Below are 57,671 nucleotides of genomic sequence, written 5' to 3' on the forward strand. Positions count from 1 at the left end.
TCTTGCATGGCCTAAACCTGGAGATTCTCAACAATGGAGGATATTCCCAAACCTCCGCCGATGCAAAAGGTGACCAAGCCATATTTTTCTCCCCTGCGCTCCATTTCATGAATAAGCTTGGTCATTAAAATACCTCCAGTACCTCCGATTGGATGGCCAAGCGCAATCGCTCCGCCATTTACATTCAATCGTTTCGTATCCAAATCCATTTCTTTAATCACAGCTAAGGTTTGAGCAGCGAATGCTTCGTTTAATTCTATCAGCCCTATATCCTCTAACTTCAATCCGGCTAGCTTCAGTGCTTTTCTCGTAGCTGGTGCAGGACCGATTCCCATAATATCTGGAGAAACACCGGCAACTGCCTGAGCAATGATTTTTGCTTTACATTTATAGCCCTTTTGAATAGCTGTTTCTTCTGCCATTAGCATAACCAACCCCGCGCCATCATTCCGTCCGCTTGAATTCCCTGCCGTTACAGTCCCATTTTTCTTAAAAACAGGTTTAAGCCGCGCCAATTGCTCCATACTCGTTTTTCTTGGATGTTCATCCACTTTAAATATTTCTGTCCCTTTCTTCGTCTTTATCTGATATGGAATGATCTGATCATTAAACAGGCCAGAAGAAATAGCACGTTCAGCCTTTTCTTGACTTAAAAGCGCATATTCATCCTGCTCTTCTCTGGTGATTGAATATTTTTCGGCAAGGTTTTCTGCTGTCATCCCCATGGTTAAATGACCGTATGTCTCGATTGGTTGTGCACGCGGCTGACTTTCCGTATTGGAATCAAGGATTTCCGTATTACCTGTGCCAAACCCATAACGAGCATTACGTAAATAGAATGGTGCCTGACTCATACTTTCAGCACCACCGGCAATTACTATGTCCGATAAACCGCACATGATTTGCTGGACACCATTATGAATAGCCTGCACTCCTGATCCGCATTGGCGATGGACCGTATAACCCGGTGTTTCTATTGCAAGTCCGGCACGCAATAAAGCTAATCTTGCCAGGTTTGGCTGATCTGTGCTTTGTTTCGCCTGACCGATAATGACTTCATCAATCTCATCTTTCTGTACTCCTGTGCGTTCAATCAATCCGTTTATGGTGGCAGAAGCAAGATAATCCACTTCCTCATTTTTTAACGATCCGCCTATCTTGCCAACCGCCGTCCGAACAGCCTCAACAATCACCGCATTTCTCATACTACATCCTCCCATCAACCTTGAGTATCATACTAGTAAGACTTAGGCAAACCTAAGACATGCTCCGCTACATAAGAAAGAATCATATTGGTTGAAATTGGTGCCACTTGATAAAGGCGTGTTTCTCTGAATTTCCTTTCTACATCATATTCAGCCGCAAAACCAAATCCTCCAAACGTTTGCAGTGCTGTGTTAGCAGCATCCCAAGACGCATCAGCGGCAAGCAATTTTGACATATTCGCCTCAGCCCCACATTTTATACCTAGATCAAATAGCCTTGATGCCTCCTTACGCATTAAGTCCGCTGCCTCTATTTGGATATGTGCCTTCGCCAACGGGAATTGAATTCCTTGATTTTCCCCAATTTGCCGATCAAAAACGACTCTTTCGTTTGCATATTGAGTTGCTTTCTCTATAAACCATCGTCCATCCCCTATACATTCGGCCGCAATTAATATTCGTTCTGCATTCATACCATCTAAAATATAGGAAAAACCTTTTCCTTCTTCACCAATCAAATTTTCGGCTGGTACCTTTAAATTTTCGATAAATAATTCAGTGGTAGAATGGTTCATCATCGTCTGAATGGGACGGATGGTAATACCATTGTTTATTGCTTCCTTCAAATCAACAAGCAGGACAGATAAACCTTCCGTTTTTTTCTTAATTTGACTGACCGGTGTAGTCCTCACAAGCAGCATCATTAAATCAGAATGCTCTGTTCTTGAAATAAATACTTTCTGGCCATTCACGATATAATGATTTCCTCTTCTTTCTGCAAAAGTCTGTAATTTAGTAGTATCGGTACCTGTCGTTGGTTCTGTCACTCCAAAAGCCTGCAATCGTAATGAACCGTCAGCAATACGAGGTAAATAGTTTGACTTTTGTCGCTGGTTTCCATGCCGGGCTAACGTCCCCATTATGTACATTTGAGCGTGACAAGCACCAGCATTGCCTCCACTTCGATTAATTTCTTCAAGAATAATAGAAGCCTCCGCAATCCCTAATCCGGATCCACCAAACTCCTCTGGAATCAAAGCTGAAAGAAAACCATTTCTTGTTATTTCAGTTACAAACTCTTCAGGGTATGCATTTCTCATGTCTAACTCTCTCCAATAAGAGCCGGAGAATCGTTGACATACTTTACGCACACTGTGACGTAACTCTTTATTAAATTGGACTGTTTCTTCCAGGGGAACAGATTTCACTAACCTCACCTCCAATCATCTATTGTTTACTTAACACCTCTAACCAAGATAAAAATTTAGAATAAGTGCTCCTATTTATATAATTTATTAATCTTTGGTTAAAGAGAGCCTCCCGGAAGCATATTTGAATAATGGCCGGCTCTCCTGATTTTACTTACCGATAAACTTAGGGGATCGTTTCTCGACGAATGCTCTCACTCCCTCAAGTCGATCCGAGGTTGATAAACATCGGTTATAGTACTCTTGTTCTACAATTTTTGCTTCATTATTCTTTAATACAACCAAGGAATCTGTTGCTGCTTTTGCTTGCTGGACAGCTATAGGGGCATTTCGGGCAATACCCCCAGCAAATTCGAGTGCTGATTCATATAATTCAGCGGAACTGGTCATCCTGTTCAATAATCCATCCATGTCCGCTTCCAATGCCGACATAATCCGTCCTGTACATATCCATTCCTTTGCACGGTGAACCGGTATTCGCTTTGACAGCAATCTCGTCCCGCCACAACCAGGCATAATTCCACGTGTCACTTCAGGCAATCCAAACTGCGCTGTATCTGCTGCAAATAAAAAATCACAATTCAAAACGAGTTCAAAACCTCCAGCCAATGCATACCCATCCACTACCGCGATAACCGGTTGCTTAAGAGATGCTATAGCAGTGAACATTTCCCGAAATAGCTGGTGCTGATTTTTCCACTCTTCCTCATTCAGCTCATTGCGCTCCTTCAAATCTGCTCCCGTACAAAAAGCTTTCTTATTGGACGATGTGATTAAAACCGCTCTTGCTTCACTTTCAGAAATGATTTGAGTCACAGCAAGAATTTCTTTAGCCATCTCTGTATCAAAGGCATTAAGCGCTTTGGGTCTATTTAATCGTATTTCGGCTATTTGCCCCTCCACACCGACCCGTTTCCATTCAACATAGTTCATACAGATGATTCCCCCAGACTTCTTCCCAATAGCAAACACGTAAATGCTTATTGATGAGTAAATACCGGACAGCGTTTTTCAAGGAATGCAGTGACTCCCTCTTTCATATCCTCCGTTGTAAAGATTTCCTGGAACAGGTTTGATTCCAATTCGAGCCCATCCTGTAAATGGCCGTCTGTTCCCTCATTGACTGCCTGCTTGATTCTTCTTAAAGCCTGAAGAGAATGCCTGCTGATTTTTCGGGCCAGTTTTCGGGCAGCTTCAATCTCTTCTTCTTCTGTAGCAATTTGATTAATGATCCCGAGCTTCAGCGCTTCTTCAGCCGTTATCGAATCACCGGTAAACATCAGCTCTTTTGCTTTAGCTGAACCAATTAAACGGGGCAGCCTTTGCGTTCCCCCTCCACCTGGAAATAGGCCGAGCTTCACTTCAGGCAAGCCAAGTTGGGCCGTCTCCTTGGCAATACGCAGATCACATACAAGTGCAAGTTCAAACCCACCGCCCAGTGTTATTCCATTTAAATAGGCAATAGTAGGCTTCGGAAAATCGGATATCAATTGAAAAACCTCATTTTTCTTACTGGGCTGTACTTTGGCTTCGGTGCTTTGGTTAATCATGTTGGGGAACTCCTTAATATCTGCTCCCGCCATAAATGCCCGGTCTCCTTCCCCTGTTAAAATAACCGTGACCACTGAATTGTCATCTCTCAGTTCAGTAAAGGCATCACAAAGCTCACTTGCCAGTAGTTCACTCAGAACATTCATCGGTGGATTATTAATAACGACCGTTGCGACATTATTCTCTTTTTCAACACGCAGCAATGAATACATAGCACTACCTCCTCTTAATCTATTATTTTGGCTGCATACGAATTGCCCCATCCAGGCGAATTGTTTCTCCATTCAGCATTGGATTTTCAATAATACTTTTGACGAGCATGGCATATTCTGAGGGATATCCGAGCCTTGGCGGGAATGGTACCATCGCACCGAGAGCCATCCTGGCCTGCTCTGGTAATCCCCCAAACAAAGGTGTGTCAATCAAACCCGGAGCAATCGTCATAACACGAACTCCGCTTCTCGCTAAATCTCTTGCCAACGGCAAGGTCATGCCAACAATTCCACCCTTTGAAGCACTATAGGCTGCTTGGCCAATTTGTCCATCAAAAGCTGCTACTGAAGCTGTATTAATGACAACACCTCTTTCCCCTTCTTCATTAGGTTCATTCTTAATCATTTGTTCTGCAGCCAGACGAATTACATTAAATGTCCCAACCAAATTGACCTCAATCACTTTTTTAAATCTGCCAAGATCATGAACTTTATCCTTAGAGACGACTTTTTCACCTACTCCAATTCCTGCACAATTGACGACCGTATTGATTTTCCCAAACGTTTCAACACTTTTCTCAATGGCAGTCCGAATCTCATCCTCACTGGTTACATCCGCTTTCACAAAGATCACATTTTCATGACCGAGTGATTCGGCTAATGCCAACCCTTTATCTTCCGAGCGATCGATAATCGTTACTTTCCCGCCATTTTCCACAATATTCTTGACTGTAGCCTCTCCCAGACCCGAAGCTCCACCTGTTACAACAGCAATTATATTTTGCATCTTCATACAACCAACCTCCATTTTTTAGTTTTCAATCATACCTGTTTGATTGTTCTATTCAATTCGTTTGATAATCGTTGCATTGGCCATACCGGCACCCTCGCAAATAGCCTGTAATCCATATCGTCCACCCGTTCTTTCAAGTTCATGCATTAAAGTAACCATGACCCTTGCCCCACTTGCACCAAGAGGATGACCGAGTGCAATCGCTCCTCCGTTTACATTTAACTTATTCATGCTTGCTTCAAGTTCTTCCTTCCAACAGAGCGGAACTGGTGCAAAGGCTTCATTGACTTCATACAAATCCATATCCTGTATCGTCAGTCCTGCTCTATCAAGTGCCATTCTCGTCGCCTCTATCGGTCCAGTTAACATCAGGGTTGGATCGGATCCTACAATCGTTCGGGCAATTATCGAAAATCTTGGTTTTAAGCCTAATTCCAACGCCTTCTCCTTAGACATGATTAACAGGGCTGCAGCTCCGTCACTCATTTGACTGGCATTCCCAGCGTGTATCACACCATTTTCTCTAAAAACTGTAGGCAAAGTGGCCAGCTTTTCAAGAGACGTTCCCCGACGTGGGCCTTCATCCTGTGTAACTAAAGTCTTTGCTCCCAAATCATCCAATACTTCCACTGGCACGATTTCACGATCAAAGCGCCCCTCATTTTGGGCTTGAATAGCTCTCTGATGACTCAATAGAGAAAATTCATCAAGTTGATTGCGGCTAAAGCCCCATTTCTCAGCAATTCTTTCTGCTGATAGTCCTTGATTGATTAATTCATAACGGGAAGACAGCTGTTCACTAGGCTGTGAATGCTTTCTTGTTGAACCCATCGGCACTCGTGACATACTCTCCACTCCACCCGCTATAACGATATCCATATCTCCACTCAAAATGGCTTGTGCGGCAAAATGAACCGCTTGTTGACTGGAACCGCATTGTCGATCAATCGTCGTGCCAGGTACTTTAATGGAGAAATCAGCCATCAAGGCAGCTGAACGTGCAATATTTAACCCTTGTTCTTCCACTTGGGATACACACCCAATAATGACATCCTCAATCAAATCAGAAGAAACACCTGCCCTGTTTACTACTTCTTTTAAAACGTTTGCGAGCAAATCATCCGGGCGGATGGAGCTCAATACTCCATTACGCTTTCCTACCGGTGTTCTGACTGCTTCAACAATTACGGCCTCCCTCATATAACTCTCCCCCTTATAATCCAATTTTTTTAGCGATTATTTGCTTCATAATTTCATTTGTACCTGCATATATCGAGGTGACCGCTATATCCCGATATCTTCTCGCAATCGCATATTCTTCCATAAAACCGTAACCACCGTGCAATTGCATACATTGGCTGACCAATCTCTTTGCCATATCGGTTATCCACCATTTAGCCATGCTCACCTCGGTGACAATATCCTGACCCTCCATATGCCTCACGATTAAACCGTCGATAAATGTACGGCCTATCTCCACCTCAGTCGCCATTTCAGCAATCTTAAATTGTGTATTTTGAAATTCACTGATTGATTTACCAAAGGCAGTCCGCTGTTTGACATAATCAATCGTGATTTTTAACGATTCCTCGGCTGCTGCTAAGGCCTGAATCGCACACATTAACCGCTCCTGCTGAAGTTTGGCCATCAAATAATAGAAGCCTTTATTTTCTTGTCCTAATAAATTACTAACCGGTACTCTTGCATCCTCGAAAATTAACTCAGTCGTTTCACCCGCAAGCTGACCGATTTTATTCAGCTTTTTACCACGTATAAATCCAGGTGTTTCTTTTTCGACTACAATGAGACTGATTCCTTTATGTCCCGCTTCTGGATTTGTTTTACAGGCTACGATGGTTAAGTCGGACCTGAGCCCATTTGATATAAACGTTTTTTGCCCATTAATAATATAGTGATCCCCATCTCTAACAGCTCTTGTCTGCAAATTCCCTAAATCTGATCCCGTTCCCGGCTCAGTCATTGCAATAGCCGTTGAATATTCACCCGTAATGCACTTTGGAATCCATTTTTGTTTTTGTTCTTCTGTACCGAATTCATATAAATATGGAACAACAATATCATTATGTAAAACACATCCTCCAATTCCGCTTCCGACTCTTTCAAACTCCTCAGCAAGAATGACTGAATAGGCAAAATCTGCATTAAACCCACCATATTTTTCATCTGCCCACGGTACAAGAAACCCTTGGTCTCCCAACTTTTTCCACAAATCTCCAGGTGTGCTTTTCTCCTTCTCCCAATCAAGATAGTAAGGAATCACTTCCTTATCTAGAAATTTCCGAACTGATTCACGAAAAATACGATGCTCTTCCTTTAAATAACCGGTCATATTTGTACTCCCTTTCTATTCATAGTCTTATATCTGTACACCCTATATACATGCAATTATCATGCCAACTTGTTAAATGGGTATTCCGCCAGATTGTGAGATTGGTTGTATGAAATCTGTACACCTTCCCATTCATTAGTGTCTCGTTTCGTCCATTGTCGCTTGCTGTAGCAGGTTGGTTTAAACGGCGCCTAGCAAAATACGCTAATTATCAATCTATAAAGAAAAAACTGCCGGTATTCATACACAGCAGTTTACTAGCGTTTATTTTTGATAGGTTCGATTATGCTGGCCAAGCTTTGGATAGGTACCGATTATTTCATTTGAAAATGCTCCTGATTGAAATCCAGTCACCATATATCGATATGAATCTTTCTCGTGAATTAGATTTCTGTCCTTCATATAGATATGTTCGCTTAGCTCATCGGCTTCAAGGACAGGCGCCATGCAGCAATCCACTTCCATAGAGAAATGAATCCATTCCTCGAATGTTTTACTTGCAAACAATTGAACTATTTCCTGATAAACTTCATTTTGCTTAGTCGGCTTAGAAAATTGAGCATTTATCCATACATCCTGTCTTGTTGCCGCGCAAAAATTTCTCCAAAACTTTGTCTCCAACGCACATAACGTCATATACCTGTGATCTTTGGTTTCATAAATCCCATAACAAATCACATTACCATTTAAAGTAGGGATTCCGTTTTTTCTGCCTGTTGCTGATTCAATAAACACATGGTAATTCATTAATGCAGCAGTCGTGTCCAATAAAGCAATATCTAAATAGCTTCCACTGCCTGATCGTTCTCTTTGAAAGAGGGCACCTAGTATAGCTTCGGTTGCTGAAGTTCCACCGATCAAATCAGCAAATGTAAGTGACGGTTGAATGGGTCTGCCATTCCCATCCTTTAACTGAGCTAATACACCGCTAAGAGCCATGTAATTCAAATCATGGCTGCCTAGTTGGTGCATGGTTCCTTTTTGACCATAGCCGGATAAGGAGCAATAAATAAGCGATGGATGCAGGACTTTTATATCTTCGTATCCAAGCCCTAAGCGAGCCATTACACCAGGACGGTAGCTTTCAATTAAAATGTCTGAATTACGGATCAACTCAATCGCCAATTCTTTGTCCGCTTCGTTTTTCAAATCCAGGGCCAAGCTATTTTTATTTCGGTTCATACACCGGAAAAGATAATTTTCTTTTTGATCATCCTCCAATGGCATACGCGCATGATCTCCAGTTGGAGGCTCTATTTTAATGACTTCTGCTCCTAAATCTGCCAGCCGCAGGGTTGCATAGGGTCCGGGCAAGTTTTGGGTGAAATCAACTACTTTAATTCCCTTAAGCATGTACGCTTCCTCCTTAAATTCACCTAATTCATATCCTGTTAAAATATAGAATTTATCCCATCCATAAAGAATGTCTGATTTTCAAACACCTTCATTTCTGCTGTTTTAAGTGGGAAGATTCAGGCAGTAACCAATCATACTTCTTTAGCTTGTCATACAATACAGATCGGCTGATTCCAAGCAGTAGACAGGCCTTACTTTTATTCCCTCCTGACATTTCCAATGCTTTTTGTATGGCCATCTGCTCCGCTTTCTCTAATAAAGGCTGTGTTTCATCTTCCTCCTCTTCATTCAAGAAAAAATCATAGCCAACTTTCTGCAGAATATATTCTGGAATGTCCTCTAGGCCGACTTTGCCATCCTCTGCAAAAATCATGGCTCTCTCCCAAACATTCCGCAATTCCCGGATATTTCCGGGCCAGTCATACTCCAATATTGCTTTCTCGAACAATGGGTTCCACCCTGTAATACTTGTCCCGTTTTGTTTATTAAATTCTTTAATAAAAGCTTCGCTTAGGAGGAGAATATCCTTTTTTCTCCGCCTTAACGGAGGAATCTCGAAGGATATGACATTCAAGCGGTAAAATAATTCCTCCCTAAATTCCCCTTCAGCAACCATTTTTTCCAAGGGACGATTGGTAGCGGCAATGATTCGGACATTTACACTGATCCGTTCTGTTCCGCCTACTCTGTAAAACTCTCTTTCTTGCAGGACACGAAGCAGCTTGGCCTGAATGGGTAAGGACATATCCCCAATCTCATCGAGAAAAAGTGTGCCACCATTAGCCATATCAAATTTGCCGATCTTCCCTTTATGTTTAGCGCCTGTAAAAGCGCCTTCTTCATATCCAAAAAACTCTGACTCCAATAAATGCTCTGGTATAGCTGCGCAGTTCACCGTAATAAACGGACCCTTTCCAAATGGACTGGCACTATGGATGGCATGGGCAAACAACTCTTTACCTGTTCCGCTTTCCCCAAAAATTAATACCGTGGTCTTTACCTTGGCTGCTTTCATCCCACTCCTCATAAGCTTATCCATTTGCTTATCGTGTGACAGGATTTGATCAAAAGTAAATCTTGATTTCTCAAGCTTGGTAGGATTCAGATTCTTCCTATCATTTATCTCTGCACTTTTGAATAACTCACGGACTTCGTGCAGTTGGCGATAAACGATTTTACCAATGGCACCGATAATTTGCTCATCCTGATAAACGGGTATACGGTGAACGATATAGTCTATTCCTTTAACCTGCATAAACTCACTTACTTCCGCTACACCCGTTTTCATCACATGCGGCAAATGAAGATGTGGTAAAACCGATTCGATTTCCCTCATATCCAATTGCTGATCATAAAGATCAAACAGCTCAATTAACGAGGGGCTGATAAAAGTAACTTCTTCGTTTTCATTAATCATGACGAGGCCATCATAAGCATTATGGATAACTGATTGCAAAAGTGTTTTCCATTTCTTTTGAAATTTTAATTCTCTTGTTAAATTCTCTAATTCAGATACATTTTGAAAAAGTGTGATATACCCCTGTTTACCATTTTCTAAATCATACTTCGACAGACGTACCATATAATGTTCGGATTGAAAAACCATTGGAAAATGAGCTTCCATTTTCTCGGAAAAGTGATCTAATTGAGGGATATAAATCTCGAGGTTCTCATTGATGAGTGATGAATAAGGGATTCCAATCATCTCAGTGATTTTTTCATTCACAAAGATAATTTGATTTTTTCCATCTGTCATAATGGCTCCCAAATTGGATGTTTGTAAAACTTTTTCAAGCTGTTCTTTTAATAATTTCGTTTCTCTCACGTAATTCATAACCGCATTTGTTTTTGTAAAAATACCTACAGGTGCACCCTGTTTGTTCACAACAATCCCCGTGCCAACCCTGCTTTTTGATATTAACTTTTCCAATAGTTCAGCATTCACATCCTCCAAAACCGTTCCTACATCTTTTTTGATATACTCACTGATTGTCGTATCTTTTGAAACATCAGTCAGAATCATTTGGTACAATGAACTTCTTGTAAATACGCCAATCAGTTTACCTGAACTGTTTGTCACCGGGATTGTATTCCACTTTTGCTTGTACATGATAGATAGCGCTTCCATCAATGTGTTCGTTGGTGATAAACAATGTTCGAGCGGACTCATAATTTCTTTAACGGGCTTTATAGTTTTCTCCCCCTTTTAGATTCTATATACGTTTTCCACAAATACGTGTAAAACTCCTCTAAATATAGGAAGGGAATAAAAATCGGCAAAATCCTTCTCGTTTAAGAATCAGGATTTTGCCCCACTGAAATCATTTATTATTTAATAGTATTTTTATCGTAATCTTTTAAAACAGTTTTTAGCATTTTTCCTGTTCCTGATTTCGGTAGTTGGTCAATAAAACAAATATAATCAGGAACCTTATACTCTGCCAGTCTCTCTTTACAATAGGAAACTACCTCTTCTTCCTGTAACTCTGGTTTTTTCTTTGCTACATAGGCCACCGTTTTTTCGCCAAAGACCGGATCAGGCCTGCCAATAACGGAACACTCCAAAATATCAGGGTGCGTGTACAATACTTCCTCTAACTCACGCGGGTAAATATTAAAGCCACCTCTGATGATCATGTCCTTCTTCCGGTCCACAATAAAATGGTATCCATCTTCATCATAATAGGCCAAATCACCAGTATATAACCATCCATCTTTAATCGTGTTAATCGTATCATCTTCCTTCTTATAGTAGCCCTTCATCATGTTCGGTCCTCTGAAAATAATCTCCCCTACCGCGTGAGACTCTACTTCCTCACCTTCCGGGTCAACAATTTTCAAATCGACGCCAGGAATAGGCACTCCAACAGAATTCAATTTTTTAGCCATATCTCGAGGTGTGGTCATTAGCATAACTGTACTTTCTGTCAGACCATATCCTTCTGATATTTCTACACCAAGTGATTGATTGGTCTTATGGAGGATCTCAGCAGGCAAACTCGCACCACCACAACCAGCTGTCCGAAGATGAGAAAAGTCTAAATCTGAAATGGCTGGATTTTGAAGAAAGAAAGCATACATAGTTGGGACGCCCAAGAATATCGAGATTTGATAGTTTGATATCTTTTCAAGTGTATCAACAGGATGAAAACGTTCCTCTAAATAAATCGTACTTCCGTGGGCAATCGGCGCTAGGAATCCTTGTAATTTGGCATAAGCATGAAAAAGAGGCAATACACAAAGGACCCTGTCTTTTGGCGTTAATTGATTAATGACGGCTGCCGTAATTGTCATCCAATTCAAGTTGGCATGTGTAATCATGGCTCCCTTTGGATTACCGGTTGTCCCGGATGTATAAATGATTTGCGCGACATCCTCCGCATGAACAGGGGCCACCTTGCTGATAGGAGATAGAGACTGCAATTCCTGCCAGTCAGTAAATGGATGATTTTCCTCTTCTCCAAAATAATAGATTTCTTTCATCTGTTTAAAGTCATTCATAGAGTTTTGAATGACAGCGGATGCAGCAACTTCCGTAATTAAATATTCCGATTCCGAATCATTAATAATATAGGTTGTTTCTTTTTCTTTAAAGGTAGGGTTAATGGGTACGACTGTTGCACCAGTTGCTAATATAGCAAAATACGTAATGATATATTCCGGTCGATTGGTCATCATCAACGCTACTTTTGTCTCCTGAGTAATGCCTTTATTTTTTAACCCGGCTGCAACACTGAAAATTTGATCTCTCAGCTCTAGATAAGTCATCACTTGTTCCCGGTAATGAATAGCGGACTGATTGGGCAAACGCGACACAGTGGACGTAAGCAGTTCAACAATATTCAAAAAATAACTACCTCCTTAAAAACTGGAATCTATATATCAACCTATTAAACAATCACCTTAGCCCATAAAACCTCTCGGCAAACCTGCTCAATGACTTCATTCGGTATACGATATGTCTGACCGGATGGATCATTTTGAATAGCTGATATAAGCTCCGGTATCTCTGCAGAGTTTATGTTAAATTCCGAAAAATCATCCGGTAAGTTTACAGCTCTACGAAGAGCGACAATTTCATCAATACATTGCTGCAAACACTCTTCCTCAGTATTAGCAATATCCTTAATACCAAGTGCCTGAGCAAATTCTTTAATCTTAGGTATATAAAGTGGAGCTAGGTTTTTCATAACACTCGGCATTAAAACTGCATTAGCCAGACCATGTGGAATTCCATACTTTGCACCCAGGGCATGGGCCATATTATGGATAGGCATTTCGGCAAAAGCTAAGACAAAACTTGTTATAGCCATAGCGCTCGCCTGGAGCATATTGGCGCGCGCTGCAATATTGTTCCCTTCATGTACAGCTGTTTCCAAATTGGCTCGAATTAGTTTAGCAGAATGGAGTGCAAATGCATCTCCCATAGTATTTGAGTTATTGGAAAAATACCCTTCCACAGCATGAGTCAAGGCATCCAATCCAGTAAAAGCAGTAACTTTAGCCGGTAAGCCGACGGTTAACTCAGGATCAAGAATCGCGATATCTGAATTGATAAATGGATGGAGCAAATTACACTTCACTCCTAATTGTTCATTATAAACAACCGAAATACCCGATATTTCGGCGCCTGTTCCAGCTGTTGTCGCAATCGAAATATGAGGTATGCCCATATGCTGAGCCTCTGGCCAAACTTCTATGACATTTCCATTCAAGGCATGTTCAATTTTGTCCACTTTTTTATGAAGACACCATTTGATTGTTTTCGCCGTGTCCATGACCGAACCACCACCGATGGCAATAATAGAGTCTCCATTACATTGTTTAAAATAGTGCAGACCATTATTAATATTGGAAGATTTAGCATCCTGAGTAACATCGTCAAATACTCCCGCCAGCTGTATGCCAGGCACCATTTCAAATAAACGCTGTATTTTTTTCGTCAGTCCAGCCTGGGTTAACCCTTTATCGGAAAATAAAACCGGACGTTTACCACCCAATGACTGAATTAAGTCTGGAATAAGTATATGCGACCCTGCTCCATTCTTAATGATTGATCGATGGATAAATTCATAATACGAAGTAACCTTCATCTTATCTCCCCATTCCTATTAGTTTTAAAAGAATGCTAGAATATCAGCCCTAAAGCTGCCCGTTGTTCATTTTCATTTGTAAGTGCGGTTATGATACTTTTCAGCTCTGTATACTCATTGAAAACCTGACTTCCCAATTCACGTCCAAGCCCGCTTTGTTTATAACCGCCGAATGGGGCATCATTTCTGAATGCGTGCCATTCATTAATCCAAATTGTCCCTGCCCTAAGCTGCGTGGCAATTTCGTTTGCTTTTACGACATCACGTGACCATACTCCTGCTGTTAATCCATAAATCGTATCATTTGCGATTTCAATAGCTTCTTCCACTGTTGAATACTTCATCACACACAGAACTGGTCCAAAGATTTCTTCCCGGGCTATTTTCATATCATTTGTGACATCTGCAAAAATAGTAGGCTCAATAAAATATCCTTGATCAAGTCCCGGTCCTTCTGCTTTTTTACCACCACAAACAAGACGTGCTCCTTCTTCTAAACCGGAGTCTATATAGCCCAAAATTTTATTCATTTGTATTTCTGAAATAACCGGACCCATACCTGTATTTGGATCAAGCGGATGACCCAGTTTAATTTTTGCACTCATTGCAACTAACTGTTCAACGACAGTATCATACATGGATTCATGAACAAGGACACGCGTACTTGCTTCACAAACTTGACCAGCGTGGAAAAATACGCCAAGCAAAATACCTGGTATGGCCACTTCTAAATCAGCATCTGGAAGTACAATTGCAGGTGCCTTCCCGCCAAGCTCGAGCGTAACTTTTTTCACACCTGAAGAGGCTAACTCCATGATTTTCTTTCCTGTTTCAGTTGAACCTGTGAACGCAATCTTCTCCACATCCAGATGTGTCACAAGCGCCTCTCCTACCTCTGAACCTGATCCGGTAATGACATTGAAAACTCCTTTAGGAAGACCTGCTTCGACAGCAATCTCTGCTAATTTCAATGTGCCAAGCGGAGTATCTGATGCTGGCTTAACGATAATGGAATTCCCCATGGCAATTGCAGGTGCAACCTTCCACATTGCCAATACAAGAGGAAAATTAAACGGTGTAATAGCTGCTACGACCCCTAATGGTTCCCGAACTAACTGGGCTCTGTTTGCTCCGAACATTTGCTTTACAGGCAATGCCTCCACAAACTCATATTCAAGAGACATGCTGGCTGTTTGCTGGAGAGAGAGGATAAGCTGCATAATATCTGCCCCGCCAATTTTACGCAGGGTGGCTCCCGTACTGATTCCCTCCAAATAGATTAACTCCTGTGCATAATCCTTGATTTTACCGGCAAAACGCATCATAATTTGCGCTCTCTCTGCTTGTGTTTTCCTTGACCATATACCTGATTCAAAAACTTCTTTTGCATTTAGGACAGCTTTATTCACGTCATCTTTTGTACCTTTAGGGACTTTAGCAATTACTTCGGATGTAGCTGGATTTATGACATCGAACATTTCTCCCGTAGAGCCTGGTGTCCATTCTCCACCAATAAATTGTGCAAATTCCTGAACCTTCACGTCTGTACTCATCCTATATCCTCCCTTTTCTACCTATTTTCTTACTCAAAAATAACTTCAGTTTCATGAATTTCTTCCAGCGTTTTCTCCTGGGCACGTGATAGTACCTCAATCCGAGCACTCAATTGTTTTAGCGCATATTCCATTGCTTTTCCTTCCTCGATACCGAGACTTGTCACTTTTTCCCCATCTTCCCTGGTTGTCAGCTCATAGGCAATTGGAAGCAACTCCTGGAGTCTTACTTGGACACGATCAAATAACTCGGGCTTTTCATGAATCAAGCGCTGAATAAGGAATGTGCCAAATCCAATATGGCGTCCTTCGTCCCTCTTTACATTCCGGATTCCTTCAATAAATCCAGGGAACAAATTCGCTTTTGATAAAGCTTCATAGAAGAACCAATATCCCGTTTCCGCCAATACACCTTCAGCAAAGATATTGTATGTGACCGCAGCATCCAGCATTGCTTCAGGTGACTGATCTACGAGTAATCTATTCATTGTCTTAGGGAGGACATCGTCAAATAATTTCCTGTGCCCGGATGTCAGGAGATGGCTGAGATCCTCAGTCACGCCTATTTCTTCTAAAAATAAACTAAAGAACTCCGCATGCTTAGCTTCTTCAAATAAGAATGTAGATAGGTAAGATTCCTCTTCAAACCATCCTTTTTTGGATACAGCCATAATCATCGGCAGGATATCCTCCGAGACAGCTTCCTCCCCGCCAATAAACTGTGCAAATTGAATCAGAACTTCCTGCTGTTGGTCAGGACTTAGCTTTTTCCAATCCTCTTTATCCTGGCTAAAGTCAATATCAACCGGATTCCATATCCCATGTCTTTTTGCCTTTTGGTATAGCCTATATGGGAGTGAATCCTTTTTAATCATTTGTTTGGTAGTTACATATTCACGCATTCGTATCCCTCCTTTAAGAATAATTAGTTTTATTTTCATGGATACTTTTCGTATGTATTCCCTCCTCCCACCAATAATAAAGCGCTTACATTATGTTGCATCCACTTGGAACAGCCTTCACTTAACTAATTGCAAGTTCCGTGCCAACACACCATCCATGTGAGAATCAGAAAAATAGTATGGCTTTTATGTAGAAATGATTGATTTCCAAACAACCTTTTTTCCTTGCTGTTTGAATATCAATCATAGGCTTTTTGACCTGCAGACGGAACTTCTTTACTTAAACTGTAACTTAAAACCTATACATAATATGTTGTAATTTGTAAGCTAACTAAAAAAAGATAGAATAAATCTATCATCAATTTCCACACTTCTATTCATAGGATTTAATTTTGAAACTATTATTCTTTGGAAACAGTGATACATTACTTCTTTTATTAAGACTTGTTAATTTAGAAAAAACGATTTCCCATTTAAAATCAATCCATATACATAGCTTAAAAGGTACTTTAAGTAAATAATAAAGCGTGGATTAATAGTAATAGAGCGGATTTAATTAATTATTGAGCCGAACTTCAACATAATTGAGCCAAACCACTTTGTAATGATCAAATTAGTGAGAGTATGTGTGAAAAGAAGCCAAATAAGCGCAGATTTTCATTTTTGAGATACTTCTATATTTAAGCCACTATAACGATTATTATTCTACCGTGCCTATTAGTATAGATAATTACCCGATAGACACATATAGTTGATCCTTTTTTCTCCCTTATAAATTAAAATTTAACTAGCAAAGTCGCATAAATAAAGGCAGTGATTAGCCACTAAATATGCCTCTCACTGCCTCATGCTCAAATGACTGACCTTATCTACTTTTCTGTCTCTAAATATCCCTTTCTAAGGACTGTCTTAACAATTTTCCCAGCTGCGTTTCTTGGCAATGAATCTACGAAATGTACCAGCTTAGGCTTTTTATAGGATGCCAAATGATTCTGGCAAAAGAGAATGACTTCTTCCTCTGTCATTGTTTCACCAGACTTCAGAACGATATATGCTTGAACCACTTCTCCCCATTTTTCATCAACTGCACCGACCACAGCACTTTCAACCACTTTGGCATGCCTATTTAAGACTTGTTCGATTTCGGCTGGATAGATATTCTCTCCTCCACTAATAATCATATCTTTTTTACGGTCAACGACATAAATAAACCCTTCATCATCCATCCGAACTAAATCCCCGCTATGAAACCATCCTCCATGGAATGCCTCTCTTGTTGCCTCTGGATTTTTATAATATTCTTTCATAACGGTTGGTCCACGGTAGACAATTTCACCTACATCCCCGAGCGGAACATCATTCATATGGTCATCAACAACCCGGACTTCTACGTTGACCACCGGCTTACCAACGGATGAATTTTTCCTAATAGAGTCCTCTGGCTGAAGACAGGTGGTAACTGGGCTCATTTCTGTTTGTCCAAAAGGATCGCGCAGTTTCCCATTTGGAAAATATTTTGTTATCTTCTCTTTCAATAATAGAGAACAGGGTGCACTCCCAGCGGCACACCTTTCTAATGATGTTAGATCATAGTCTTCAATCGAAGGGAATTCTACAAGCATATGCCACATGGTCGGTGCTAAAAAGATAAAATTAATTCGCTCTTTCTCGATGGTTTGAAGTACTGCTTCGGGGTTGAATTGTGAATGAATCACGGTAGTTCCATTAATGGGGTATAAAAGAGTTGATAGAGCAGCAATGTGAAATAAGGGAGCAACTAATAATTGCTTAAAATTCGAGCTAAGTCCTGCTGTGACGACTTGGTTCATCCCATTCATGCACATATTTTGATGAGTTAAAACTGCTCCTTTTGGACGCCCAGTTGTACCTGAAGTATAAATAATAAGCGCACCATCATCACCCGATAATGAATTGCATGGGCGATACGTTGAGGAGCGGTCATATATTGTCTCATATGGTATATGGGAAGAGGAAGAATCTCCATTCACGATAACTATACTGTCTACAAGCTGAATTTGTGATCGTATCGACTCAATCACAGGTAAAAAAACGTGATCAACAAATAATATTTTACACTCAGATTGCCCTATGATATATGCTAGCTCATCTTTTGTGAGGCGAAAATTTATTGGAACTCCCAATGCTCCCACCAATGAGGTGGCAAAGAAAACATCAATAAAAGGAAGTCCATTCAAGAGCATAAATCCAACCTTATCCTGATATCCTATTCCATTTTCCTGCAACCAACCCGCTAAGTGGGTTGCTCTTTTCTCTGCCTCACGATAGGTCCGTCTCTCACTGCCAAATATGTATGCCTCTCTCTCATGAGCTGTGTGTGCTGACCTGCGTAGATACTCTCCGATCAACAATGATCTGGATAAATCCAAATTAGATGTCGTCACATAAATCCCTCCATATTTAAACTTTAATTTATTTGAACAAAATCACTTAAATGGTTCAATATGAAATCATCCTCTATGGGGAATTGGCAAGCATCCATTGTATTTTGCCATCACTTACAATAATGCAATTATGATGCCAACCTGTATTTTGGCAATCACACGCTAATGTTCAATTATTCATGTCTTCAAATCACACACATCAATGATTACAGGTGTTTGATAGTCTAACACATTTATCCCCGTCGATTTTGATATCCATGAAAATGGAATCTGATGGAAATATACAAATTTCTCTTCTTCTTTCTTGTCCATTGTGTAAAACGACGTGGATTAATAGAATCTAAATCCGAGCGCCATAATAAGCTTTTATTACTGTTCCTGTGAGAATGCTTGCTCTTGCTCTTTTTCTTTTAAAACATAATTACCCATAAAAAACAGCACCTGCCCATATTGGGTAAGTGCTGCTTAATTTCTATTACATATACAAATAAACAGCGTATTGATCCTGAGTCATTCATACAGCCCTGTCAGCCTCTCCGGACTGCTTTTAGAGGTATTTTTAATTACTAACCGAATAAATGTAAATGACCCATATCAAATTTGAAAAACGAATCCGAACAATAAAGAGCTCTTAAATAGAACTCACTGCGGAGGATTGATAATGATAGAATCGGGCAGATAAATACTGAATTCCGTCCATTCTGGATTGGATGTGCATAATAAGTCTCCATTATAACTATCAATAATTTTTTTGCATACATACAGGCCAATACCCGTACCTAATTCCTTCGTAGTGAAAAATGGCTCAAAGATCGACTCAATAATATCATTTGCAATCATTGGCCCATTATTGGACAAACTTATCACTAATTGATTGTTCTTAATTGTGGATTTTACTTTAATCACACGCTGAGGCGGCTGATTTTTCAAGGCATCAATTGAGTTAACAAACAGATTAAGGGCAACCTGCTTCAATCCATTTCTGCTTGCCTTTATAATTAAATCTTCCGGAACATCGATTTCAACCTTAACATTGGTGTCGATAATGTTCGCATAGCTTAATTGTTTAATCTCTTCAATCAGATCTCTGATTGATATATCCATGATAATCTCTTCATTGAATTCAGCCTTTGATGTGTGCAAAAATTGGCTAATGCGAAAATTTAATTGATTAAGCTCATATTCCATGATATCCAAGTATTTCATATCCGGAAATTCTTTTCTCAAAATCTTATTAAAGCCCATTACAGCAGTAAGCGGATTACGGAATTCATGCACAAAGCTTGATGATATTTGGCCGAGCAGTGCTAATTTATCCTTATGGTTTTCATTGATGAACGTAGTCTTCTGATCAATGACTTGATTTTTTAAGTGTATACAGGTCGAAACCATTTCATAGCTGAATGTGTCAAATTGTCTATTGATATTATTAACTGTACTTTGTAGTACATAAGACGGTATATCCATCTTCAGCACAAAATTCACAAATATTCTGCGCCCCTGATTGATATTATATAAGACATCTCCTATATTAATATCATCCATTCGCTCAACGGCTGTGCTTGCCGCCATTTCCTTAATTTGGCTTTCAGATATTTTCCCGTTTATCGTGTCAATCAATTGCATAAACATAATCTTACGCGGTTGTTTCAAAGATTCTAGATAATCCTCTTTATTCGGCGCCTTAATCGAATCTAAATACTCCTGAAATAAACTCGCCTCTTCTTTAATCAATAAATCCTCAATCAGCTGTTGATATTCACTTTGCTTTAATAAAATTGGCTCCATTCCATTAGACCACCATTTCACTTAGCTTTACATGTATGTTCTATATTCGACAAATACACCTGATATCCTTTACTAACTTTAAAACATCTCCAGATTGAGAATATTGTAATATTCATGTAAAATGATTACTTTCGTGTAATTCCATTTTTTCGCTTAAAATATACTTTTCTTTGCTTTATCGTCTATGTAAAGAGGTAAAAAATAAGGTCAGATGTTTAATGATAATCAAAAAACAACTCGAGTAACGAAACATACTCAATTCTGTCCATCTAAAAAGGACTATATATAGGAAGCAATGTCCTTATATAGTCCTCAATTAATTGGCTGATATAGTTAATGTGATTTCTTTAGTTTTAGATCTGCCTATTCACCTTTGCGAAATTCTGTTTTTAATAATATTATAAACAAGTACTAACGCAGCCACTATTAAGAAAACATGGATAATTGCTCCGCCAATTTTAAATATAAGACCTAATAACCATATAGCCAATAAGATTCCAACTAATGTCCAAAGCATTTGAATCATCTCTCTTCCAATAAGGGTTTCATTTACCTATTTTTACCCATTTGAAAAGATTTAAAACAAAAGCGATTATTAATAACAATTTATTACCGTACCAATCAGCGTTTGGTTGAACCAAATCCACCGGTTCTGCTTGCATGTAGTACTTGATCCTCATCTGCTAATAGATACTGTTTAAAAATACCCTGTGCAATCCTGTCCCCTTTTTTTACAAGAACCGGAGCTTCTCCGCGATTAGTAATGGAAATACCAATATTCCCATCATTTTCAGGGTTTCCATAGTAGGAAGAATCAATAATGCCTGTCCCATTTGATAGAACTAGCCCATATTTCACTCCCAAACTACTTCTGATATGTATCTCCAATAATTCATTTTGCTGCATATAGGCTTTGACGTTAGTCCAAAACAGATGCTTTCCTCCAACATTCAATGTAATGGTTTCGTTTGAAAAAAAATCATATCCTGCTGATCCGGCATCTCCGCGCATTGGGAGCTTGACTTCATCCTCCGTCATTTGAACCTTGATATACGCAGAATTAACAACTTCGAATCCTCTTACTTTTTGCTCTTTCATATAAATCTCCTTTTATGTAACAATATCCTTGTAACTATTAATAATTTTAAACTGACTCCACATTTCAGGAAACAAAGATTGATATTTATCGGTTAAAAATCGATCATCTATTAAAGTAAGCGTACCTGTATCCTGATCACTGCGAATTAATCGACCTGCAGCCTGCAATACTTTGTTCATCCCCGGATAAACATACGCGTAATCAAATCCATTTTTACTTTTTGAGTGATAATAGTCGCGAATTAAGTTTCTTTCTTCATTTAATTGAGGCAATCCAACTCCAATTATGATAACCCCACTCAATCTATTGCCAACCAGGTCGATTCCTTCAGAAAAGATTCCGCCTAATACTGTAAAGCCAATTACAGGAATATCTAGGTTCTCTTCAAAGGCTGACAGAAAATCTTCTCTTTCCTGCTCACTCATTCCTTGATTTTGTATCAGAATTTTAGAAGGTTCCTCAAATTCCTCCAGTTCGTCCATAACCATTCTTAAAAATTGGTAGGACGGGAAAAACACTAAAAAATTACCTCTGTTTTTTGTAATTGCATGAATGGTTCTGGCAATTTGAACACTAGATACCGAGCGATCATGGAATCTTGTAGAAAGCGGCTGTATTGCTATATCCAACTGATCTGGGGAAAATGGTGAACCGATTTGAATCCGATAATCCCCATCACCACTTCCTAATGCATCCATGTAATAGCCAATTGGCGTCAATGTAGGCGAGAAGAATAGAGTGGAAGCAAATCCCTTCGTCATCTTTTGCAAATTTAAAGCAGGATCCAAACAAAACAGCTTTAAGTATACATTATTGCTTCCCTTTATTACATGCGTCGTATAATGCTCATTATAATACTTAGCTATCCGTAGGAAATTCTGTGATTGAAAAAAGGTTTCTAATAAATCAATTTCATTTGACGTATGATTTTCTCCATACCTGGTTAATTGAGCACCGGCATGAAGTACGAAATCTTCCAGTGCATCCAGCAACTCGTCCGGCTTTTCCGAATAAGCAGCTGATTTCCTTTCGCCCAATTTCTTCCTTTGCTGAATCAATAATGCATTAATTACTTTAGCTGCATTTGATAGCTCTGGATTCAATTGGCCGTACGCCCTTTTTATATCTAGAAATGCTTTCTTTTCCAACTCTGCAGAAAACATTTCCCGGCCGCGTTCCACCAGATTATGCGCTTCATCAACCAGAATTACAGTTCGTTTCTTTTGCTCATCAGATAGTCGTTTCAAGAATACTCGTGGATCAAAAATATAATTATAATCGCAAATCACAATGTCTGCCAGGTATGCTAATTCAATCGAATATTCAAAAGGACATACTCGGTGGCGCTGAGCGTATTCCAGAATTGTTTCTCTATCCATTAACCATTCATTTTCTAAAATATCCAAAACAGCAGCATTAATTCGGTCATAATGCCCCTCCCCATATATACATTGGCCAGAGGTGCAATCAGGACACATTTTATCCTTAGCTGTAAGGGTAACAGTTTTCACTTTTAAACCTTTGCCAATTAAGATGTTTAGTGTATCCTCAGCCACTTGCCTCGTAATTGTTTTGGCTGTTAAATAGAAAAATCGTTCAATCTTATGGTCTATTTCTCCCATCATTTTTATGGATGGAAATATAAAAGAAATGGTCTTTCCAATGCCAGTTGGCGCCAATGCGAATAATTTTTTTCGTTCAGAAATGGTTTTCCAGGCTGCTCCTATGAGCTTTCGCTGTCCCTTTCTAAAATTTCCGAACGGAAATTCAATTTTTGCTGCTGAATTGAGCTTTTCTCTCCGTATCTTTAATTGCAGGATTGCAAATGGTGTAAAGTTTTCGAGTACTTGAGTTAGAAATTGTTCTAATTCTTTAAATGTTAGGGTTTTGCGAAACGAGGCTGTTTGATTAGTCAATATTTGTACGTAAGTCAATTGTATATCAATATGTTTCAGACCTTCATTCAAACAGTATATATAGCCATAACACATTGCCTGAGCCCAGTGTACAGGGTATGTATTTTCATCAATCCCATCAAGAGCTCCAGAGGTTGATTTAATTTCCTCAATGACTGTTCCTTCTCGCCTATGTAAAATACCATCACATCTTCCTTCAATCTCATAAAGAATATCCCCGTATTCCATTATCAGATTAAGAGGTACCTCTTTTTCATCGTTCTCCTCATATTCTGCTTGTCTTCTTTGATGAATTCTTGTCCCCTCAATCATAGAACTGGCCGTGCGAAAACGTCCGTCCAAATCGCCGCCCCGATAAACATATTCAACTAACTGTCTAATGGATATATGATACTCACCTAACATGTACACTCACCCAACCTGCGTCATAGTACCATTATCATACCATATAGGGTACAGATGTTCTTACTTAAATGAAATTGAAAGAACATCATTCATATAAAGTAGGGACTATTGAAATCTCTTTGCTTCACCCTTAATAGTAACTAAAACAGGGTATTCTCAGATTTTGAGAATACCCTGTTTTGTTTGATTGCCTTGTCACATAATCACTTAATATGAATATTTCTAATTTCCGCTTTTATGAAGAATATATATACTCGGCTTTTTCTTAATTTTCTTCTGAAATATCCTGCAAAGCTTCACCGGCTTCGTCATTACCGGTATAGCTTACGGCCAAATCACCTAAGGATACAATTCCAACAAGTTTACCGTTTTCCAGGACAGGCAGACGCCTAATTTGATGTTGAGCCATTAGTGCAGCTGCTTCCTCCTCTGTTGTATCAGGGTTTGCAGTCACAACATTTTGATGCATCACATCTGTTACCCTAGTTGAACCTGGCCGTTTTTCAGCAATTCCGTCCACAACCAGATCGCGGTCCGTAATGATGCCAATCAATGTATTATCCTCACAGACAGGAATGATTCCTACATTATCTTCTTTCATTTTCAAAGCAACCTCATATACATTATCAAGCGGTGTAACATAGTCTACATTTGTGGTCATAATTTCTCTTAACATCGTCATGAGCTATACCTCACTTCCTTTTACCTCTATCTTCCCCTTTTTTACCTTTTTGACACATTTTTTTAATGGAAGAAGGAGGTTAATTAAAGTTTGGTTTCACTCATTAATTTATCAATATCTTTATATATCTGAACTTCTTCATTAATTCTGAGCATTTTATCGTCCAATTCTGCAATCATATCGGCAGACCCTTTTAATTCTTGGAGTAGATGCTCAGGTACATCCTTAGAGAATTTATAATAAATTTTATGTTCCAGGCTCGCCCAAAAGTCCATGGCAATGGTTCTAATTTGTATTTCCACCGGCATCCATTTTTTACAGTTCGAAAAAAACACTGGTATTTCCGTAATCAAATGAAGGCTCCTATACCCGTTTGACTTAGGGTTTTTAATATAATCTTTAATCTCAATAATATGTATATCATCCTGTTTTCCAAGGGCATCTACAATCGCATAAATATCCGTCGTAAACGAACAGGAAATACGAATCCCGGCTATATCACGGACATTCTGCTGTGCATTTTCAACCGTAATATCTAGGTTTTTTCGTTTTAATTTTTTCATAATACTCTGTGGACTTTTCATTCTCGATTTAATATGTTCGATTGGATTGTAATTGTGAATCAATTCAAACTCCTGATTTAATATTTCCAGTTTTGTATTCATTTCACTTAATGCAAACTTATAGCCAATTAAAAATTCTTTCCATTCATTTAATTCTTGTTCATAAGGCAAATTCACAGTTGGGATACCTCTTTTCTGTAGTGTTTACATACCCCTACATACGATTAAGACGAATAAATGGTTTCATTTTGATCTATTGAAAATACTGTTAAATTCACAAAATAAAAAACAAGACAAAAAAAACAGACCACATATTCAATGGTCTGTTTCTGTGAGAAAGCTGGACGGCTTAATCGTTCCGTCTAGGATTATTAATCGCTTGAAGCATTTTAATTCCTTCTGTCATCTCACTACCACATAATGGACACTTAGGTGTTGCTGTAGCTTTGAAATTGTCACGTACCCAACCGTTACAATCATCAGAAGTACATTCCCACACCTTCGTTTCTTCAGGGATTATTTCCTCAACATTTTTTCGATTATACATAACCGGCACACCTTTCTTTTAGAAGTTAATTATGTAGTAAAAGACTATCCATACCTGGGATAGCCTTTATTCGCATACTTCTTAAAGCTTAATTACGTTTTCAGCTTGAGGTCCGCGAGCGCCTTCTGTTACGTCGAACTGTACGCTTTGGCCTTCTTCTAGAGATTTGAAACCTTCGCCTTGAATAGCGGAGAAATGTACGAATACATCATTTTCGCCTTCAACTTCAATGAATCCGAAACCTTTTTCTGCATTAAACCATTTTACTTTACCGTTTTTCATTTTGTTACCTCCAAAAATGTGTGATAAATAAAGATTCACCTATTATAAAAAGTACCGCTCTGTAAAAAAGAGAACACTTTATAATAAGTGAATGTCTATTTACGGTCAATTTTATAAAGATAAACATTATACCTTATAATACGGCACATTTTCAGAAATGTCAATAATCTGCTGAACTTTCTAACCATATCATGCCTCTGTCAGCAGATATTATACCTATTTATTTTTGAGATTTATTCCACTCATATAATTGCCGGAAATAGTCTATTCGTTCTTCTCTCGTATAATGGGCATTTACCCCGCTTGTAGATGGAACAACAAAGATATAGCAGCCTTCCCAATCAGGTGTAGCAAAAAACAAGCCGTCCTGAAGACCTGGTTCTACTTTGCCTTTAAGACGGTTTGTTGCATAGCGGAAGGCAGTAATCCCAATGAAGCATAAACATTTAGGCTTGTATTGAGTGATTAAATTCCTTAGGTCAGCCGCACCCTCTATAAATTCATCTTTTTTCAAATCAGAAGAAGATCTTGTTGCCCTGCCGACAATATCAGTTATTCCGTAACCATAGTCCAAGAGCTTTGCCGTCTCCTCAGGTTTAAACTGATACGGCGTAATGCCACCCAAATACAAACCCTTCCAAAACAAATTCGCTGGATTCGCAAAATGATACCCTTTTAGAGCAGAAATTCTGCCAGGATTAATCCCACAAAATACAATATCCAATCCAGGCTTGATATAGGTTGGCAATGTTAAAGATTCAAAATCCTCCATTCATACCCTCCTCGCTCTATTTTGGATGATTATAACGCATTTAAGAATGATGATAAAGTAATCAACTTATGACTGTTCTTACATCTACTTCTTTGTTAAAAATAAAAAACACGGCATATCCCCCGTAGCAAACGCCACGAGGTACACACCATGTTCACAAGTTACCTGTATGAGATTAAGCTTTACCGCAGCATTTTTTATATTTTTTGCCGCTGCCGCATGGGCAAGGTTCATTTCTGCCTACTTTTGGTTGAGTTTTTAGAACTGGAGCAGAAGCTGCAGGTTTACTAGCAGATGGAGAGGATAATTCAGAAGGTGTGTGACCTTTTAAAATCCATAGTCTTGTATTGTTTACGACAGTAACCATTTTTTCAACCAGTGCATTAATATCTTTTTCTGACTCAAATTCAATTTGTTCTCCAAACCATTTCACCACATCAGGCAAGGATTCTCCGAATTGAACTTTAAAGATAAAACGGTCTGCCAATTCTGCTGCTTCTTCTTGTTTCAAAGAATACGTATCTGATAAATAGTGAATGAATTCAACCATTTGCTCTGTTCTTTCAAATGGCTCGTACCGGTTCACGTTTACCATAGTTTCAGCAGGAATATGGTAGTATTTCAAGCCTACTCTGCTTGCCTGAGCCTGTTTAAATCCATCTAATTCCTTGATAGTATCATGAATAATATATTCATCATCTAGACGGAAATCTCCATAGAAATCTTCCAAATATCGAATGTAATTGTGCAGCCATTCAATATCCACTTCTTCCTGGATATATCCTTCAATCAATTTATGAGCTTTTTCAACCTCTATAAATCCATAATAACGAATTAACCCAAAAAGAATGTTTGTCACTTTTTGATTACGGTTAATGACAGTCATGATTTCTTTTGGATTTAAATTGTAAAATTGTTTCATTACTTCAGTCGGCATTACAACCACTGGTTGATCTTCCACTTTGGAAGGGTGGATATATCCGATACTTGATAAGTAAAATACATTTTCAAGTCCAATTTGTTCGATTGGCATAATCCCGCTTTTTGTCATCATCGCTACAATAGCTGTGTATTGATGAAGATCCATCATTTGAACCTTCTCAGGGACAGAAGCTGGTATTTTCTCAGCCAGTGCTGCTACCAATTCTTTTTTTCTTAATGAACTCATGTTTTTTAAATTTAGATTTCTGCGGATATTCTTTAAAGCATCCATCTTTAATGAATCCAGCAAACTCTCTAAATTATATTCATCTACAGTTGCAGTTGTCATCAGAATTCCTCCATATTGATTCAAAAACTAAAAATATAATAATTCCCCGTCAAAGAATTAAATTTTACTACAAATCACGAAAAAAATAAACTGTCGCTCTATTCCTAAATTTCAAATTCCTTCTATACACTTATGTAATTGACTAAAACATATGGTATTGATACTACCCCTCTTTTACTAGAATAGAAAGGAAAAAGCAATCCAGCGTGCTTGGATTGCTTTTCATGACCAATCAAAAAACCTATCAGTCTTCCAAAATTTTCACATCAACTGTTTTAATACCCCAGTCTTCCGCTTCACTTTGTGATGGAATAAAAACATCAATTTTATTACCTTTAATTGCTCCTCCAATATCTCCGGCAATTGCATGTCCGTACCCTTCCACATAAACTTTTGTGCCCAGTGGAATTACAGATGGGTCAACAGCAATTACTTTTTGATTAGGATTAGCTTTAAGATCTATACCAGTGTATGTGACACCAGTTCCACCTTCACAATCCGCGGTATAAGCTGTTGCCTTAACAGTAATGATTTTCTCATCCTGCTCAGAGTTTTCAGCAGATGTATTTATTTCTTCATCTACTTCTTCAACTTCAGAAGTTACGGCAGTTTCTGTATTTTTATTTACCTCTTCTTCAATTGGTGATTTTACAGATGTTTCTTTTACCTCATCTTTATCTTCAACTGCAGGTGTTTTAATAACCTTATTTTCCTGAGTCTTTTCCGTCTTTACAGCCTTTTCTATCTTAGATAAGTCTGTTCTACGTTCAGTCGATTGCACGTCTTTCGTTTCGACTCGATCTGTTGCATCGGCAGCAGCGTTAGCAGATGATTGTATGTTCATTTCTGTATCTTTAATGCTTGAATTAATAGATTCATATGAAGTATGCTCAAACTCTTTATCATTCTGAATGATTGTAGAGCTTGTCTTTTTTTCAGGCATATCTATAAACATAAAATCAGTCAAATCATCTTTCACTACTTGACTTACTTCAGCTGTTGGCTGCTGATCTATATGTTGAGTTTTATTATTATTTGATGAGGAAACGAAGCCACCTTGTATGACTCCCGCAAGTGATGTTGAGATTAATACTGCAATAATCAATTGATTCATCGGGCTAACCTCCTTTATTTTGACCGAATGAATTTCAGACATTATCCTACCAGCTAACTAAAATAGTTGTTAAGAACAAATAGATGTTAAACCTATTACATATATGTCACTAATATTACGTTAATGTAACAAATTTACAGAAAAGTATATCAGTAAGCGCTTTATCTATTGATTCTGTTAGTACTGGATTTTTTGTCTTTATAGCTATCGAAGAAGCTGTTTTACACAAATTACCATCGTCAAAGTGCTGTTTTCTGACTAAAACACGAGAATGTTAGCACTTCTCTTTCAAAATGTGTACATGTGGTGATATAATTTGCTAGATACCAGCAAACGGAGGAAATGAAATACATGATTACTGTAAATAACGTAGGTCTTCGCTTTGGAGACCGAAAATTGTTCGAAGATGTAAATATTAAATTTACACCTGGAAACTGCTATGGATTAATTGGCGCCAACGGTGCCGGAAAATCTACTTTTCTTAAAATCTTATCAGGTGAGCTAGAGCCTCAATCTGGAACTGTCAGCCTTGGCCCTGGAGAGCGCCTTACAGTCTTAAAGCAAAACCACTTCGAATATGAAGATATTGAAGTGATTCAAGTAGTTATTATGGGACATGCCCGACTTTATGAAGTTATGAAAGAAAAAGATGCTATTTATATGAAGGAAAACTTCTCCGACGAAGATGGTATGAGAGCAGCAGAACTTGAAGGTGAATTTGCTGAACTGAATGGTTGGGAAGCAGAACCTGATGCAGCAATCCTACTTAAAGGGTTAGGGATACCAGAAGAATTACACAACAAAAAGATGGCTGAGCTAGATGGTGGAGAAAAAGTAAAAGTATTGCTTGCACAAGCTTTATTTGGCAAACCGGACGTATTATTACTCGATGAGCCTACCAACCACCTTGATATCAAAGCTATTCAATGGCTTGAAGAATTTTTAATCAACTTTGAGAATACGGTAATTGTTGTATCCCATGACCGTCATTTCTTGAATAAAGTATGTACACATATTGCAGACCTTGATTTCGGAAAAATCCAATTGTATGTCGGAAACTATGATTTCTGGTATGAGTCCAGCCAATTGGCACAAAAATTAACAGCTGAGTCCAATAAGAAAAAGGAAGAAAAGATTAAGGAATTACAAGCATTCGTTGCCCGTTTCAGTGCTAATGCTTCTAAATCTAAACAGGCCACTTCCCGTAAAAAATTATTGGAAAAGATTACGCTCGATGATATTAGACCTTCATCCCGCCGTTATCCATATGTACACTTCACTCCAGAGCGCGAAATTGGTAATGATCTTCTGCGTGTAGAAGGTCTATCCAAAACGATTGATGGAGAAAAGGTACTGAACAATGTTAGCTTTATTATGAATAAAGACGACAAAATCGCTTTAGTTGGTCAAAATGATAATGCCAAAACAGCTCTATTTAAAATCCTAATGGGTGAAATGGAAGCTGATGAAGGAACATTCAAATGGGGAGTTACAACTTCACAATCCTACTTCCCTAAAGACAACTCTGAGTTCTTTGAAGGAAACGAGCAAACTCTAGTGGATTGGCTTCGTCAATTCTCTCCACAGGATGAAAGCGAATCATTCCTTCGCGGTTTCCTCGGAAGAATGCTCTTCTCTGGTGAAGAAGTAATGAAGAAACCGTCTGTTCTTTCCGGTGGCGAAAAAGTTCGTTGTATGCTATCCAAAATGATGCTCAGCGGAGCAAATGTTCTTCTTTTGGATGAACCGACGAACCATCTAGACTTGGAATCCATCACAGCAGTCAATAACGGTATGATTAATTTCAAAGGTGCCATGATCTTCACATCTCATGACCACCAGTTTATCCAAACGATTGCAAACCGTATTATCGAAATTACTCCAGATGGCATCATCGACAAACAAATGACGTATGATGAGTATTTAGAGACAGTTAAAAAGTAATGAATGCAAAAGACTATCAGTGAATTTTAACTGATAGTCTTTTTCTTATAATTTGGATTAGTGCCTTGTTAAATATAAAAAATTACAAAACAGCTTAAATCCTTCTGTATTTTCTCCATAATTAAAGCCTTAATCTTAATCAAACGACTACATACGGTGTCTTCTGGATGATTAATCTTCTAATATCTCTCGCAAAAACTTGTGTCTATTTTGTAAAAAGTAATTCGTTATTTGATAGTGATCTGTCATTTCATAATCTATCTCTTTAATTGTATCGTTATCAAAACTTAGAATTGTGGCGTTGGGATATCCTAAAAGAATTGGAGAATGTGTAGCGATTATAAATTGACTGTCCCCTGCAGTGACTAAATCATGTAAGATTTTCAAAAATGAAAGTTGTCGCTGGGGTGATAAGGCAGCTTCTGGTTCATCTAATAAATAGATGGCTCTCCCTTTAAATCGGTTTAAAAAGAGGGACAAAAAAGACTCGCCATGAGATTGTTGATGCAAAGAACGTCCGCCATAGGCATTATAAGCTTTTACTTCATCAATATGAGAAGCAAAATTATAAAATGACTCTGCTCTAAGAAAAAAACCGTCTGTGACTTTAGGAAGCCACGAAAGCCTTATATATTCGCCAAGTGCGGATTCTGAAGCATGAACATTATAAGTATTATTCCGCCCTCCACCTGCTGTATTAAACTGACATTTATCAGCAATTGCTTCTAGAAGTGTAGATTTTCCTGAACCGTTTTCCCCAACAAAAAATGTAACATTGATTTTCAAATTCAATTGGTGAAGATTCTTTATTGAAGGAATAGAGAAAGGATACTCATTATAAGAAGGTATGTTTTCATGCTCAAGTTGAATTCTCTTTAAGAACAACACTATCACCTACGATTTCCTTTTTTACTTTTTTTCGAATAAAACGTCCCTTTAACTGAATGAAAAAGACAATAAACCATGCATAGCATTCGACAATCAAATCGGATCGCTTTATTTAACAATTATATACAAAATATCATTACTTTTCACAATTTAATCCCACTAAAATAGTATAAAGCCGCGTAGTTGGAAAAATTGATTATAGACGACACGTACTGCTTATTTTCCTTGAAATTACTCTATACTTAGTAACTTCTATAACACTTGATAATAAGTTCAATCCAAACAGCAACTATAAAAAACGCCATTTTGAATATTGATATTCAAAATGGCGTTCAAATTAATATGTGAGTTTGACATTTCTTAATTGATATTCAGAAATAGTGACATGAGTTTATCTTCTCGAAATCTTTAATAAAGGCGGAACTACCGCCATCGTTACCATCCCGGCAAGGAGTGCTTCGGCAAGTCCATTTGTAAAAAACACAGTTAAAACAGCTTTATAAATGGCACTTGTACTGCCAGCGTTAATAGCCTCTGCATAGGCATCCTGAAATAGAAAGGTAATAGAACCCATAACCAAGAATGTATGCATAAAAGTGGACACTAAAGCTGTAATAAATAAAGCAGGTTTTTGAAGCGAATTTTTCTTTGTTATAGCATTACGAAATGCTTTAAAAATATAGTAAGGTATAAATCCAATCATTACTCTTGGAACAATGGCAATAAATAACGCCCAAAAACTTCCTTGATCTGTTCCTAATACGGGAATTGCTGGTGAAAAAGCAAATGATAATAATGTCGGAGTAATCGTATTTACAGCAATACTAGTAAATCCAAATACTAATCCCAATAACGCACCTATCTTTGGGCCTAAAATAATAGAGGCAATAATAATTGGAATATGAATTAAGGTTGCTTTAATTACACCTAAATGAATAAAACCAAATGGTGTAAACGCAAATAATAGAATAATAGATAAAAAAATGGCTGTTAAAGTAAAGTCTTTTATTTTCAACTTTCTAACTCCTTCAGTAATCAAATTTCTTTAAATTATCTTTTGATTAGTAAATTAAATTATAAGGATAAATTATTTGGTATGTAAAGATATTTCGCTTTGAGGATTCAAAATTTAATGTAAATCTTAAATATGTGAAATAACCCTTACAGATACTGAATTACATAATTGTACTCATGGGATGTTCATTTATCGCTATACATCCTAAAGATTGAGAAAATATCCAATGGAAAACTAATCCGCTCTATTTCCTTACTGATTCGCTCAATTATTGCTGAATTCGGCTGAATTCTAGTCAGAATCGGCTCTATTATCACTAAAATTGGCTCTATTATTCTGAATAACGGCTCTATTAATGGCTATTTAACCTCATATCTATTCTTTTCTCCTAATCCAGCAATCTTATTAGTAAAGTATATATGTTAAAAATCTATTTCCAGCAAGGGATTCGTTATAATCTATCCATAAAAAGCAAAACAGGTGGGAAAGAACAATTTGTTCTCTCTCCACCTGTTGAACTTAACTTATCTTTTAACAATCTCAAAAAACGTTTCATAGCTATTAACATAATAATCCGCACCTGGCGTATCATTCTGAAATAAGCAGGTTTTGATTCCAATACTTTTGGCAGGTAAAATATCTAACTCCCTATCCCCAACCGCGAGATCAATACGGTACTTATCGTGCAGGTACTGATAGCTTGCTGGATGAGGTTTTTTTGGATATCCGTCATCAATGGCTACTATTTCTGTGAAATATTGATCCATTCCGTTTGCTTTTAAAATACTCTCGGCACCTTCACGGTATTTATGCGTCATGATTACATTTAAATCCGCTGCCTCCAGCACATTCTTCACTCCCGGAAACGGTTTGAAATCCAAGGGCTTTAACTGCCTTTCAAGTATATGAATATGTTTAATTTGTTCTTCGGTTAGCTTAAGTTCGTTGAACGCATGGCCAAACGACACCTTTAGCAAGGAAAAGATTTCTTCCTCCGAAAGAGGTGTCTCCACTGCACTTTTGACCATTCTCGCATAACCGGGATAGGTATCAAATAAAGTGCCGTCAAAGTCCCAAAGTATATTCATATCCATTCCCCTTATTGTTTCGTTATCTTCGTCCAGCCATCCTCTTGTGTAATTCTGCGATCCTTCATTAGTCGGCCGAGTGCACGTTTAAAAGCTGCTTTACTCATACCAAAACGTTTTTGGATAGACTCCGGATCCGATTTATCCCAATAAGGCATGCTGCCCCCGCGGCTTTCAAGATAAGTAAAGATTGCTTCCGCATCTTCATCAAGGCGTTCATGCGTACGTGGCAGCAACGAGCCGTTTGTACTGCCATCAGGCTTAACTTCAATAATTCTGCCCTTGACCAATTCACCCAGCCTTGGTTCATTCGCACGTTCACTCTCATGAATGAAACAGCGGTACCCTTCTGTTGTTAAAATAAAGGTGCCTACTTTTAATAAACGGTAAGCTCTTCCCTCAAAATCTTTATTTTTTATTGATTCAGGAGCATGCTCGCTTAATTCCTGTACAACGGTTTCAGTAGCAAGACGACCAAACATTCTGCCTCTATTGTCGACTTTTAATGTAACATAAAGCTGGTCTCCTACTTCTGGCCATAGGCTTTTTAATTTTGGTAAATCGTCACTGGAGATCAATAAATCCTTTTGAAGTCCGATATCAAGGAAAACCCCGTGGCTTGGATGAACATCCACGACCGGAACCCAATCATAATCACCTTCAGTAATGGTTGGCAATTTCATGGAGGCTGTCAATCGGCCTTCTTTATCGTTAAATAAGAAAACCTCTATTTCTTGCCCTATTTCAAGATCACCAACGATTTCATGTGTGTGAAGCAAAACATCTTCTTCACCATTAGAAAGAAAGTATCCGAATGAAACCTCTCTTTCCACTGTTAATGTTGCTTTAATACCTGGTTGTAAATAACTCATTAACTCTTCACCGCTTCCTTTATACGATCCTTAAGTATATCATTATTTTACCCGTTTATCAGTAAATAAGGACTAGTTGGATCATGTTTTTGTCTATTTGTCTGCACCAGCTTCGGACTTCTTACCGCATAGCAATATACGCAGCCAAATGGGCATGTATCATATGAACCCATCTCTTCTGCCTCCATGCACCCACATTCAGCCCGTTGGTATTTATCCTTTTTACCGGATAATTGCAGGTTAAATACTTCTTCAATAAAGTTTTTATCAATACACGCGCCATGTTTGATTCCGTGTGTATCCAAGTCAATAATCTCCGAACAAGTCTCTGGTACCATTCCATATTGCTTGCAAACTGAACCAATGGTACGGGTCAATGCATTTAAAGCTGACCGATTGTTAGGGTCAAGCCAGTCATCGAATTGATAGCCCTCCACCTTTTCCAGATTAGCAAGTCTACCTTTTGTCTTCGTATAAAAATCTTGAAAACTAATCACTACACGCGTAGTAAACCCGGATAATTGTTTTGCTATATGAGTAAATCGCTCGATATGATACTCCACATTCGTTTTATTGCTTAACACAATGGGATCGTATCGCCAGATTACTTTCTCCTGCCCGATTAAATCAGATATATACTGGAACTCTTTCATTCTGTTAGATAAACTTGGCATCCCTGGCTCAATCTCTTTTGGATAGTCATTTAGAGTATATTGAAACATTAAACGGTAGCCCATCTCCACCAATTCAGGAATATAGGGATTCATCGGTTTTGGATTCTTTGTCCAAAAACAAATTGCATCCACATCTACCGGCAAAAGTGAAACCTTCTTTGTTTGATGACGATTAAAAGGATTCACCTTCATATAATAGCCTTCTCTGATTCGATTCATAAACCACTCAGAGTAAAACGCAGGTATATCTGTTCTCCTGCTGGCACTAATAATCATCATTCTCACCCTTTCAGGCCTTTACTTTATACTGTTATATCCCTTTTTGCAAAGAAAAACCAAGCAACACCATAAAAGAAAATGAAATGCATGATAAGGATGATGATCGAAAAGCCTGGTGACATTCCAGACAGGATAGGTGTATTACCGAATAAGTATTGGTCCCACTGTGTATTGGCAAAGAGCAAAATCTTGCCAAGGGACAGCTCCAGCAACTCTGCAATTTCCGTTATAAACTTCCCGCCAAGTAACGCAGCTATTCCAAACCCAATTGCAAAGGCACTATTTTTAAATACGACAGATACTGCATATGTAAAGGTTGAAATCAGCATCAATTCCAAAAACGTAATTCCATACGTTAACAATAACTTTTGAAACATAAGCCCATAGCCCGCTCCAAAGCCGTAAATGATTCCTCCAATAAGCCAGGAAAAGATAAATGTAGTGGTTAATAAATATATACCATACAATTGAATCGTAAGCCATTTGGCAAATAAGACCATTGACCTTGTTCTCGGACGGATCAATAACAGTTTAATTGTTCCTGTTTGAAATTCATTAGCCAGTATACTCCCCGCCAAACCAATCGCTAGAAATATCGTGATGATTAGGAAGTTGGATAGCACAGACATAAAGTCAATCACATTTCCGTCTGTTCCTTTAATCAGTTTTGTAAAAAAGAATGGTAATAAACAAATCAACAAAGGCATCACCAGAAAGGAGTATCTGACCATTTTGTTATTTGTCATTTTATAGTGTTCGTTATAAAGTAATGACCTCACGAAATTCCAACCTCCCTCGCTGAAATCGTCTGTAAAAAGGTGTCTTCCAACTGATTTTGGTCATAAGCAAGCTGATACACGCTCACTTTATTCAGAACCAGCATTTCATTAAGCATCGGGATATCCTTTTTCTCAACTGATAAGCGAATAAGATTTCCCTTATATGAAATAACCTCATAATTTGCATCTAATACAGCCAGAGCATGTTGGATATCATCCACCTCAATAATAAGCACATGATGATCCATTTTTACATTTGTGATCTCCAATAATTCACCCGCTTTTATGATGCCAATTCGATCACAAAGCATTTCAACCTCAGATAATAGATGAGTGGAAATGAGAATCGATATATTCTCTTCTTTGGCCAAATAGAGAAGATGATTGCGTAAGTCACGCATTCCTTCTGGATCCAACCCGTTTGTTGGCTCGTCCAAAATCAAAATCTTCGGTTTGTGCAAAATGGCCTGGGCGACTCCTAATCTCTGTTTCATTCCTAACGAATATGTATGTACCTTGTCATCGATTCTTTCTGTCAGGTTGACTAATTCAACAACTTCTTCTATTCTATCAGATGATATATTCGAATATAAATTAGCGTATAATTCTAAATTTTGCCACCCAGTTAAATAATCGTAAAAGGCTGGATTTTCAATAATAGCTCCTACATGTTTGATGGCGTCAACAAAAGACGTTCCTACCTCGTGATTCATGATTCTAATCTGGCCGGCATTTTTCTTCATAAGTCCGCAAATCACTCGAATTAAGGTCGTTTTTCCAGCACCATTGGGTCCAATTAAGCCGAAAATTTCGCCTTCTTCTATTTCAAAGCTGATATTTTTAAGGATATCAGAACCAGCTATTTGTTTGCTGATTGATTTGACTTCTAAAACTGTATTTCTCATTCTCCCTGCCTTACCTCCCTAATCCAATCTACTTATCTATTTTACACTACTTACAACCGCTTACCTATATACGGTAAACGTGTTTTCCAAAACAAATAGAAAAAGGGACATTTTCTCCAACAAATGTTAGAGAATAAATGCCCTCTTCTGTTTCCCCATTAGTATCAGTCGGTGAAGAGCTCTGGTCATTACAACATACAATAGTTTAATATCGATCTCATGGTTATCCGAGTATACTTCATTATATGTGACAGCAAATACAGCATCAAACTCCAATCCCTTCGCTAAGTACGACGGTACAATTACTATTTTATCCTTTGGAATAGATGTCGTTTCTTCAAGTAAATAGAGGTCTAGCTCAGTATGCTGTTTAAGAATGGAATTTACAATCGCTGCATCTTCCTCAGTCTTTGTAATAATCGCGAAAGTATTGAATTTTTCTTCCTTTAACTTCCTTACTTGATTAGACATCTGTTCAGCCCATTCCTCATCAGATGTGATCTCTAAAAATACAGGTGGTTTGCCATGTCGAATGATTGGTTCAACCTCCGGAAATGAAGTGGATAGCCGTTTTAATAATTGATTGGCTTCATTCATAATCTCGACGGTTGTTCGGTAACTCTTTTTCAGCTCTCGATAAATGGCTCTTGGAAAAATGGATTTTCTTACTTCCTGCCAGTCGGTTATTCCCCGGTAAGAATGGATGCCCTGCGCCAAATCACCGACAAGGGTAAACATATCTGTTTCCAAAGCTGTTTTAAGCCCTTGAAGCTGCAAAAAGCTATAATCCTGCGCCTCATCAATCACTACATTCTTTGCCTTTTTCTCCGGCTTAACTCCATAAATTTTTGCATATAAATACAGAATAGGGCCCAAGTCCTCAAGCTCATATTTTTTCTTAGAAAAGATATTCTGACTGCTTTCGCAAAGCTCTAACGCCTCTTTTTTACTGAGTTTATGATCTGAGTATTGAACCAGCCTGTCCGGGTCGCTGTATAATTCTTTATAAAGTGTCCATATATCTCTCTTATCAAAATAGCTCATATAATCCTGGACGGCTTTTTTGATTTCCATTTTCAGATCATTGATCCTCGCCTCTTTTTTATCCAAAGCCAGCGAAATGTATTGCTTCCGCTTTTTCTCATCACCCTTCCAGTTTAAGGCCCTGTCAATTCTGACCTCATAATGCTGAACTACTTTTTTCAGCATTTTATCTTTATTCAAACGTACTTGATTTTGAAGGACTTTTTTTAGTTTCTCGATTCGTTTATAAAGCGGCAAATATGTATACTCATTGTATAAAAGATGATTAAACTGTTTTGCTGTATACAATTTAAACTTATCAACCCGAAAGTCTTCATGCACCATTAAACTGGTTTTTATTTCTTCAACATAATGGTCAAGCACCCCTTGAAATAGAGAGGAACCTTTGATGCTTGAGATGTGAACGAATTGTTGATCCTTGAGGATGTCACGAAGCTTAGTATCCTCTGTCAATTTAATTTTCTTCCCCAGCACCTCTTCCACATATCCCTGAAAGGTCATTTGCCTTACTTTCTCAACACCGAGTTCCGGGAGTGCCTCTGAAATATAATCAAGGAATAAAAAGCTTGGTGCTAAAATTAATAATTGCTCAGGCTGGAATACATCTTTATAGTGATACAAAAAATATGAAATACGGTGCAAAGCAATAGTTGTCTTCCCACTTCCTGCAGCTCCCTGCACAATAATAGGTTTATTTAAATCCGCTCGTATGATTTGATTCTGCTCCTCCTGAATCGTTGCAACAATCTCTGTTAATCGATTGGCAGAACTGCCGGCAAGAGACTCCTGCAATAATTCATCCACCGTCGTAACATCGATATCCCGTATGTCAAGCAACTCTCCATCCTCAATGATGAATTGCCTTTTTAGACTAATGGTACCGTCATAAGTTTCACCTTCTGATGTGTAACTCACTTCTCCCAACCGGCCTTCATAGTATAAATTAGCAATAGGTGAACGCCAATCGATGATCAATTGCTCCTGATTGTCACGTTGGAATAAGGATGTCTTTCCAAAATAAAGCTTCTCCATTCCGCCAGCCTCACGAGAAGTGAAATCAACCCGCGCAAAATATGGTTTAGGTAATGCCTTAATTAAACTTTCCAGTTCGGACCTTGATAGCTGATAGAAGCTTGCACTCGTTAAAAGCTGCGAATACCCCGCACTCTCTACCCAGTCTTCATCTTTAAAAATGTCCTTCATTTTTTCCATAAATTGTTCTTTGTTTGTTTCAGCTGTATCAATGACAACCTGCATGTATTTTTTTATAAATTCGAGCCGTTGTTTCTCCTCTTCAATCTCCTGATTTATACTACTTATCACTCTTTCACCTATCCTTTCTTTATATATTTCAAGAATTCCTGTTTGAAAGACTAAACAAATTACCATACTGCTTATTGGAGGTGGAATCATGTACAGAAATCAAATCGCTTTGGTCTTTTCTGATTTTGGTTTAGATCATCTTTATTTAAAATTTGAAGTGCCGCTTGAAGTTCATGGAATATTGAATGACCCGGAGACGTGTGAAATAATGGAACAATTTTTGTCCGTGTATGACTTTAATTCACAGGAAACTCTCTTATTTGATGAATTTTTCACTCATTTTAAGATATTTAAACGAATAATTACATTCACTAGTGATTTACCCATCCATTATATTGATTTATATAAACCGAGCAGTGAAATCTCTTACTAAATTGATTTTGGGATTTTGCAGGTAACGTTATATTCATACACCCGATACGACAAAATAACCAGACAATCGTTTCATGATTGCCTGGTATTCTTCTTAACGTTATTCACAATAAGTATGGCCCAAATAAACAGGTCATAACTAACAAATTATAGCCTATGTAGTAAAATAACCCAGCAAATAAACCTGTATCTTCCTTCATCACCCAGCGATAGATCATATACGTAACAATACTGATGATTAAAGGCCAAATAATCAAGCTACCATCGAAGTTTAAATATGATGGAGCCGCAAAGAATGATCTTTCTGATAAGACCTCATTCAGCATATAGATCATAGTACCGATATAGAGCAGAATTCCCACCGGCTCTACCCAACTGCGTTCATTCCTTTCGAAAATATCACTCTTGATAAACGACAGGATTCCGTAAAAGACCAATGGAGGAACAACCCATACCAGTCCAAGCACTAGCATAAAAAAGCCGCTGAATATGCCAGAAATAGAATAATATAGAGCGGAGGTATAATCTTCTTTGGTTATTTTTTGTGAAGATTCGATATATCGATCATCATCCGTTGTGCCGTTCAACACATATTCCTTCCCATCAAACGTTTGCCAAGTTATATAATTCTGATCAAGCCATTGAGGTCTGGCAGGTGTGTCTTCCGTATTACTTCTCCTCTCAGCTACCCAGGCTCCTTTTTGCTGCGTGGCATAGTAAACATTATACCCAGAACGCTTTGCAACTCGACTGCCCTCAGCAACAAATAAAATTGCCGGCTTATCATCCTGGTAGGAAATCTGCAAATAGCGAGGATTATCTAACTCACTCCCATTCTTCTCATCATAAAAAGTATACTTCTCATTTTTTTCAACTTTTGAAGTAGCTAAATCAAAGCTTAACTCCAACGCTTGATAGGCCCTTTGTCCCTGTGCCATCGAATATTTTTCGATAATAGCTGTAGCTTTTTTGTCTCCGGCATCATAGATGATATTCTCAATTGTTTCCCCGCCAGTTGCTGAATGCTCGAGCAGCTCTTTTAATTTTCCATTATACAATGAATAAAAATGAACCTCGGAATCAGATATTTGAAGTCCTACTAAAAAGGACTTACCATTTTTAGCCTGCAATCCTGTGTAAATAGGTTGATCATATGTATGTATAAGCTTTGTTTGACCTGTACCTGCATTATATTCTTTTAGTTCATTCTGATTCCAAAAGAGAACTCCAGCTTGGGTAGGTGAAAAAGAAGTAATGTCTTGAGCGATTACCTGATCCGTTCCCTCTTGGTTGATGGTTAACTTATCATCATCCATATAAATCAGCTGACCCTCGGACGCCCAAATTGGTTCTGCCGGCGCCACTTCGGCTTGGATAGATTCTTCTTTTAACATGTTGAAATTTTGATCCAATACTTTGTGAGAAACATCTGTCTCATCCGGCATAAAAATGTATAACTCATCATCTATTTGATAACTGTAATATTCCATTGGATATTTTGATGATGCTTTCAAATTGCTTGATCTTCCCCACCCATCATCAGGCAGAGTTGTTTCCAGTCTTACATTGTACACATAATAAAGCAGCAACATGATAAAACCTGTAATAATTGGTATAATTATAGCCTTCTTACTCAAATGAATCCCCCTTAATCTCTAGATCTTTATACTCATTTAAATAATATCACTATATTAGTTTAATTTGGTAGAATTTTCAATAAATTATAATAGTTTAAATTTTACATTTATTTATTAAACAAATCTTGTTAACTTCCCATAAAATATGTTAACCTATTATTTAAATTGGTTTACTTATTTTTCAGTTGAGGTGACTGTCTATGGCTCATGATAAAACGAAAAAGCTAGTTCTCGCAGCAATGTGTGCATCCATCATCTGTCTGTTAGCCCAAATCACCATTCCTTTGCCTCTCATTCCTATTACAGGACAAACATTAGCCGTTGGGATTGTGGCAACCATCTTGGGATCCAGACACAGTACGATTACAGTATTAGTCTATTTAACACTCGGTCTTATAGGCTTACCTGTATTCTCTCAATTCACAAGCGGATTAGGTATTTTATTTGGACCAACGGGCGGTTACTTAATCGGATTCATTCCGACAGCCTTTCTGATTGGGCTATGGTTAGAAAAAACATCCTATACATACAGTCAAGCTTTTTTCGCAAACCTAATCGGTATGTGTATCACCTTAACCGTTGGATGCGTTTGGTTAAAACTATTTGCAGCACTTACCTGGCAGGAAGCTTTAGTAACAGGTATTTATCCTTTTTTACCAGTCGGCATCATTAAAGCATTCCTAGCCGCATGGTTCGGCATCACTATAAGGCAACGCTTGAACTCTGCTAAACTATTACCAGCTCAAGCTAAAAGATACTCCTCCCTTTGAATTAGGTGGAGTATCTTTTGCTATATTGGGAAGGTATTATCTGTAAGCCGATATAAAGTATGTTTTTATCAGCTTCTCTATTACTGATTATATTTCTACTAGTTATCATAAAAGCAACTAGATACTCCATAGAAAATATGCAAAACTATATAATTCGTGCTGTAAAACCAAATAAAAGGCACCCTATTTGAGTGCCCACTAGTCAACATTTCCTCTATACTCCTTTCATTTTTTCTTAAAAACAAATTTTATTTAAAGTCACACAAAAGATTATCCATCAACCAATTCTACCATTTTGTAATTTTCAAAGTGCCAACTCAATAACAACTATTATTTTCTTTTGAGCATCCATTGGTAAACTAACCTTCCACCCTATTGGAATGGCATTGTTCGTTAAATTATTCTTAAATACCAGGTGTAACATTATATATTTTTCTACAATAAACTCTCGTTTCATTCTCTACACTTATGTCATTTACTAAGTATGGGTCCATTCAGTCCTTCTACTGATTGAGAAATTAAATTAATAAATATTTCCAAATATTATTGTATAATCTGTTCTAAATACTGTAAACTTTAATTGTCTGAATATTTAATGGTTTCTATTTAGGGGTTTTGTTATTTTGCGCAGATACTACTCAAAGGGGGATTTTTTAATGGGTTGGGATTACGAATATGATGTAGTAGTAGTCGGTTCTGGAGCAACAGGTTTTTCTGCCGCCATTACTGCAAAAAAAGAGGGATTAAGTACACTGCTAATTGAAAAGGAAAAGCATTTTGGAGGAGCTTCTGCTTTATCAGGCGGCGGTGTATGGGTTCCGAATAACAGATATTTAGTTGAGGCTGGTGTAGCCGATAGTTTTGAAGAGGCTAAATTATATTTAGATTCCACTGTAGGTGATTTAGTAAGTGATACAATTAAAGAAACCTATTTGAAAAAAGGGATCGAAATGCTGGATTATATGCATAATTTAAGCCCACATATGAGATTCTCCTATGCAAATAATTACTCTGACTATTACCCGACACATCCGGGTGGAAAAGGGATCGGCCGGTCGATCGAGCCCAAAGTAATTGATTTAAATAAATTAGAAGATTGGAAGAGCAAGCTTCTCCCTCCTGCTATGGATACAAAAGGTTTCGTTATGACAGGACAGGATTTCGTTAAAGTGAATATGATCACCAGGTCCTGGGCAGGAAAAAGAGCTTCTTTAACACTTGGATGGCGATTAATTAAGCATAAATTATTCAAAAAAGATTATGCCGCATTAGGTAGAGCTTTAATAGCTCGATTGGCTCTAACTTACAAAGATTTAAACGGTGAAATTTGGCTTGATTCACCATTTGTTGATTTTATTTACGAAAACGATAAAGTAACAGGCCTAATCGTAAACAAAAACGGTAAACAAGTAACAATCAAAATCAATAAAGGCTTAATTTTTGGATCAGGTGGATTTTCTCGGGATCAAGAAAAGAGAGATAAATATCTTCCAAGTCCACAAGATGTGAGTTGGACAAGCTCACCAAAAGGTCAAACTGGTGATATTATTGAGCCTTTCGCAAAATTGAATGCGAAGTTTGGTTTAATGGACAGAGTTTGGGGTGCACCTACTGTCATTAATCATTTGGGTATGCCATTTTTCTTAGTAGCAGATAGAGGCTTGCCGAATATGATTATCGTTGACCAAGACGGAAATCGTTATATTAATGAACCGACTCCATATCATGAATTCGTTGATAAAATGTATGAGCATAATGAAAAAACAGACGGGAAAGCCATCACTTCCTGGATTATTTTAGATGCAAGGGCTAAGAAAAGATATATCTTTACCGGCCTCTTCCCTGGGCAAGATTTCCCTCAAGCATACTATGACAATGATGTTGTTTTGAAAGGGAACACAGTCGAAGAACTAGAAAATAAATTAAATATCCCAAAAGGAAATTTAGTTAAAACAATGAACAGATTCAATGAATTTGCTCGAAATGGTAAGGATTTAGATTTCCATAGAGGTGAAACGCCACATGATCGATATTACGGCGATCCTTCTTTGCCAAATCCAAATTTACTTGAAATCAATGAGACCCCCTACTATGCAATGAAAGTCTACCCAGGGGATATCGGCACTAAAGGCGGGGTAGTTACAGACGAATTAGCAAGGGTTGTCAAAGAAGACGGCACTGTATTTGATAATGTATACGCTTGTGGTAACTGCTCATCATCCATTATGGGGCATTCTTACCCTGGGCCAGGAGCAACATTGGGACCAGGTATGACCTTTGGTTACGTAGCTTCCATGCACTGTAAGGATAAAAAATAAGAGACTTTTTAAACCCAGACAAAAGCATTTGAACAGCTAAAGTTCTTATGCTTTTGTTATTTCTATCAATATCTTTCTTCTTTTATACAAAAGGAAAAATACCTCCATTTTTAAAATGGTTAACCGTACTAAAGACCGTTCCATGGTAATACAGACAAAAAGAACAACCAGATACTTGTTCTTTTTTACTCAGTGCTTCATTCACGTTTTTTTAGATTATTTGGAAATTCATACCATTTCTCAAAAAATATATTCATGTTGTTCTCCTCCTTCGTTCTTCATTAACGCAACATCTCTAACTGGAAATTATTTGTAAATGGAAATTACAGTAAAATACCTCTCCCTTCCATGCTATAATAAGATCCTAATTTCACCAAAGGAGTGCACAACAGTGACGAAGCGATTTTTCATTATTATGTTTGGAGCGTTGTTGTTGACGGCTTGTTCGAACGCAACAAAAGACACAAACAATGAAACAACTTCTACCACCACTAACGTTCAAGAAAACGATCAGCAGGAAGTCAACTTGGAATTCACCCAAGAAAAATATTATATCGAAACCGGTGATGACACGACCATTTACTACTATGCCGAACTGGAAAATACCAGCAACATCCCAGCAGTGTTGTATTCTTTTGACTTAGCGGCAGAAGACAAAGACGGAAATGTATTAGGTGCCCAAATGGGCGGAAGCAGTTACCCGCACATTGTCAATCCAGGGGAGAAAACCTATATTTCGAATACCCTCTTTATTGAAGAACCTATCAAACAAGAGAACATCGCCAAAGTGTATTGCGTGCCTGAGTATGACAAGGCATCTGAGGAATATGTCGGTGTTAATGTGGAAAACCCTGTATTAAAAGAAGATGAGTACAAAATGTACACAGTAACAGGCAAACTTGTGAATTCGACAGATGAAGAGTTTGATGCATCCTATGCAGCCGTTTTACTAGATGAAAATAACCAAATGGTCGCAGTCTTGTCAGGCTATGCGGACAGCTTGAAAAAAGGCCAACCAAAGCCATTTGAAACGTATGAATATCTGCCAGAAGCGGTAAAAGGAAAAGTCAAAAGTGTAAAAGTGATTTCCTGTAAACATTAAGAAATAAAAGCGGTTCCCGTGTGATCTGATTCAAGAAATTTAGACATATATAATTAGGCTGCTTCAAGACCTGAGTTCTGTATTCAACTGGACTCAGGTCTTTTAATTTCGCCTTCATTTGTTTTTGTGATTGTAATAATGGATTTAGTCCGCCATTTCTTTCTCAAAATACTCCAAACTCTTAAATTCCCGGAGAAAAAGAAGCTCGGACTTCAATAAGCCCTTAACCGTATCGGAAAAGCCATTTGATAGTTCTTTTTGTTTATTGTACTTTTTTATACTTTCGCCAGATATTTTTCTTTATAAGACAACCCTTGCCCTAATAGATATGCACCAATCATTTGCATAACCGTTTTCACGATAATCTGACCAATAATTGCAGCTGGTACAGCTGACCAAGGAATATATCCAGCTCCTAATGGGCTTAGTCCTACAATGACGAACACAACTGAATCTAATAAACCACCAACCATTCCACTATAAAAGACACGCCAAGCCATCGGAAGTTTTAAACGTGTATAAATTTCTGTATCTGTTGTTTCTGCGATTAAGAATGATAGCGCAGAGGCTGCGACGATAATTAGAGTATCTCCTAATAAATAAGATGCAGTTGCTGATAATACTAAAGCTAAGAAAATAAAACCATAGGTCCTCTTACGACCAAGTTTATTTTGAACCAAATCACGGAAGATAAAGGTTGCACCAATTAAGAACGATCCCATTGGAATAATGAATATCCAAAATTCTAATGGAGCAAAGCGCGCTGTCAGTACATTTGCCGTTACAATTGATACTAAATAGAATAGAATGCGTATCATATTGATCCTCCTATATGCTGTTTGGTATGTAAATATGTGTGCATTCCTTGCAGACGCAGCTTACAAGCGGGACATTCACCACAGCCGTCCGCTTTAATACCGTGATAACACGTTAAGGTCTTTTCTTTCACAAAATCAAATGCACCTAATTCATCTGCTAAGGACCATGTTTCTGCTTTGTTCAACCACATTAAAGGTGTGTGTATAACAAAGGCTTCTTCCATTGATAAATTGATTGTGACATTAAATGATTTTATAAAAATATCACGACAATCTGGATATCCGCTAAAATCTGTTTCACAAACACCTGTAATAATATGCTTTGCACCAATTTGTCTCGCTAATACACCTGCAAAAGATAAAAATAATAAATTGCGACCCGGTACAAACGTTGATGGCAACTCTCCTTCCGCACCATCCTTCACCTCAATATCAGCGCGTGTTAATGCATTCGGAGCAAGTTGATTAAGTAATGACATATCTAAAATATGTTGATGGACGTTTAATTCATTAGCGATTTGTTTTGCACATTCAATTTCTAATGCATGTCGTTGCCCATAATTAAATGTCACAACCTCTACCTCTCCAAAATTTTTCATTGCCCAGAACAAGCATGTCGTACTATCTTGTCCGCCGCTAAACACGACTAATGCTTTTTCTTGCTTCATGATCTTTCCCCCCTCCCAAGATAAAAGGATTTTAACGAATTGTGGTAACACTCAGTTAGCGATTATCAATTTTTTCGGGATATAAATCGTGATTCATTAAGCGATGATTTGCGATTTCTTCATATTTCGTACCTGCACGGCCATAGTTACACCAAGGGTCGATTGATATACCCCCGCGTGGAGTAAATTTGCCCCATACCTCGATATAACGAGGATCCAGAAGTTTAATTAAGTCATTCATAATGATATTGACACAGTCTTCGTGGAAGTCTCCATGATTGCGGAAACTAAATAAATATAATTTTAGTGACTTACTTTCTACAATTTTTTTATTTGGAATATACGAAATATACATGGTCGCAAAATCCGGTTGCTGCGTAATTGGGCAAAGACTTGTAAACTCAGGGCAATTAAACTTAACAAAGTAATCACGGTCTGAATGTAAATTATCTACAGACTCTAATACTTCAGGTGCATAATTAAATGCATACTTCACATTTTGATTTCCCAATAACGTTAAATCCTCTAATCCTTCTGTTTGTTGTCGACCAGACATAAATAACCCTCCTTGAATTAGATATCTAATCATTCCAAGGAGGGCCATACTCTTTTTCTATAAAAATAACTACTTAGAAAGTCAAAAAAGCCACGTCCAATATATGGACATGGCGAGAATGACATGTATCCATAGTTTTTTATAGAGGGTATCCGCTATGAACCTCTCCTGAAAATCTTCAGATATTATTTTAATTACATCTTATCATATCACACCCGATAATGGTTATAAAAGGAAAAAAGTTAACAGATGTAAGTTGAATCACGGGTGTTTCATAAAATATGGAGCTGAGCTAAAAATGATAAACACAAGTTAGACGATAAAAGTATTTTGGCAATTTTACACAAATAAATGGCCAGATGACTATTATCTAAAGGTCTGATGGTTTATTAATCAAACTCAATTATTTCTTTCTCCTTCGGTTTTTCATATCATACGAACCAGACTTGTATACAAGTTCTTGTATCGCTATTACTGGTTATGTTACTATTTTATATACTTATATTACGTATCGGAGGAAACATATATGATTATCGATCAGTTATCAAATGCTCCATTATATGATGGAGTGCATCCTAGATTAAAGAAAGCCTTCGCTTTTTTAATGGAAAATGATTTGCAAGCCTTGCCGGTAGGAAAGTATGAAATTGAAAATGACAAGGTCTTCGTAATGATTCAAGAGTATGAAACAAAGCTCATTGAAGACTGTCGCCTGGAAGCTCATTACTCATATACGGATATCCAATACGTCATTAAAGGCGAGGAAAGAATGGTTTATATAAATAAGGAAGATACAGAAGTCGTAGAGGAACAAAAAGAAAATGATGTTATGTTCTTGAATGGCGAGGGTAATCATCTTATCGTGAAAGAAGGATGTTTTGCTGTGTTTATGCCCCAAGATGCTCATATGCCAGGTGTTTGTGTGCAACAACCGCAAACTGTAAAAAAAGCAGTAGTAAAAGTATTGTGTGATTAATGGAAGAGGCAAAATCAATTCATGATTTTGCCTCTCTTAATCTTTGTCGTGATTGCGGAAAGTTTTTCAACGACCTAACTAACACTCCTATATCTGGCACTCGTTATCTTGGAAAGTGGTCTACTTTCTTTCATTTAATAGTTGAGGGTTACACCTTGCCGAAGATTGCCAAAAGACTAAAAATCCATTTGTCTACCGCATTTTACTGGCGACATAAGGTGCTTTTTGCCCTTCGTTCATTGGGATTTCAAACTTTAAAAGGAATTATCGAAAGCGATGAGACCTTTTTCAAAGAGTCTTTCAAAGGCCGAGAAGTAATTGATAGAAAGGCTAAGAAGCGTGGAGGTAGAGATGAACCAGCCTCAAACATATTTCTACAAGTAGGGGGTGAACAGTTTAGCGGACGGGATCATTTGTCCCACTGCCCCTTACGTTCTACCCTGGCTACTGATAGATTAAATTCAAATGAAAAAAGTTCAACCAGAAAGTTCTGGCTGAACTATATAATACGAACCTGCCCCTTTACTTCAACAAGATATTCAACCACAAAAAAGCATTAATCTTTCTAGGATGAACGCCACTGTTTAATAATTTGGGATCTAACCTGTCCCACTGCTCGGGCAGGAATCGCCCGTCTTTCACTGCCATCCTGTCTTTGTATAATCAACATTGATATATAAAAGATCCTTATTTATAAATTTCTAGCAGCGTCTTTTATAGCCAAATCTCCGAGGAATGAATTTGTTTATTTATTTTTACCGTTTTTTTCGTTGCCGTGTTTAAAGTTCCCTGTAATTTTAGCTAATAAAAGCTGTACTTCCATTATATCTTCTGCTGCATTTAATTTTTCTATAAGTTGCGCAGCCTTCCCATCCTTTACAATTTTGATTTGCTTGCCTTCGTAATAGATGATCACTGTCCCTTTTTTCGTTATTTGGTAATTGAATGGCTCTTCCTTTAATCTGTTGCGTTTATCTATTTCACTCACCATATTACCCCCTAATCGTTCGACAAAATAGCTTACAAGCCATTTTGTATAAATATATTCTCTTTGAGGACATTCTTTCTTGAACTTAATTATAATGCCTTGGTCAAGCTTGATGTCTTTATATATGTCGTTTATTTTCCCGGTGGTATGTAAAACCATTATTATATATATGTCTTTAAAAATAATATAAGTCCTTTTTTCGCTAACCTGCCCCGTTTGTTCAATAAGCTACTATAATCTAACCGTACCATAAAATGGATATAAATCAGCCTTTTTTATAAAGCAACAATCTTTACGAAAACAGCCTATTTTTAAGACGAAGTGTATTTAAAATGGCTTCGATTTGAGAGAACATATTGAAGTTTGACGAACGACAAGCCATCTTGAAATGCTAAAAATCCCTTTTCTCCTAGCAGAGAAGGGATTTGGATTTTGGCTAAAAGACCTTTTTGAAAGTGGTTGAAGCATGGTCGGTCAAAATGTGTGCGGTAGATGAAAGCATATTCCCGACAATAAAGGATAAGAAAGACAACTTATGTTGAATAACGAATTCCTCTAAATGATTGATATAAATTCCATATGGCACATCTGTCAGGATACTCATCGCTCCTGCTCCCAGCATGATCCAAGCCATCATATACAGATATCTGATGATATCTCCAATCACATACCCATGTGTCCAGATGGAGCGATGCTTAAATTTTTGGTAGGGAATCCACATGAACCGTAAGAATCCCCACCTCCGATACGGATTGCTTTTTATATCCAAATCAGGGTTCATCCAATAAGTGCCGAAGAGATATCCTATAATCACGGAAATCCCATGCACATATTGTTGAGAACTGATCAATACGGCCCCAATTCCAATAGCTAAAAATACTAGGTTTATTTTCTTATGCGCTTTCCCGTTTGCCACCCTAATCCTCCGTTTTGTTCTTTTATGACGGTTCTCCTGAACCAGCCATTGTTTTCCATTATAGGGGATAATCAGAGCTGGGAACACATTTTCGCTCAAAACAAGTGTTCGCTCTTCTGTTCGTCGTCGAAAAAACAAAAAAGCCAATAATTTTGGTTTTTTATCTAGGCATGATTCAGAATTGTAGAATGAATTTTCCCAGATTCAAAAGTCGCATTACTTCTTTTGAATAAAAGAAATAATATCAATATATAGAGCTGTCATTTCTTCTGGTGTTTTGTCTAAACCATTTTGAACCCATTGTTCGACTAATCCTAAAAAAGCAGATGTGATAAAAGATAAAAAATATTCCATAGGGGCCTTTAACCTTGCATTAATGCTATCATTTTTCTCTAAATTCAAACGTACTTTTTCTGAAAAGGCATCCCTGAATCTAATATGAAAACCTGCTCTACCATGATTGCTTAAGAAAATTTTTAATATTGGTGCATGCATTTTAATTGAACTAAATAGAGAAGCAGCTATTTGCTCTTGTCCATTTTCAAATGTATGTATGGAAGAGTAGCGAGATTGTAATTCGTCAATATGATTTCCTAAATCTCTAAACAATTGTTGTTCTATTTGATCAAGCAAATCGAATTTATCTTGATAGTGTAAATAAAAAGTTCCTCGATTAATTTGTGCGGTTTTTGTTATATCCCCGATCGTAATTTGTTCAAACGGCTTATTCTCTAAAATTTGCAAAAATGACATTTGAATTAGTTGTTTAGTTTTACGGTTTTTTTCTTCATAAATACTCACAAAAATCCCTCTATTTCTAAAAATGAACAAGCTGTTCACTTTTGTTCATTGCTTCTGTTTATACCTTGATTATAAAATGAATAAATATTACTGAACAATATGTTGTTTATTAAGAAAGGAAGAAATTGATTGAGATTATTTAAAGAAAAATTAGCTTGGGCTGCTCCTATTGCAGTAATTTTAATTATTGCGTTATTCTCATTAAATTTATTTGCTCAAGGTAACCCACAAGTAAGAAATTTACCAGTTGCACTTATAGTAAATGATGAAGGCGTACATGTAGATGCCGTGAAATCGGCAGTTGAACAAATGAGTAAAGGCACTGACGGCGAAGAACCAATGTTAGCTTTTACAAATGAAAAAGAAGAAGATATTGAAGATTTATTTGATGATAAACAGTATTATGCTGCATTAGTCATTCCTGAAGGTTATAATGATACATTGCAAAATGCGCTGACTAACAACTCTCCAGCAACTTTACAGGTATATATTAACCAAGGTTATAACATAACTGGTGCGAACTATGCTAAGACTGCTTTAACTGCTTTAATTACCCAATTAAACAACCAATATTCTTCAAATTTTATTGCGCAAATGGACGGTCAACAAATCGAGGCTAACAAGGCAGCTGTACTTGTGAATCCGATTGTTTCTGAAGAAAAAGTATTCAATGCCGTTACAGCCTCAACTGCAAACGGAAGTGCTCCAACCTTAATGGCAGTTCCTGCTTGGGTAGGTGCGTTAATCGGTGGTTTCATAGTATTTTTAGCTTCTTCAAACATTTTGAAAAAAGAATTATTAACTCGGAAACAAGCGTTACACCTAATGGGAGGTCAAGCATTATTCGGCATAATTATTGCCCTATTCTCTGGTTTTACCGTTGCAACGCTTGGTTTAATCGCTGGTATTAATATGCCTAGCTACTTCTTGGTTGGTTCGTTCGTATCGTTTGCAGCCTTCTGTTTCTTTTTATTAGTCTCCGGAGTAACTGCATGGATCGGTAAACCAGCCATTACCTTATTCATGGTTGTAATGCTGTTAGGTATGGGTGTTTTAATGACACCACAAGAAATGCTTCCTGATTTCTTTGTAAACTTCATTCGTCCATGGGTTCCTATCCGATTTGCCTCTGAAGGTTTACGTGAAATCTTCTATTTCGGTAGCGGCTTCTATACTGGCCAATCATTCAACACCATTTTAGGAATTGGTATTGCAGGTTTAGTGATGTATGTTCTGTCTATTTTTAAACCAGTACGTGCACAAAAAACTAAAGCTAAATAAGTGTATTTATATTGATGTGCTCTGACAACATTCTGAATATTCGACTTCAGTCAATCCAACTAGATCTGTCCTTTTAAGTGCCTTATACTACTTAAGCATGAATAGAAACAGGTACATCAGTAGATTTAAAATCAAAGCCGTTAGAATTTTACTCGTCGTAAAACTCTAACGGCTTTTTTGTATATTCGTAGATTTGTCCCAGTCTCTTTCGATTCCGTACCTATTCATGATTTTTACGTTTCACAGGAATCTATTTAAATGAGGTTTTTATTTAATTGGATGTGATTCTAATTATTCTAATTTTGGTTTTCTCCTAAACTGTATACTTCTTGAAATTTCCCAAAAGCAAAACAATCCTATCCTTTATATAAGATATACACCGTCACCCCGATGGTGTATTAAGTGTAAGTATCAGTTTATATTAAAATAAAAGTTAAATGTTTCTCTGCTTTATTTAAATCTCAGTCCATGCAAGCTGCCTTTTATAGTCAACTTTGTATACCTGAACTGCATTTAATAAACCTCATCTTATTTCATTTGATTTTTATACTCTTCAATTTTAATAGCATCTCTAAAATACTCTTTCCAATATAATCCATATCTATCTTTAGCTTCTCTTATACAACTATGGAAGCTGCTATTTTGCAACTTTAATTTTATAACGAAAGGACCAGAATCCTGTGTTTCTATGAGCTCAAAAAACTTTAGAATATCAATAATTTCTTGGTAAGGTAATGCATTTATATCCGTACCATCTAGATTAGTTTTGAATATACTTGCAGGAGTTAATTTGCATTCTTTACTTTTAGTAAGAACATCAAATATATTAAAAAATTTATCGCTCAGTAACATATTTAAGGGCGCAACTTCCTTTTCATTTAAATACTGAATAAATCTATAGGCTGGATTCGATTTTTCTAAATTTAATTTACTTTTTATTTCTTCAACATCCATTCCTTCTAATTTATATAGAAAACTTTGGATTTCTTTAATACTTATATTATCTTTATGCACAAAGTTTATCTTTTCTATCTCACCTTTTAACAAAGGTGGTACTCGAATATCATCTAAAAGCACACAGACAAAAGGTTTTTCTTTTTCTATACAATATTCTACTTCCTCCATTACCCATTTGAAATTTTCAGCTACATTTCTTGAATAAAACACTATTACTATGTCACTTTCATCAATTTTTTTAGTTATTTCTCCTATTATAGATTTTCCCGGAATGAATTCATGAGTATCTAAAAGTGCTTTATGCTTTTTTTCATTACTTTCTATTAAGTTTATATAGGGAGTTATTCTTCCTTTATCTTTAGTTGAGTGACTAATAAAAAACTTCATCATTCTTTTCTCATCTCCCTTTTTATTTTCTAAGTAGTCATTAAAACTTAGTATAGATAATCTTGATCGAGGATTTTTCTTAGTGAGTTTTTCAATAATACTCAGTAACTCATAAAAGACTTCTTGTATAGGAGATTTTAGTATAATATCTTTACTATAGACTTCTTTAAATGCGTCACTATTATTCTTCCATACTCTCTTTGGATTAAACTGTAATGAGATAGAATTTAAACTATTAATTTTATCCATTTCTTTAAGGAAGAGACTAAAAGCAATTAGGCCTATTCTAAAAGATATCTTTAATTCATTTTTGATATGCTGTCTATCAAAAAATTCTTCTGGAGCACTCAAATATAAGCTTCTATCTTTTACTGGGTTTGGATTTAATCTAACCTCCATATCATGGTAAATAGAAGTTTTTATCCATAAATTTTTGGAGTTTACGAAAGTAGGATTATTCATATATTGATTATTATTCTTAATTAAGGTAATAACCTTTTTTAAGAAAATATAGATATCTTTCACACTATTAAATGTAGCATGTAAGCTATGTAGTGTGAAAAATCCTTCACTTGGTTCCAAAACTGCTTCCTGGACATTCTTTGCAATCAGTAGCTTATATAATTCCTGATATTCTCTTCTCAAAAAATTAAAAAAAGCTATATGCATCTTCTCATTTGAATTCTCAAACTGTTCTAGTAATGATGAATCTTTTAAAAAGGCATCTACTATAAATTGGCCACAATTACTTGTTTCATAAATGTTTTTTTCTATAATTTTATCAATGATTGCTGACTTGAACCGTGTTGAGAAGCCTATTCCTTTTGCACCTGTACTCCTTGACATATGATATATAATAGAATTAATTAGATAAGGATTTGTTCTCTCTAACCTATTAAAACATTTATTAATAACTGTAGTTAAAATAAATATTTCTACCTTTTGAGATTTTGAGGTATTTAATAAATATAATTCAACAATACCCGTATCACTGGGAATCACCTTACCCAATTCATCTCGAAGTTTGATATTCCAATTGTGCAAATTTGCTATTGCCGCACCAACATAGATTTCATAAGGACGATCTAAATAGATACTATTAATACTAACTACATTGAGGTTCTTTTCTTTAAATCTATAGTTGAAAAGCTTTTCTAATAAATAGGTTACTTTTTCAGGTTTTGTATCCATTTGTGATACCAATAAAGGAAAGGATGCGGGATCACCTTTTCTAATTAAATTATTAGCTGCAAAATTAACCTTCCTCTTTCTTAATTTTTCAAGTTCCTTGAAATCTCCTTTAGCTTGCGGAATCTTTTCATTTTTAGTTATTTCATCTTTATATTGCTGAAGTAACTTATACAACTCTTCGTCAGATTCATCTTGTAGCGGTGACAACTTCTCTTTTTGCTCTTTTCTAAACTCTTCTAATTCTTCATCATCTTCAACTTTATATACTTTTGTTTTACCAGCATTTATTTCTAGACCTAATTCCCATAAATGAGCCTGCAAATATAATAGACTTTTCTCTACTTCTTGTTTAGTCTTCCCCAAAATCCTTATATCATCTACATAACGAATATAATTAAATTTCGTAAATTCTTTCATGTTATGATCTAAATCATTTAAATATAAATTACTTAAAAAATAGGCCAAAGCCCCTCCTTGGGGAATACCTTTATCTGACTTTTTTCTATTACCTTTTAGTGAATAAAAGCTTTTTAAATAGGTTGGAATTAGTATTCTTATGATATAAGAGTAAGTTTCATCTTTGAGATGTCGTTTTAACATACTCATTAGAATGTCATGGTCAATATGATCAAAATAAGAAACAAGGTCTGTCTCACATACCCATCTATTCCCTGCTTGTATTTTATAAATAGTTTGATTTAAAAATTTATTGTACTGTTTAAAATAAGGTATGAATGTTGCAGCAGAGAATTTTGTTTTTTTCTTGGAATCCTGTTAGCACAACTCCAATAGTAAAATTTAGTGTCTAATTTTCTTCCTATAAAATTCAAGATTGCATGCGACACTATTTGATCTTCGATTTCCATAAAAGAGTTTTTTCTTAATAACCCATTATTTTTAGGCATTAAAAAAATTTGCTTATTAGAAAACCTATACTGGTTATTCTTCAATCTATGATAAAGATCCAATATTATTTGATCGATATAAGTATCATAAAAACTCATCTCTGAATGTATTTTAAACTTTGTTACATCTTGGACTATAGCGTTTCTACATCTCATCCAAGCAATATATAACTCCTCTTTACCAAATGGATCTTTAATCATTAAACAAACTCTCTCTTTCAAAAAAATATAATCTCATTTCACTTACCAAGCTTTCTGTATGTAATCAAGTACATTTAATACTCTAGCAACATAAATTCCCCATACTTTAAGTATAGTTGTTTTACAATTAATGTATATTCAACCACACAATAGTTTTCTACTCACTATTACCAACATACGCCTATTTATTGTGACTAATTTATACTATATCACTAACTTTTATTCTTTCTGTATTGCTTTATATAGTATGATTGAGAGCTTAAATAATTATTAATAAAAACGACACACTATCAATTTTTAAAATGACGACCTCTCCCAGTAACCTCACTTACTTATGTTACGATTCACCATGGTTATTTAAGAGTCAAAAAAGACGTTGGTAATTCACCCATACCTGCTGGCAACAGATGAATCAATAAAATCCTTCCGCTAAACTTTACAGTTATTTCATTTTTAAAAATCTTGTTCGATTTAGTAATGATAACTAATAAATGTTTTATGCACTCTGGATTCCCCATTTCTCAATATTAATGTCAAATTCTGTTGCAACCTGTTCTGTAAAGAATTTATTCAGTTTTTCAAAATCATTTTTTAGTTGTTCATAATGAAGGTAGCTTTCTTGTAGTTCACCTATTGGTTTCATATAAAAAGTTTCTTCATCACTTTTTTCTATGTATGTATACCAACGTCGATAGTTACTTTGGTGCGTAGTCAAGAAATTGTTTAATTCTTTTATGATTTCATTAGACAAATCATATAGATTAGTCTCTTTGCTTACTTTATTACTTTTTCTTTTTTTTGCATCCCCTAGTATCTTAATTTCATCTCTTACAAACTTATATACTTCAAAATAAGAATCTAGTGTTTCCTTTATATTGTCATGTTCAAAATCCACCTTAAATAACGTTCGTTTTGTATCTAAGAACGTACGT

The 57,671-nt window shown here is 37.1% G+C and carries 51 protein-coding genes and 2 pseudogenes (2 of these 53 only partly in view); 8 read left to right on the top strand and 45 right to left on the bottom strand.

The genetic code is table 11. From position 1 onward, the window contains the following. From F7984_RS10175 to F7984_RS19645, 26 genes are all read right to left on the bottom strand, one after another. Window positions 1-8, bottom strand: partial view of an acetyl-CoA hydrolase/transferase family protein gene (locus F7984_RS10175; protein WP_140461518.1) — the beginning only. 1,282 nt of this gene lie to the left of the window's left edge; only the first 8 of its 1,290 coding nucleotides appear in the window; the start codon lies at window positions 6-8; its stop codon lies beyond the left edge, outside the window. Window positions 9-11: 3 nt separating this feature from the next. Continuing rightward, the gene (locus tag F7984_RS10180; RefSeq protein ID WP_140461519.1) at window positions 12-1,205 is read right to left on the bottom strand and encodes a thiolase family protein; all 1,194 of its coding nucleotides are present in this window, start codon (window positions 1,203-1,205) and stop codon (window positions 12-14) included. A gap of 32 nt (window positions 1,206-1,237) precedes the next feature. Beyond that, on the bottom strand, window positions 1,238-2,413 hold the full coding sequence (locus tag F7984_RS10185; protein ID WP_066103500.1) for an acyl-CoA dehydrogenase family protein: 1,176 nt from the start codon (window positions 2,411-2,413) through the stop codon (window positions 1,238-1,240). Window positions 2,414-2,563: 150 nt separating this feature from the next. Next, window positions 2,564-3,346 (bottom strand): enoyl-CoA hydratase/isomerase family protein, encoded by a 783-nt coding sequence (locus tag F7984_RS10190; RefSeq protein WP_066103498.1) that lies wholly within the window; start codon window positions 3,344-3,346, stop codon window positions 2,564-2,566. A 47-nt stretch (window positions 3,347-3,393) separates the two neighbouring features. Beyond that, window positions 3,394-4,176, bottom strand: a complete 783-nt coding sequence (locus F7984_RS10195; RefSeq protein ID WP_140461520.1) for an enoyl-CoA hydratase/isomerase family protein — start codon at window positions 4,174-4,176, stop codon at window positions 3,394-3,396. Window positions 4,177-4,198: 22 nt separating this feature from the next. Next, entirely contained in the window at window positions 4,199-4,969 is a 771-nt protein-coding gene (locus tag F7984_RS10200) for a 3-hydroxyacyl-CoA dehydrogenase (RefSeq protein ID WP_066103494.1), read from the bottom strand. A 48-nt stretch (window positions 4,970-5,017) separates the two neighbouring features. Beyond that, entirely contained in the window at window positions 5,018-6,169 is a 1,152-nt protein-coding gene (locus F7984_RS10205) for a thiolase family protein (RefSeq protein WP_140461521.1), read from the bottom strand. Between the two features lie 13 nt (window positions 6,170-6,182). Next, window positions 6,183-7,319 carry an acyl-CoA dehydrogenase family protein gene (locus F7984_RS10210; RefSeq protein WP_066103491.1) on the bottom strand — a complete coding sequence of 379 codons (1,137 nt, stop codon included), beginning with the start codon at window positions 7,317-7,319 and terminating at the stop codon, window positions 6,183-6,185. A 264-nt stretch (window positions 7,320-7,583) separates the two neighbouring features. Continuing rightward, window positions 7,584-8,672 (bottom strand): CaiB/BaiF CoA transferase family protein, encoded by a 1,089-nt coding sequence (locus tag F7984_RS10215; protein ID WP_066103489.1) that lies wholly within the window; start codon window positions 8,670-8,672, stop codon window positions 7,584-7,586. Window positions 8,673-8,763: 91 nt separating this feature from the next. Continuing rightward, entirely contained in the window at window positions 8,764-10,845 is a 2,082-nt protein-coding gene (locus F7984_RS10220) for a sigma 54-interacting transcriptional regulator (RefSeq protein WP_225983573.1), read from the bottom strand. 158 nt (window positions 10,846-11,003) lie between these two features. Next, entirely contained in the window at window positions 11,004-12,521 is a 1,518-nt protein-coding gene (locus F7984_RS10225; protein WP_140461523.1) for a class I adenylate-forming enzyme family protein, read from the bottom strand. Window positions 12,522-12,565: 44 nt separating this feature from the next. Beyond that, complete coding sequence (locus F7984_RS10230) at window positions 12,566-13,768, bottom strand: iron-containing alcohol dehydrogenase (RefSeq protein ID WP_140461524.1); 1,203 nt, start codon at window positions 13,766-13,768, stop codon at window positions 12,566-12,568. Window positions 13,769-13,803: 35 nt separating this feature from the next. After that, the gene (locus F7984_RS10235; protein ID WP_139891861.1) at window positions 13,804-15,321 is read right to left on the bottom strand and encodes an aldehyde dehydrogenase family protein; all 1,518 of its coding nucleotides are present in this window, start codon (window positions 15,319-15,321) and stop codon (window positions 13,804-13,806) included. A gap of 29 nt (window positions 15,322-15,350) precedes the next feature. Continuing rightward, complete coding sequence (locus F7984_RS10240) at window positions 15,351-16,223, bottom strand: R2-like ligand-binding oxidase (protein ID WP_139891860.1); 873 nt, start codon at window positions 16,221-16,223, stop codon at window positions 15,351-15,353. Window positions 16,224-17,092: 869 nt separating this feature from the next. Further along, the gene (locus F7984_RS10245; protein ID WP_066103481.1) at window positions 17,093-18,646 is read right to left on the bottom strand and encodes an acyl-CoA synthetase; all 1,554 of its coding nucleotides are present in this window, start codon (window positions 18,644-18,646) and stop codon (window positions 17,093-17,095) included. Window positions 18,647-19,288: 642 nt separating this feature from the next. Then, entirely contained in the window at window positions 19,289-20,434 is a 1,146-nt protein-coding gene (locus F7984_RS10250; protein WP_066103480.1) for a histidine kinase N-terminal domain-containing protein, read from the bottom strand. 367 nt (window positions 20,435-20,801) lie between these two features. Continuing rightward, window positions 20,802-20,960, bottom strand: coding sequence for a lmo0937 family membrane protein (locus F7984_RS10255; RefSeq protein WP_318839183.1), 159 nt, complete (start codon window positions 20,958-20,960; stop codon window positions 20,802-20,804). Between the two features lie 95 nt (window positions 20,961-21,055). Then, on the bottom strand, window positions 21,056-21,532 hold the full coding sequence (locus F7984_RS10260) for a dCTP deaminase/dUTPase family protein (RefSeq protein WP_066103479.1): 477 nt from the start codon (window positions 21,530-21,532) through the stop codon (window positions 21,056-21,058). Window positions 21,533-21,544: 12 nt separating this feature from the next. Beyond that, the gene (locus F7984_RS10265; RefSeq protein WP_140461525.1) at window positions 21,545-23,854 is read right to left on the bottom strand and encodes an ATP-dependent DNA helicase; all 2,310 of its coding nucleotides are present in this window, start codon (window positions 23,852-23,854) and stop codon (window positions 21,545-21,547) included. Window positions 23,855-24,119: 265 nt separating this feature from the next. After that, window positions 24,120-24,536: a CBS domain-containing protein gene (locus F7984_RS10270; protein WP_066103476.1), complete on the bottom strand. Its 417-nt coding sequence runs from the start codon at window positions 24,534-24,536 to the stop codon at window positions 24,120-24,122. 83 nt (window positions 24,537-24,619) lie between these two features. After that, window positions 24,620-25,276 (bottom strand): GTP pyrophosphokinase, encoded by a 657-nt coding sequence (locus F7984_RS10275; protein ID WP_225983575.1) that lies wholly within the window; start codon window positions 25,274-25,276, stop codon window positions 24,620-24,622. 172 nt (window positions 25,277-25,448) lie between these two features. Then, complete coding sequence (locus F7984_RS10280; protein WP_066103474.1) at window positions 25,449-25,646, bottom strand: cold-shock protein; 198 nt, start codon at window positions 25,644-25,646, stop codon at window positions 25,449-25,451. Window positions 25,647-25,727: 81 nt separating this feature from the next. Beyond that, complete coding sequence (locus F7984_RS10285) at window positions 25,728-25,928, bottom strand: cold-shock protein (RefSeq protein WP_066103471.1); 201 nt, start codon at window positions 25,926-25,928, stop codon at window positions 25,728-25,730. A gap of 220 nt (window positions 25,929-26,148) precedes the next feature. Continuing rightward, entirely contained in the window at window positions 26,149-26,700 is a 552-nt protein-coding gene (locus F7984_RS10290) for a mismatch-specific DNA-glycosylase (protein WP_066103469.1), read from the bottom strand. Between the two features lie 175 nt (window positions 26,701-26,875). Beyond that, window positions 26,876-27,970 (bottom strand): SEC-C metal-binding domain-containing protein, encoded by a 1,095-nt coding sequence (locus F7984_RS10295; protein ID WP_139891857.1) that lies wholly within the window; start codon window positions 27,968-27,970, stop codon window positions 26,876-26,878. A 244-nt stretch (window positions 27,971-28,214) separates the two neighbouring features. Continuing rightward, window positions 28,215-29,084: a 3D domain-containing protein gene (locus tag F7984_RS19645; RefSeq protein ID WP_066103463.1), complete on the bottom strand. Its 870-nt coding sequence runs from the start codon at window positions 29,082-29,084 to the stop codon at window positions 28,215-28,217. A gap of 351 nt (window positions 29,085-29,435) precedes the next feature. Here F7984_RS19645 and F7984_RS10305 point away from each other — a divergent pair, with 351 nt between their 5' ends. Next, entirely contained in the window at window positions 29,436-31,028 is a 1,593-nt protein-coding gene (locus F7984_RS10305; protein ID WP_066103460.1) for an ABC-F family ATP-binding cassette domain-containing protein, read from the top strand. A 171-nt stretch (window positions 31,029-31,199) separates the two neighbouring features. Here the strand turns inward: F7984_RS10305 and F7984_RS10310 are convergent, their stop codons facing one another. From F7984_RS10310 to helD, 8 genes are all read right to left on the bottom strand, one after another. Then, window positions 31,200-31,913 carry an AAA family ATPase gene (locus tag F7984_RS10310; RefSeq protein ID WP_066103458.1) on the bottom strand — a complete coding sequence of 238 codons (714 nt, stop codon included), beginning with the start codon at window positions 31,911-31,913 and terminating at the stop codon, window positions 31,200-31,202. 394 nt (window positions 31,914-32,307) lie between these two features. Continuing rightward, window positions 32,308-32,931 (bottom strand): ECF transporter S component, encoded by a 624-nt coding sequence (locus F7984_RS10315; RefSeq protein WP_066103455.1) that lies wholly within the window; start codon window positions 32,929-32,931, stop codon window positions 32,308-32,310. Between the two features lie 524 nt (window positions 32,932-33,455). Further along, entirely contained in the window at window positions 33,456-34,019 is a 564-nt protein-coding gene (locus F7984_RS10320) for an HAD-IA family hydrolase (protein ID WP_066103452.1), read from the bottom strand. A gap of 11 nt (window positions 34,020-34,030) precedes the next feature. Then, window positions 34,031-34,891, bottom strand: coding sequence for a CvfB family protein (locus F7984_RS10325; protein WP_140461526.1), 861 nt, complete (start codon window positions 34,889-34,891; stop codon window positions 34,031-34,033). A gap of 47 nt (window positions 34,892-34,938) precedes the next feature. Continuing rightward, window positions 34,939-35,844, bottom strand: coding sequence for a DUF1848 domain-containing protein (locus tag F7984_RS10330; protein WP_139891855.1), 906 nt, complete (start codon window positions 35,842-35,844; stop codon window positions 34,939-34,941). Between the two features lie 23 nt (window positions 35,845-35,867). Continuing rightward, the gene (locus tag F7984_RS10335) at window positions 35,868-36,623 is read right to left on the bottom strand and encodes an ABC transporter permease (protein ID WP_140461527.1); all 756 of its coding nucleotides are present in this window, start codon (window positions 36,621-36,623) and stop codon (window positions 35,868-35,870) included. Further along, the gene (locus tag F7984_RS10340) at window positions 36,620-37,528 is read right to left on the bottom strand and encodes an ABC transporter ATP-binding protein (protein ID WP_066103443.1); all 909 of its coding nucleotides are present in this window, start codon (window positions 37,526-37,528) and stop codon (window positions 36,620-36,622) included. The genes F7984_RS10335 and F7984_RS10340 overlap by 4 nt, the downstream gene beginning before the upstream one ends. Before the next feature lie 126 nt (window positions 37,529-37,654). Further along, window positions 37,655-39,895 (bottom strand): RNA polymerase recycling motor HelD, encoded by a 2,241-nt coding sequence (gene helD, locus F7984_RS10345; protein WP_225983576.1) that lies wholly within the window; start codon window positions 39,893-39,895, stop codon window positions 37,655-37,657. Window positions 39,896-39,983: 88 nt separating this feature from the next. On the opposite strand from helD, the gene F7984_RS10350 reads away from it, so the two are divergent. Beyond that, a complete protein-coding gene (locus F7984_RS10350; protein WP_066103440.1) occupies window positions 39,984-40,268 on the top strand; it encodes a hypothetical protein in 285 nt (94 codons plus the stop codon). A gap of 103 nt (window positions 40,269-40,371) precedes the next feature. Here the strand turns inward: F7984_RS10350 and F7984_RS10355 are convergent, their stop codons facing one another. Continuing rightward, complete coding sequence (locus F7984_RS10355; protein ID WP_140461528.1) at window positions 40,372-41,904, bottom strand: hypothetical protein; 1,533 nt, start codon at window positions 41,902-41,904, stop codon at window positions 40,372-40,374. A 200-nt stretch (window positions 41,905-42,104) separates the two neighbouring features. Here F7984_RS10355 and F7984_RS10360 point away from each other — a divergent pair, with 200 nt between their 5' ends. The 3 genes from F7984_RS10360 (at window position 42,105) to F7984_RS10370 (ending at window position 46,094) form a co-directional block, all read left to right on the top strand. Further along, window positions 42,105-42,674 (top strand): biotin transporter BioY, encoded by a 570-nt coding sequence (locus F7984_RS10360; RefSeq protein ID WP_139891851.1) that lies wholly within the window; start codon window positions 42,105-42,107, stop codon window positions 42,672-42,674. 656 nt (window positions 42,675-43,330) lie between these two features. After that, entirely contained in the window at window positions 43,331-44,992 is a 1,662-nt protein-coding gene (locus tag F7984_RS10365) for an FAD-dependent oxidoreductase (RefSeq protein WP_140461529.1), read from the top strand. Window positions 44,993-45,383: 391 nt separating this feature from the next. Then, a complete protein-coding gene (locus F7984_RS10370; RefSeq protein WP_140461530.1) occupies window positions 45,384-46,094 on the top strand; it encodes a hypothetical protein in 711 nt (236 codons plus the stop codon). Between the two features lie 64 nt (window positions 46,095-46,158). On the opposite strand, the pseudogene F7984_RS19385 reads toward F7984_RS10370, so the two are convergent. The 4 genes and pseudogenes from F7984_RS19385 to queF all read right to left on the bottom strand — a co-directional run. Further along, window positions 46,159-46,319, bottom strand: a pseudogene (locus F7984_RS19385) (IS3 family transposase); the annotation flags it as partial. A 50-nt stretch (window positions 46,320-46,369) separates the two neighbouring features. Continuing rightward, the gene (locus F7984_RS10375) at window positions 46,370-46,909 is read right to left on the bottom strand and encodes a VUT family protein (protein WP_066104272.1); all 540 of its coding nucleotides are present in this window, start codon (window positions 46,907-46,909) and stop codon (window positions 46,370-46,372) included. Continuing rightward, window positions 46,909-47,580: a 7-cyano-7-deazaguanine synthase QueC gene (gene queC, locus F7984_RS10380; protein ID WP_140461531.1), complete on the bottom strand. Its 672-nt coding sequence runs from the start codon at window positions 47,578-47,580 to the stop codon at window positions 46,909-46,911. The genes F7984_RS10375 and queC overlap by 1 nt, the downstream gene beginning before the upstream one ends. A 55-nt stretch (window positions 47,581-47,635) precedes the next feature. Then, window positions 47,636-48,136 carry a preQ(1) synthase gene (queF, locus tag F7984_RS10385; protein WP_066103416.1) on the bottom strand — a complete coding sequence of 167 codons (501 nt, stop codon included), beginning with the start codon at window positions 48,134-48,136 and terminating at the stop codon, window positions 47,636-47,638. Window positions 48,137-48,662: 526 nt separating this feature from the next. On the opposite strand from queF, the gene F7984_RS10390 reads away from it, so the two are divergent. Beyond that, complete coding sequence (locus F7984_RS10390) at window positions 48,663-49,112, top strand: NanQ anomerase/TabA/YiaL family protein (protein WP_140461532.1); 450 nt, start codon at window positions 48,663-48,665, stop codon at window positions 49,110-49,112. A gap of 41 nt (window positions 49,113-49,153) precedes the next feature. Continuing rightward, window positions 49,154-49,468, top strand: a pseudogene (locus F7984_RS10395) (transposase); the annotation flags it as partial. A gap of 389 nt (window positions 49,469-49,857) precedes the next feature. Here the strand turns inward: F7984_RS10395 and F7984_RS10400 are convergent. The 3 genes from F7984_RS10400 to F7984_RS10410 all read right to left on the bottom strand — a co-directional run bounded on the left by F7984_RS10400 (window position 49,858) and on the right by F7984_RS10410 (window position 51,817). Continuing rightward, on the bottom strand, window positions 49,858-50,100 hold the full coding sequence (locus F7984_RS10400; RefSeq protein WP_066103409.1) for a hypothetical protein: 243 nt from the start codon (window positions 50,098-50,100) through the stop codon (window positions 49,858-49,860). A 436-nt stretch (window positions 50,101-50,536) separates the two neighbouring features. Further along, complete coding sequence (locus tag F7984_RS10405; protein WP_192796799.1) at window positions 50,537-51,154, bottom strand: metal-binding protein; 618 nt, start codon at window positions 51,152-51,154, stop codon at window positions 50,537-50,539. Window positions 51,155-51,232: 78 nt separating this feature from the next. After that, the gene (locus tag F7984_RS10410; protein ID WP_066103403.1) at window positions 51,233-51,817 is read right to left on the bottom strand and encodes a TetR/AcrR family transcriptional regulator; all 585 of its coding nucleotides are present in this window, start codon (window positions 51,815-51,817) and stop codon (window positions 51,233-51,235) included. 129 nt (window positions 51,818-51,946) lie between these two features. Between F7984_RS10410 and F7984_RS10415 the strand changes: the two genes are divergently transcribed. Beyond that, the gene (locus F7984_RS10415; protein WP_140461534.1) at window positions 51,947-53,098 is read left to right on the top strand and encodes a YhgE/Pip domain-containing protein; all 1,152 of its coding nucleotides are present in this window, start codon (window positions 51,947-51,949) and stop codon (window positions 53,096-53,098) included. A gap of 528 nt (window positions 53,099-53,626) precedes the next feature. Here the strand turns inward: F7984_RS10415 and F7984_RS10420 are convergent. From F7984_RS10420 to F7984_RS10430, 3 genes are all read right to left on the bottom strand, one after another. Next, entirely contained in the window at window positions 53,627-56,365 is a 2,739-nt protein-coding gene (locus tag F7984_RS10420; protein WP_308810537.1) for a reverse transcriptase domain-containing protein, read from the bottom strand. After that, a complete protein-coding gene (locus F7984_RS10425; protein WP_140461536.1) occupies window positions 56,332-56,739 on the bottom strand; it encodes a hypothetical protein in 408 nt (135 codons plus the stop codon). The genes F7984_RS10420 and F7984_RS10425 overlap by 34 nt, the downstream gene beginning before the upstream one ends. A gap of 496 nt (window positions 56,740-57,235) precedes the next feature. Next, on the bottom strand, window positions 57,236-57,671 hold the 3' portion of the coding sequence (locus F7984_RS10430) for a hypothetical protein (protein WP_140461537.1). Its footprint extends 287 nt past the window's final position; the window shows 436 of its 723 coding nt (coding positions 288-723); the start codon falls outside the window, past its right edge; its stop codon occupies window positions 57,236-57,238.

The sequence above is a fragment of the Pradoshia sp. D12 genome (genome assembly GCF_008935075.1).
Lineage (GTDB): Bacteria > Bacillota > Bacilli > Bacillales > Pradoshiaceae > Pradoshia.

Excerpts from the sequence above, each read along its gene's own strand:
- F7984_RS10180 (WP_140461519.1), bottom strand. The coding sequence starts at position 1,205 with ATGAGAAATGCGGTGATTGTTGAGGCTGTTCGGACGGCGGTTGGCAAG.
- F7984_RS10190 (WP_066103498.1), bottom strand. The coding sequence starts at position 3,346 with ATGAACTATGTTGAATGGAAACGGGTCGGTGTGGAGGGGCAAATAGCC.
- F7984_RS10195 (WP_140461520.1), bottom strand. The coding sequence starts at position 4,176 with ATGTATTCATTGCTGCGTGTTGAAAAAGAGAATAATGTCGCAACGGTC.
- F7984_RS10200 (WP_066103494.1), bottom strand. The coding sequence starts at position 4,969 with ATGAAGATGCAAAATATAATTGCTGTTGTAACAGGTGGAGCTTCGGGT.
- F7984_RS10205 (WP_140461521.1), bottom strand. The coding sequence starts at position 6,169 with ATGAGGGAGGCCGTAATTGTTGAAGCAGTCAGAACACCGGTAGGAAAG.
- F7984_RS10210 (WP_066103491.1), bottom strand. The coding sequence starts at position 7,319 with ATGACCGGTTATTTAAAGGAAGAGCATCGTATTTTTCGTGAATCAGTT.
- F7984_RS10215 (WP_066103489.1), bottom strand. The coding sequence starts at position 8,672 with ATGCTTAAGGGAATTAAAGTAGTTGATTTCACCCAAAACTTGCCCGGA.
- F7984_RS10220 (WP_225983573.1), bottom strand. The coding sequence starts at position 10,845 with ATGAGTCCGCTCGAACATTGTTTATCACCAACGAACACATTGATGGAA.
- F7984_RS10230 (WP_140461524.1), bottom strand. The coding sequence starts at position 13,768 with ATGAAGGTTACTTCGTATTATGAATTTATCCATCGATCAATCATTAAG.
- F7984_RS10235 (WP_139891861.1), bottom strand. The coding sequence starts at position 15,321 with ATGAGTACAGACGTGAAGGTTCAGGAATTTGCACAATTTATTGGTGGA.
- F7984_RS10240 (WP_139891860.1), bottom strand. The coding sequence starts at position 16,223 with ATGCGTGAATATGTAACTACCAAACAAATGATTAAAAAGGATTCACTC.
- F7984_RS10250 (WP_066103480.1), bottom strand. The coding sequence starts at position 20,434 with ATGGAGCCAATTTTATTAAAGCAAAGTGAATATCAACAGCTGATTGAG.
- F7984_RS10255 (WP_318839183.1), bottom strand. The coding sequence starts at position 20,960 with ATGATTCAAATGCTTTGGACATTAGTTGGAATCTTATTGGCTATATGG.
- F7984_RS10260 (WP_066103479.1), bottom strand. The coding sequence starts at position 21,532 with ATGAAAGAGCAAAAAGTAAGAGGATTCGAAGTTGTTAATTCTGCGTAT.
- F7984_RS10265 (WP_140461525.1), bottom strand. The coding sequence starts at position 23,854 with ATGTTAGGTGAGTATCATATATCCATTAGACAGTTAGTTGAATATGTT.
- F7984_RS10270 (WP_066103476.1), bottom strand. The coding sequence starts at position 24,536 with ATGACGATGTTAAGAGAAATTATGACCACAAATGTAGACTATGTTACA.
- F7984_RS10280 (WP_066103474.1), bottom strand. The coding sequence starts at position 25,646 with ATGTATAATCGAAAAAATGTTGAGGAAATAATCCCTGAAGAAACGAAG.
- F7984_RS10285 (WP_066103471.1), bottom strand. The coding sequence starts at position 25,928 with ATGAAAAACGGTAAAGTAAAATGGTTTAATGCAGAAAAAGGTTTCGGA.
- F7984_RS10290 (WP_066103469.1), bottom strand. The coding sequence starts at position 26,700 with ATGGAGGATTTTGAATCTTTAACATTGCCAACCTATATCAAGCCTGGA.
- F7984_RS10295 (WP_139891857.1), bottom strand. The coding sequence starts at position 27,970 with ATGACAACTGCAACTGTAGATGAATATAATTTAGAGAGTTTGCTGGAT.
- F7984_RS19645 (WP_066103463.1), bottom strand. The coding sequence starts at position 29,084 with ATGAATCAATTGATTATTGCAGTATTAATCTCAACATCACTTGCGGGA.
- F7984_RS10305 (WP_066103460.1), top strand. The coding sequence starts at position 29,436 with ATGATTACTGTAAATAACGTAGGTCTTCGCTTTGGAGACCGAAAATTG.
- F7984_RS10320 (WP_066103452.1), bottom strand. The coding sequence starts at position 34,019 with ATGAATATACTTTGGGACTTTGACGGCACTTTATTTGATACCTATCCC.
- F7984_RS10325 (WP_140461526.1), bottom strand. The coding sequence starts at position 34,891 with ATGAGTTATTTACAACCAGGTATTAAAGCAACATTAACAGTGGAAAGA.
- F7984_RS10330 (WP_139891855.1), bottom strand. The coding sequence starts at position 35,844 with ATGATGATTATTAGTGCCAGCAGGAGAACAGATATACCTGCGTTTTAC.
- F7984_RS10340 (WP_066103443.1), bottom strand. The coding sequence starts at position 37,528 with ATGAGAAATACAGTTTTAGAAGTCAAATCAATCAGCAAACAAATAGCT.
- F7984_RS10350 (WP_066103440.1), top strand. The coding sequence starts at position 39,984 with ATGTACAGAAATCAAATCGCTTTGGTCTTTTCTGATTTTGGTTTAGAT.
- F7984_RS10360 (WP_139891851.1), top strand. The coding sequence starts at position 42,105 with ATGGCTCATGATAAAACGAAAAAGCTAGTTCTCGCAGCAATGTGTGCA.
- F7984_RS10365 (WP_140461529.1), top strand. The coding sequence starts at position 43,331 with ATGGGTTGGGATTACGAATATGATGTAGTAGTAGTCGGTTCTGGAGCA.
- queC (WP_140461531.1), bottom strand. The coding sequence starts at position 47,580 with ATGAAGCAAGAAAAAGCATTAGTCGTGTTTAGCGGCGGACAAGATAGT.
- queF (WP_066103416.1), bottom strand. The coding sequence starts at position 48,136 with ATGTCTGGTCGACAACAAACAGAAGGATTAGAGGATTTAACGTTATTG.
- F7984_RS10390 (WP_140461532.1), top strand. The coding sequence starts at position 48,663 with ATGATTATCGATCAGTTATCAAATGCTCCATTATATGATGGAGTGCAT.
- F7984_RS10425 (WP_140461536.1), bottom strand. The coding sequence starts at position 56,739 with ATGATTAAAGATCCATTTGGTAAAGAGGAGTTATATATTGCTTGGATG.